50 protein-coding genes and 1 pseudogene (1 of these 51 running past the window's edge) are annotated in these 57671 nt (G+C 58.4%); 31 read left to right on the top strand and 20 right to left on the bottom strand.

What is annotated here, in order from left to right; translation table 11 throughout:
- Nucleotides 1-1088: the 5' portion of a GGDEF domain-containing protein gene (locus tag Absy_RS08965; RefSeq protein ID WP_048854402.1), read on the bottom strand. It extends 280 nt beyond the left edge of the window; the window shows 1088 of its 1368 coding nt (coding positions 1-1088); its start codon is at nucleotides 1086-1088; its stop codon lies beyond the left edge, outside the window.
- A gap of 266 nt (nucleotides 1089-1354) precedes the next feature.
- Between Absy_RS08965 and Absy_RS08960 the strand changes: the two genes are divergently transcribed.
- Nucleotides 1355-1954, top strand: a complete 600-nt coding sequence (locus Absy_RS08960; RefSeq protein ID WP_084597043.1) for a YceI family protein — start codon at nucleotides 1355-1357, stop codon at nucleotides 1952-1954.
- A 46-nt stretch (nucleotides 1955-2000) separates the two neighbouring features.
- Here Absy_RS08960 and Absy_RS08955 read toward each other — a convergent pair whose 3' ends face one another.
- The 5 genes from Absy_RS08955 to Absy_RS08935 all read right to left on the bottom strand — a co-directional run bounded on the left by Absy_RS08955 (nucleotide 2001) and on the right by Absy_RS08935 (nucleotide 7756).
- The gene (locus Absy_RS08955) at nucleotides 2001-2420 is read right to left on the bottom strand and encodes a hypothetical protein (protein WP_048854401.1); all 420 of its coding nucleotides are present in this window, start codon (nucleotides 2418-2420) and stop codon (nucleotides 2001-2003) included.
- A 78-nt stretch (nucleotides 2421-2498) separates the two neighbouring features.
- Nucleotides 2499-3701, bottom strand: coding sequence for a histidine-type phosphatase (locus tag Absy_RS08950; RefSeq protein ID WP_048854400.1), 1203 nt, complete (start codon nucleotides 3699-3701; stop codon nucleotides 2499-2501).
- Entirely contained in the window at nucleotides 3698-6181 is a 2484-nt protein-coding gene (locus tag Absy_RS08945; RefSeq protein ID WP_245614788.1) for a TonB-dependent receptor domain-containing protein, read from the bottom strand. Before Absy_RS08945 ends, Absy_RS08950 begins: the two co-directional genes overlap by 4 nt.
- A gap of 113 nt (nucleotides 6182-6294) precedes the next feature.
- Nucleotides 6295-7230 (bottom strand): FecR family protein, encoded by a 936-nt coding sequence (locus tag Absy_RS08940; RefSeq protein WP_048854399.1) that lies wholly within the window; start codon nucleotides 7228-7230, stop codon nucleotides 6295-6297.
- Nucleotides 7181-7756: an RNA polymerase sigma factor gene (locus Absy_RS08935; protein WP_048854398.1), complete on the bottom strand. Its 576-nt coding sequence runs from the start codon at nucleotides 7754-7756 to the stop codon at nucleotides 7181-7183. The genes Absy_RS08940 and Absy_RS08935 overlap by 50 nt, the downstream gene beginning before the upstream one ends.
- A 557-nt stretch (nucleotides 7757-8313) precedes the next feature.
- Between Absy_RS08935 and Absy_RS08930 the strand changes: the two are divergent.
- Nucleotides 8314-8964: pseudogene (locus Absy_RS08930) on the top strand (YfdX family protein); the annotation flags it as partial.
- 468 nt (nucleotides 8965-9432) lie between these two features.
- Here Absy_RS08930 and Absy_RS08925 read toward each other — a convergent pair.
- Complete coding sequence (locus tag Absy_RS08925; RefSeq protein ID WP_048854397.1) at nucleotides 9433-10851, bottom strand: helix-turn-helix domain-containing protein; 1419 nt, start codon at nucleotides 10849-10851, stop codon at nucleotides 9433-9435.
- 130 nt (nucleotides 10852-10981) lie between these two features.
- Between Absy_RS08925 and Absy_RS08920 the strand changes: the two genes are divergently transcribed.
- From Absy_RS08920 to Absy_RS08875, 11 genes are all read left to right on the top strand, one after another.
- On the top strand, nucleotides 10982-12544 hold the full coding sequence (locus tag Absy_RS08920) for an MmgE/PrpD family protein (RefSeq protein WP_048854396.1): 1563 nt from the start codon (nucleotides 10982-10984) through the stop codon (nucleotides 12542-12544).
- A 35-nt stretch (nucleotides 12545-12579) separates the two neighbouring features.
- The gene (gene prpC / locus Absy_RS08915) at nucleotides 12580-13749 is read left to right on the top strand and encodes a bifunctional 2-methylcitrate synthase/citrate synthase (protein ID WP_048854395.1); all 1170 of its coding nucleotides are present in this window, start codon (nucleotides 12580-12582) and stop codon (nucleotides 13747-13749) included.
- Nucleotides 13746-14678 carry a methylisocitrate lyase gene (gene prpB / locus Absy_RS08910; protein ID WP_048854394.1) on the top strand — a complete coding sequence of 311 codons (933 nt, stop codon included), beginning with the start codon at nucleotides 13746-13748 and terminating at the stop codon, nucleotides 14676-14678. The genes prpC and prpB overlap by 4 nt, the downstream gene beginning before the upstream one ends.
- 51 nt (nucleotides 14679-14729) lie before the next feature.
- Entirely contained in the window at nucleotides 14730-16712 is a 1983-nt protein-coding gene (gene acs / locus Absy_RS08905) for an acetate--CoA ligase (protein WP_052945736.1), read from the top strand.
- Between the two features lie 264 nt (nucleotides 16713-16976).
- Nucleotides 16977-18218: an MFS transporter gene (locus Absy_RS08900; RefSeq protein ID WP_048854393.1), complete on the top strand. Its 1242-nt coding sequence runs from the start codon at nucleotides 16977-16979 to the stop codon at nucleotides 18216-18218.
- A gap of 310 nt (nucleotides 18219-18528) precedes the next feature.
- Nucleotides 18529-19119 carry a sugar O-acetyltransferase gene (locus tag Absy_RS08895; protein WP_084597038.1) on the top strand — a complete coding sequence of 197 codons (591 nt, stop codon included), beginning with the start codon at nucleotides 18529-18531 and terminating at the stop codon, nucleotides 19117-19119.
- Nucleotides 19109-19231, top strand: a complete 123-nt coding sequence (locus Absy_RS12885; RefSeq protein WP_257006386.1) for a hypothetical protein — start codon at nucleotides 19109-19111, stop codon at nucleotides 19229-19231. The genes Absy_RS08895 and Absy_RS12885 overlap by 11 nt, the downstream gene beginning before the upstream one ends.
- A 41-nt stretch (nucleotides 19232-19272) precedes the next feature.
- Nucleotides 19273-19857 (top strand): DUF1643 domain-containing protein, encoded by a 585-nt coding sequence (locus tag Absy_RS08890; protein ID WP_048854392.1) that lies wholly within the window; start codon nucleotides 19273-19275, stop codon nucleotides 19855-19857.
- A 110-nt stretch (nucleotides 19858-19967) separates the two neighbouring features.
- Complete coding sequence (locus Absy_RS08885; protein ID WP_254604788.1) at nucleotides 19968-21188, top strand: aminopeptidase; 1221 nt, start codon at nucleotides 19968-19970, stop codon at nucleotides 21186-21188.
- A 14-nt stretch (nucleotides 21189-21202) separates the two neighbouring features.
- On the top strand, nucleotides 21203-21745 hold the full coding sequence (locus tag Absy_RS08880; RefSeq protein ID WP_245614787.1) for a hypothetical protein: 543 nt from the start codon (nucleotides 21203-21205) through the stop codon (nucleotides 21743-21745).
- 107 nt (nucleotides 21746-21852) lie between these two features.
- Nucleotides 21853-23316 carry a hypothetical protein gene (locus Absy_RS08875; protein WP_148315544.1) on the top strand — a complete coding sequence of 488 codons (1464 nt, stop codon included), beginning with the start codon at nucleotides 21853-21855 and terminating at the stop codon, nucleotides 23314-23316.
- 25 nt (nucleotides 23317-23341) lie between these two features.
- On the opposite strand, the gene Absy_RS08870 is transcribed toward Absy_RS08875, so the two are convergent.
- The 3 genes from Absy_RS08870 to Absy_RS08860 all read right to left on the bottom strand — a co-directional run bounded on the left by Absy_RS08870 (nucleotide 23342) and on the right by Absy_RS08860 (nucleotide 27292).
- Entirely contained in the window at nucleotides 23342-24184 is an 843-nt protein-coding gene (locus tag Absy_RS08870; RefSeq protein ID WP_052945734.1) for an EipB family protein, read from the bottom strand.
- Nucleotides 24185-24257: 73 nt separating this feature from the next.
- Complete coding sequence (gene aspS, locus Absy_RS08865) at nucleotides 24258-26054, bottom strand: aspartate--tRNA ligase (RefSeq protein ID WP_048854389.1); 1797 nt, start codon at nucleotides 26052-26054, stop codon at nucleotides 24258-24260.
- A gap of 158 nt (nucleotides 26055-26212) precedes the next feature.
- The gene (locus tag Absy_RS08860) at nucleotides 26213-27292 is read right to left on the bottom strand and encodes a threonine aldolase family protein (RefSeq protein ID WP_048854441.1); all 1080 of its coding nucleotides are present in this window, start codon (nucleotides 27290-27292) and stop codon (nucleotides 26213-26215) included.
- Nucleotides 27293-27474: 182 nt separating this feature from the next.
- Here Absy_RS08860 and Absy_RS08855 point away from each other — a divergent pair, with 182 nt between their 5' ends.
- The 8 genes from Absy_RS08855 to Absy_RS08820 all read left to right on the top strand — a co-directional run bounded on the left by Absy_RS08855 (nucleotide 27475) and on the right by Absy_RS08820 (nucleotide 33766).
- Complete coding sequence (locus tag Absy_RS08855) at nucleotides 27475-28080, top strand: 50S ribosomal protein L25/general stress protein Ctc (RefSeq protein WP_048854388.1); 606 nt, start codon at nucleotides 27475-27477, stop codon at nucleotides 28078-28080.
- Between the two features lie 96 nt (nucleotides 28081-28176).
- Nucleotides 28177-28758: an aminoacyl-tRNA hydrolase gene (gene pth, locus Absy_RS08850; protein ID WP_048854387.1), complete on the top strand. Its 582-nt coding sequence runs from the start codon at nucleotides 28177-28179 to the stop codon at nucleotides 28756-28758.
- Nucleotides 28758-29852 (top strand): redox-regulated ATPase YchF, encoded by a 1095-nt coding sequence (gene ychF / locus Absy_RS08845; protein ID WP_048854386.1) that lies wholly within the window; start codon nucleotides 28758-28760, stop codon nucleotides 29850-29852. The genes pth and ychF overlap by 1 nt, the downstream gene beginning before the upstream one ends.
- A 95-nt stretch (nucleotides 29853-29947) precedes the next feature.
- Nucleotides 29948-31261 carry a glutamate-5-semialdehyde dehydrogenase gene (locus tag Absy_RS08840; RefSeq protein WP_084597036.1) on the top strand — a complete coding sequence of 438 codons (1314 nt, stop codon included), beginning with the start codon at nucleotides 29948-29950 and terminating at the stop codon, nucleotides 31259-31261.
- A 131-nt stretch (nucleotides 31262-31392) separates the two neighbouring features.
- A complete protein-coding gene (locus Absy_RS08835; RefSeq protein WP_048854439.1) occupies nucleotides 31393-32079 on the top strand; it encodes a nicotinate-nucleotide adenylyltransferase in 687 nt (228 codons plus the stop codon).
- Nucleotides 32076-32624 carry a ribosome silencing factor gene (rsfS, locus tag Absy_RS08830; protein ID WP_084597035.1) on the top strand — a complete coding sequence of 183 codons (549 nt, stop codon included), beginning with the start codon at nucleotides 32076-32078 and terminating at the stop codon, nucleotides 32622-32624. Before Absy_RS08835 ends, rsfS begins: the two co-directional genes overlap by 4 nt.
- 50 nt (nucleotides 32625-32674) lie before the next feature.
- Nucleotides 32675-33133 carry a 23S rRNA (pseudouridine(1915)-N(3))-methyltransferase RlmH gene (locus Absy_RS08825; RefSeq protein ID WP_048854384.1) on the top strand — a complete coding sequence of 153 codons (459 nt, stop codon included), beginning with the start codon at nucleotides 32675-32677 and terminating at the stop codon, nucleotides 33131-33133.
- Between the two features lie 84 nt (nucleotides 33134-33217).
- Nucleotides 33218-33766, top strand: a complete 549-nt coding sequence (locus tag Absy_RS08820; RefSeq protein ID WP_048854383.1) for an RcnB family protein — start codon at nucleotides 33218-33220, stop codon at nucleotides 33764-33766.
- A gap of 112 nt (nucleotides 33767-33878) precedes the next feature.
- On the opposite strand, the gene Absy_RS08815 is transcribed toward Absy_RS08820, so the two are convergent.
- Nucleotides 33879-35351, bottom strand: a complete 1473-nt coding sequence (locus Absy_RS08815; protein ID WP_048854438.1) for an amino acid permease — start codon at nucleotides 35349-35351, stop codon at nucleotides 33879-33881.
- Between the two features lie 386 nt (nucleotides 35352-35737).
- Between Absy_RS08815 and Absy_RS08810 the strand changes: the two genes are divergently transcribed.
- Nucleotides 35738-36199, top strand: a complete 462-nt coding sequence (locus tag Absy_RS08810; protein WP_048854437.1) for an Lrp/AsnC family transcriptional regulator — start codon at nucleotides 35738-35740, stop codon at nucleotides 36197-36199.
- A gap of 22 nt (nucleotides 36200-36221) precedes the next feature.
- Here the strand turns inward: Absy_RS08810 and Absy_RS08805 are convergent, their stop codons facing one another.
- Entirely contained in the window at nucleotides 36222-37154 is a 933-nt protein-coding gene (locus Absy_RS08805; protein WP_048854382.1) for a LysR family transcriptional regulator, read from the bottom strand.
- A 118-nt stretch (nucleotides 37155-37272) separates the two neighbouring features.
- Here Absy_RS08805 and budA point away from each other — a divergent pair, with 118 nt between their 5' ends.
- The 9 genes from budA (at nucleotide 37273) to Absy_RS08760 (ending at nucleotide 48632) form a co-directional block, all read left to right on the top strand.
- Nucleotides 37273-38055 (top strand): acetolactate decarboxylase, encoded by a 783-nt coding sequence (gene budA / locus Absy_RS08800; RefSeq protein WP_084597033.1) that lies wholly within the window; start codon nucleotides 37273-37275, stop codon nucleotides 38053-38055.
- Nucleotides 38056-38150: 95 nt separating this feature from the next.
- Nucleotides 38151-39839: an acetolactate synthase AlsS gene (gene alsS / locus Absy_RS08795; protein WP_048854381.1), complete on the top strand. Its 1689-nt coding sequence runs from the start codon at nucleotides 38151-38153 to the stop codon at nucleotides 39837-39839.
- A 188-nt stretch (nucleotides 39840-40027) separates the two neighbouring features.
- Nucleotides 40028-41515 (top strand): FAD-linked oxidase C-terminal domain-containing protein, encoded by a 1488-nt coding sequence (locus Absy_RS08790; RefSeq protein WP_415424070.1) that lies wholly within the window; start codon nucleotides 40028-40030, stop codon nucleotides 41513-41515.
- Between the two features lie 21 nt (nucleotides 41516-41536).
- The gene (locus Absy_RS08785; RefSeq protein ID WP_048854379.1) at nucleotides 41537-42745 is read left to right on the top strand and encodes an FAD-binding protein; all 1209 of its coding nucleotides are present in this window, start codon (nucleotides 41537-41539) and stop codon (nucleotides 42743-42745) included.
- A gap of 11 nt (nucleotides 42746-42756) precedes the next feature.
- Nucleotides 42757-44091, top strand: a complete 1335-nt coding sequence (gene glcF, locus Absy_RS08780) for a glycolate oxidase subunit GlcF (protein WP_048854378.1) — start codon at nucleotides 42757-42759, stop codon at nucleotides 44089-44091.
- A gap of 78 nt (nucleotides 44092-44169) precedes the next feature.
- Nucleotides 44170-45867 (top strand): thiamine pyrophosphate-binding protein, encoded by a 1698-nt coding sequence (locus Absy_RS08775; RefSeq protein WP_048854377.1) that lies wholly within the window; start codon nucleotides 44170-44172, stop codon nucleotides 45865-45867.
- Nucleotides 45868-45895: 28 nt separating this feature from the next.
- A complete protein-coding gene (locus tag Absy_RS08770; protein WP_048854376.1) occupies nucleotides 45896-46639 on the top strand; it encodes a (Fe-S)-binding protein in 744 nt (247 codons plus the stop codon).
- Nucleotides 46636-48042, top strand: a complete 1407-nt coding sequence (locus tag Absy_RS08765) for a lactate utilization protein B (protein ID WP_048854375.1) — start codon at nucleotides 46636-46638, stop codon at nucleotides 48040-48042. Before Absy_RS08770 ends, Absy_RS08765 begins: the two co-directional genes overlap by 4 nt.
- Nucleotides 48039-48632 carry a LutC/YkgG family protein gene (locus Absy_RS08760; protein ID WP_048854374.1) on the top strand — a complete coding sequence of 198 codons (594 nt, stop codon included), beginning with the start codon at nucleotides 48039-48041 and terminating at the stop codon, nucleotides 48630-48632. The genes Absy_RS08765 and Absy_RS08760 overlap by 4 nt, the downstream gene beginning before the upstream one ends.
- A gap of 99 nt (nucleotides 48633-48731) precedes the next feature.
- On the opposite strand, the gene murA is transcribed toward Absy_RS08760, so the two are convergent.
- The 8 genes from murA to Absy_RS08720 all read right to left on the bottom strand — a co-directional run bounded on the left by murA (nucleotide 48732) and on the right by Absy_RS08720 (nucleotide 57518).
- Nucleotides 48732-49994, bottom strand: coding sequence for a UDP-N-acetylglucosamine 1-carboxyvinyltransferase (gene murA, locus Absy_RS08755; RefSeq protein WP_048854373.1), 1263 nt, complete (start codon nucleotides 49992-49994; stop codon nucleotides 48732-48734).
- A gap of 4 nt (nucleotides 49995-49998) precedes the next feature.
- Nucleotides 49999-50553, bottom strand: coding sequence for a dCTP deaminase (gene dcd / locus Absy_RS08750; protein WP_048854372.1), 555 nt, complete (start codon nucleotides 50551-50553; stop codon nucleotides 49999-50001).
- A complete protein-coding gene (locus tag Absy_RS08745) occupies nucleotides 50550-50768 on the bottom strand; it encodes a hypothetical protein (RefSeq protein WP_048854371.1) in 219 nt (72 codons plus the stop codon). The genes dcd and Absy_RS08745 overlap by 4 nt, the downstream gene beginning before the upstream one ends.
- Before the next feature lie 153 nt (nucleotides 50769-50921).
- Complete coding sequence (locus Absy_RS08740) at nucleotides 50922-52685, bottom strand: carbohydrate porin (RefSeq protein WP_084597032.1); 1764 nt, start codon at nucleotides 52683-52685, stop codon at nucleotides 50922-50924.
- Between the two features lie 385 nt (nucleotides 52686-53070).
- A complete protein-coding gene (gene hpnK / locus Absy_RS08735) occupies nucleotides 53071-53925 on the bottom strand; it encodes a hopanoid biosynthesis-associated protein HpnK (protein ID WP_048854370.1) in 855 nt (284 codons plus the stop codon).
- Between the two features lie 119 nt (nucleotides 53926-54044).
- A complete protein-coding gene (hpnJ, locus tag Absy_RS08730) occupies nucleotides 54045-55472 on the bottom strand; it encodes a hopanoid biosynthesis associated radical SAM protein HpnJ (protein WP_173957491.1) in 1428 nt (475 codons plus the stop codon).
- Nucleotides 55473-55614: 142 nt separating this feature from the next.
- Nucleotides 55615-56790 (bottom strand): bacteriohopanetetrol glucosamine biosynthesis glycosyltransferase HpnI, encoded by a 1176-nt coding sequence (hpnI, locus tag Absy_RS08725; protein WP_048854369.1) that lies wholly within the window; start codon nucleotides 56788-56790, stop codon nucleotides 55615-55617.
- Between the two features lie 74 nt (nucleotides 56791-56864).
- Entirely contained in the window at nucleotides 56865-57518 is a 654-nt protein-coding gene (locus Absy_RS08720) for an ABC transporter substrate-binding protein (protein WP_048854368.1), read from the bottom strand.
- Nucleotides 57519-57671: the final 153 nt, after the last annotated feature.

Here is a 57671-nt window from a genome sequence, read left to right as displayed (position 1 = left end):
TCATTGGCGCGCACAACGGAGGCAATGATTTCCGCTACAAAGCACAGCACTTCATCCCCGACCAGATGGCCATGCCGGTCGTTGATCTTTTTAAAATAATCAATGTCCAGAATAACTAGGCTAAAGGGTTTGTCGTGCGTCAGGGCAAAGGTGATCTCGTTCTGGATCACCACTTCAAGGAACCTGCGGTTAAAGACCTTGGTTAACGGATCACGCCCGTTTTCCACTTCCTCCAGATGCCGGAAGACGCGGCTGAGCAGGAAGGTCAGGTTGGTAATGGCTTTATGGAGTTCTGTGGGGAATTCCGCCGGAATAATCCCGCTTTTACGAATGGCGGTAATCTTGTTGTCCAGGTCAAGTGTTTTGCTCTGGATTTCAATGGATTCATGCGTTCCCTTGAACAGGCTCATCCCCTTGTGGGTCAGCCACAGGCCAAATTCGGATTCAGCAATGGTCGGCAGGTCTGCGGCATGGCCTTTGCACAGGCAAAAAAAGGCCTGCGTGCTCCAGCTGGAGAACGTGCTGATCTGTGTTTCTTTTTCGTAAGCAATATTGTGGCCGAGGGAGACAAGGCGGAATGCCTCGTCACTTTCAACTTTTTTGCGGAAGTTGATGTCGTAAGCCTTGATCATGAACTTGAAGGCAAAATCCATCATACTATGCAGGTAAACAATGGCGGCTATAATATCATCTTTATTGGATGTTGTGGATTTTATGGAAGTAATGAGTGCCTGCTTTATAATATACATTCCATAGACAACAATGTCGGTTGGAATTTCCAGCCGGGCATGGACTGCACCAACACGGCACTGGAGTTCGCTCAGCGCTTCCGCCTGATCGGCCTCGGTGGAAAACAGGCTTTGAATCCACGCAAGAAGCTGAGGCCGCATTTTGACCTCTACCGTTTCCTTTTCCAAAAAAATGGCAGCGCGTTCATGGTGGAACAGGGCCTTGTAAAACAGGTCCACGCAATGGGCACCGGAGTCCTGTACCACAGTGCGTAAAATGTGGCGGATATGGACCGGGGTGTTGTTAATTGTCTCCTTCATCTGGTTCAGGGGAGAGAGGGTGATGAATTCGGGAGACATATTTTAATAGAACCCTTTGATAACAATATACAAAATAAGATACGGCAGAGATGGTCAAAACACGGGGCGCCAACCATACCAGAGTGGCGGGTTATAGTATAATACGAACCGTGATTGTCATACAAAGGGCTCCATACAATTTGGTGCGGCGGCCATGTTCTGCACAGCCGTGTGAGCCATGGCAGCTTTTTGCATGTCCACCCGTTAACACGGGCAAAGCTGCGCCCGATATGGTGGGAGGCAGCGATTGGGGAGGAAGAATGTTCATGCGTATTGCCAAAACTGTTCTGCTTTTATGCACCGCATGGGTGGGGGCTGGCCTGTATGGTACGGTGGTGCAGGCAGCGCCACAGCATGTGGTGCTGGGGCCTGCCAATACGCAGGCGCGCCTGTATGCCAAAACAGCGGTGACCAACATTGATGGCAGTTTTGCAAAAGTAGCGGGCACTCTGACATATGACCCCGAAGACCAAAGCTGCTCGGTTGATTTGAACATGGCCGTGGACTCTCTGGATGTCGGCTCTGCCGTGCTCAAGACCATCATGCTGTCAGGGATCATGCTGGACGGAGACAGCCACCCCACCATGCACTTTGTGGGCACGTGCAAACCCACCATCCGTCAGGGCAAGGCGCATACTCTGCTGGTCGGCCAGCTAACCATGCGTGGGCAGACCCACCCGCTGACCTTTGATGTTGCCATGCACTTTACAGGCAATACTCTGACCCAGATCCAAAGTGATGCCACGTTTGACCAGCGGGAATGGGGGGTAAGCACCCTGCTCCATTCGGTAGACCCTATGGTGCGCACGCAAACGGTTATTGACCTGTCTTCTCCGTCCCCCACGGACCACAAGGCACCGCACTAACCATGGGGTGTGTGCCGGTAACGGGCGCTGGCCGCAGGAGGGAGGGTTAAGAATGGCCGGGCTGTGCGGCATCCATGCGATGTTGTGGGGGTAACAGGGGTAGAATACGGTAGTATGCGTCTGCTTCCGTCTCATCCTCCGCAATGCCAAGCCAGTGGGGTTTGCGCCGGGTCATCCACCCCAGCATATGGGCGCTGGCTGTGCGGCACAGGCTAAAGTCTTCTGCCAGCAGGGCAATTCCCAGTGGGAGCATCCATAAGCCCAGAACGGGCAGGAAGGAGAACAGCCCCCCCGCAATCAACCCAACGCCAGTTGGCAGGCGGAGCCATTTTTGCCGTGGTTCGCGGAGCCAGAACAGCCAGCCTCTTGTTTTTTCTGGCAGGCGGACAAGGAGCAGGGCCATGCGGCGCTGGCGTAAATGCTCGGCAGAAAGGGTGGTTGGGGTGCTGTTCCGTCTATCGGTCATAGCGATCATATGGGGTGCGACCAGCGGTTTGGAAAGATGCTGGCCGCACCAGGGGCAGTCTGCCCTCCAACTGGGTCTTTATTGTGTGGCTATGGGGCGTAATGCCTGTAGGGATGGGCCACTGGCAATGACCTGCATATCCACCGCGGGGTCTGGTGTTGCCAGTGTGCGCAGTGCCTCCAGCCCCTGATGGAACAGCCTTACGGTTACGTATGGCCCGCTGGGTGAACGCCAGAGTTCAAAGGCCAGAGTTGTGTTGGGCGCAGTCGGGTCTGGTTGGTCGGTAAAGGACCAGTCCAACCCGTAGAGTGTGGCCAGCACATCCAGGTTGGTATCATGCCCGGAAAGAACGAGCAGTTTTGTCTGCTCTGTGGCTGCGGGGAGTGCCGTAGCGGGTTTGCCCGCCAGCACATCCTGCACGACCGATGCCATGGTGGCCCCCTTGTGGGCGGCCAGCGTGGGCAGGCGGCGGATCAGCCAGCTTTCCTGCGTATGGAGGGGAAAAACCTGCTCAATCAGGGTTGCCGGGTTTTGCTGGCTAAAGGGTTCGGCATGTACAGGCATTCCTTGCGTGTATTCCAGAAGCAGATTTTCCGCCGCGGTGCCACCTGTTGCAAGGCCTCCTTCAAGGTGTGGTTTGTCCTTTTTCCATGCCAGTGTGGTTGTGTTGGTGCTCAGGCAATGGGGTTTGTCCGTGGTGCAGGCTGCGGGGGCCAAAACCGCCTGCAATGTGTTCATGCTCCTGCCAACAGTGGGGGGGGTGGTGCTGACCCTCTGGTTGAACTCACGCGTAATGGCATTTTGCTCCTGCACACTCAGCGGTGTGGCCGGACCTGCAAAAATGGGGTCTTCCTGTGCCGCCGCAAGCGAGAGGGACTGCTGCTTGCAGGAGGGGGCCAGATGTTCAGCCCATATGGCCCCACTCTCACGCGTGCGGTGGTCCTTGGCATCGGCCCATATGGTTAGGCTGCCCGGTGTTGGGCAACCCGAGGCAGGGAGCAGACCAGCCTGAACGTAGTGCTGGCGCACCATGCCCACCATCTGCTCCAGTGCCTGTTTGCCATGGTCCGTTAGTTCCCCCGGAGCAACAGGCCACTGTGCCCATACATGGCCAGTCTGGCTTTGCAGGGTTTGGGGTGGTTTGGTTGGGCTGCGTATGCCATGGCGGGCGACCAGCACGACCCGTTCCAGAACGGCGGCCTGCTGTGTGGCAGGGGCGGGAGGGGCCGCAAGGGCCGGTGTGCTTGCCAGCAGCGCGCATAACAGGGGAAGATGTCTCATGGAATGGTCACCGCAAGGTTGAAGAACACGCTACGTCCGGGGTTGCGCCAGTAAAGCGGGGCATCGCCATAGCTCTGGTTGCCCGCAAAGTTGCTAATAGCCCGGTTATTGAACAGATTGCCAATTTTAAGGCTGGGCGTAATTTCGCGGAAGATGCTGCCCGCATTGCGGATGCGCCAGCCCAGAGCAAGGTCGGCAGTTACGTTGCTGCCAATTTTGTACTGGTTTGCAAACTGCGTGTTGCCTGCGGCATTGGTGGTGCTGTCCAGCCCCCAGTGTTTACCCACATATTTGCCAATAAGGGAAAAATAAGCGCCCCGTTCGTTCTCGTAAAGTAGCCCAAAGGAGGCCAGCATGTTGGGGCTGGAGGCAACACGCACATCGGTGTGTTTGTATTTGGCACTGTTTACACTGTAGTTCCCGTAAACGGACAGACCATAACCGATAACATATTGTGCTTCCAGTTCCAGTCCTTTGTATATGGCGCCACCGCTGTTAACGTAGGTGGATGTGGTACCATAACCGGGAACGGAAATCTGTGCTGCGGCAATGTAGTTTGAAAAATCGATGTAATAGGCATCTGCGGCCACCATCCATTTTTTATCCCGGTAAACCGAACCGACCTGATAGTTCATGGTTGTTTCGGGCTTAACATTGCCAACATCCCCGACCTGAAAAACGGAGATGGGGGGAGCCAGAAAGCCGCGGGCAATCTGCCCATAAGCGCTCCACTGGTTCATGATACGCTGGTTTATGGCAATGGATGGCTGCCAGGATGTAAAGGTCTGTGTGGCGTTCAGGGGCTGTTTGGTGGATTTGTTCAATGCCGCATCATAATCGCGGTGGAAGTAGGAGTATTTGACGCCGGGTTTGATGGTCATACCAGGGAGGGGGTGTATGTCCAGTTCCAGATAAGGCTGGAGCGTGGTGTTCGTATCCGAAATATTGTAGCTGTAAGGGCTGCCCGTTTTGCCAGGAACGGGAATGGAACCTTTGGAAAGGTCTACCGCATAGCTTACACGTCTGTCTTTTTGCACATCGGCCCAAACACCAAGCTGCACATCCACATAGTGTGTTTTTGCAGTCAGGTTCAGGGTATCACCATAGTTGCGGAAGTGGGCATCGGCGTATTTTCCGGGAATATCCGATTTGTATGTTGCTACTTTTTTGCCTGCGGCGTTGTAAAAGGTCACGCCATTGGCGTCGAGCGAGCGTTGGCTGGAATCGGTTGATTCCGTATATTCATGCTCAAACCCTGTTGTGTAGATTGAGTTTTGCAGACTAAGCCAGTCGTTCAGGCGGGTTTTAAGGGCAACATAGCTAAAGTCGGATGTGTAGGTGCTGGGGTTGTACCCATAATAGCACTGTCTGGTCGGGTCTTTGCACAAACCGTAGTTTTTGCCGTATTTGGCATAATCCTCCAGCGTTGCCCCCTGAGTGGTGTACTGCCATTCCTTGTTGTAGGTTGTCTGGATGGTCAAACTGGTCTCATCCGCCAGCTTAATTTCATCCTTGAACAGAATGTTACTGCGTTTTTCGTAAGAGTTGGTCAGGTAGCCGTCTGTTTCTTCATGCTGCATGTCCAGAACGGCTTTGCCAAAGCGGGTTTTGCCGCTATCCAGTTCCAGCCCACCTGCACGGGTGTTAAAGCTGCCATATGTGCCATAAAGCTGGGCACCTGCTTTGCTTGGTGGGGTTTTGGAGCGGAAGCCTACCGTGCCGCCAAAGGTGGCATTGCCAATGGTGGAGGCCGTGCCGGGGCCACGGTCAATCTGTGCTTCGCCCAGAAAGTGCGAGATAAATAAAGAGGATGTTGTGTGGTGCAGGTCTGAGGCATCCCCAAATGGAATGCCATCATATGTCATGTTGTACTGCCCGTCCTGAAAACCGCGTAGGCTCATGGTTTCGGCTTTGCCCATGCCCGGACCATTTGGGTTTTGGGTCCATATGCTGGGCTGGAACTTGATAATATCGTCCACACTGGCCAGTGGAATAATGTTGTTATTGATAAAATTGCTTTGGATGCGCGATGTGGGTTCCGTAATATCGAGCGGCACCACTGCGGGCGACAGGCGCATGGCCCGGCCCAGAACGGTAATATGTTCGTCTGTATTCTGCTCTTTTTTTGCGCTGGCACTGTGTGTTCTGGCTTTGGCGGGGGTCGTGGTGGATTTGCGCACGATCAGCATGTTTTTTTGGTGCGTATCAATATCCAGACCTGTGCCCTGCAACAGGTGGGTCAGGGCGGCATCTGGCTCCATGGTGCCATAGACCGGGGTGGCGGTGGCTTTGGCGGCCAATGAGCTATCCAGTGCGACCTGCTGCCCGGACTGGCGGCTAAAGGTTACAACTGCCTGATTAAGAGGCCCGGCCGGAATGGCAAAATGAACCGGAGCCGCCAAAGCATGGGAAGCAGAAAGAACGGATACGCTGCACAGGCACAGCGCAAGAGAGGAAACACGGACAGAAAAAAATTGCACGGTAGTGGCCCTGCTTGTGACGGAACATACCGTTAAGAGTCAAAACTGCTGCATTTTCCGCTGGTTTTTTTTGTTACACAAATAAGACAGGATAAAACCCCACCCCATCCCCCTTAATACAGCATAAGTGTTTGTGGGGTTTGCGTTAGTCTGGCACCCAGAATGGTTTGTGCCGCCAAGGCAAAATCTTCCGGCTGGTTGAGGCTGAAAACACCTGTAAGCTTCCGGTTGGCAAGCGCTGGAGAGACACGGATCTGCCTTTGGTTGTAGCGGTTGAATGTGCTGGCAATGCTGGCCATGCTTTCGTCCCGCGCTTCCAGGCGGCCAATGCTCCATGCGTTCTGGGCTTCCATTTCCTCGGGTAATAAACTGCGTACTTCTGGGGGGAGGTCTCCGGTCAGGCTAATCTGTGCGCCAGCATTTAAGGTCCACCATTCATCCGAATGGTGCCTGCGCAAATGCACGGTGCCCGAAATGCTTGTGGCCGTAACCTGCGTTGGCGAGCAGGATAAAAGCAGGCGGCCCTGTGGGGCAAAAATAAGGTTGCCCGCTTTGACAATCATACCAGTGCGGCCCAGCACGCAGCAGCGCCCGGTAACAAGGCGGCTGCTCTGCAACCCCATTTTAAGTTTGGAGTAACAGTCCAGCGTAATGGTGCCAAAAGCCGTGTGCAAAGGGGCCGAAACAGCGTTGGCTGTCGCATACAGACTATTGGCCTTGCCCTGCCGTTTGGGTGTGGCAAGGAGCAGGGCAGCCGCGGCGGCTGCTGCAAAAAAGCGGCGGCGGGGCAGGGCAGGTACAGGCGTAGGGTGGGCAACGGGCGGGGCGGTTGGGCCATGCAGTGCTGCCAGCCTGCCACTTGCCTGCCAGATGGCCTTTGCACGCAGGAAGGCACCCTTGTGTCGTCTATCCTGATCCAGCCAGTGTTGCAGTGCCTGCTGTTCGCTTGCGGAAAGGGGGCCTTTGTCTAATCTGGCCGTCCATCCTGCTGCCGCCTCTTCAGGGCTGGCGCTTGCGAGAGTGGGCGAGACGCGGGCGTCTCTCCTCATCAACGGTCATCTCCCTCTCTGATTCCGAATATTCTTTGGACAGAAAAACAAGTGCGCGGGCAAGCTGTTTTTCTACAATGTTTTCAGAAATGTTTAATTGCGCGGCGCATTCCCTCTGGCTTAGGCCACGCGCTCTGCGCAGAATCAAAATATCCCGGCAACGGGCCGGTAGTTTTGCGATGGCTTTTTCCAAAAAGCGCATTTCCTGCCGGGCATGAACAACCTGCTCGGCCGAGGGCATGGCATCTGGCATGGTATCGGCCTGCATAAGGGCAAGGCTTGTAACCGGCACCACGCGCGCCCGCCGGTAATGCTGCATAACGAGATTGCGGCAGATGGACATAAAATACGCGCGCGGGTTGGTAATGCCTGCCCAGTCGGCCTCTGCTATGGTCACATAGGCTTCGTGGATAATGTCATCAGCATCAATATCCGCATAACGGCGGAGCCTTGTGCGGATGTGGTTTTCGTGCGGGAGAATATGAGTGGCCAGCCAGATGCTGCACTCGTCAGCCTTGTTGAACAATCGAACCCTCTGCCCGCCAGTGTGGTTGATTGGCAGGCATGTAGCAAACGCATGACTTATGCAGTGTGACAGTTACATGACAAAGCGTGCAGCGCTGCCACCGCCAGCACGACCCTGCGGCACAAAGCCATGATGGAGAGGGTCTTCCTGTGGCAGTTTACCTGCCTTTCACACGAACTGTACACATTATCCACAGGCTTATGCACTGGAACATCCGCAAAATCTGTGGGCGACTCTGGCGTAAAGAGGGTTTTTGCTCCGGTGCAGCGACAACAGTCTTTTAACCCGGCGGGCCCTGCCAGATGGGAGTGCAGACCCTCAGAGCCAGGTGGTTGCGCTGGATATGCAGGGGGTGTGTTTAATACATATCTGTATTGCATAATTCTCAAACTTATTGTTGCACCAGATCATTCTGCAAAGCTGGCGCGTAAAATAATAAATTTTTTAATTCCGGTTATTCTGCAAAGCACACCTTGAGAAACGTGTTTTTGCTAACCAAATATTGAGTTTGAATCCCTAAGGTCCGGTGTTCAACATTTTCAGGCAGGATAGTTTTTATGCGTTTTAAGGCATCTCTGGCGGCAGTTGCCGCTCTTATGGTCAGCGCCTCTGTGGCACAGGCTGATGGTCTTCACACAGACTGGGAAAAGTTCAAGGCTGGCCGTGCGCTGCACCACCTCTCTGTAGATGGGCAGAAGGCCATGCAGGATGTGCTGATTGCGCGCGACCTGCTGGCACAGGGCAAAACAGATGCCGCCATTCCACCTATTTATGATGCACAAAAACGGTTTGTGGCTGCGCAAAAGGATAACCGGCGTTTTTATGCGGCAGAGAACCAGTTGCAGCCTGCGCCCCAGCATCCTGTGTCCGCCACCCATAAACCTACCACTGGGGCTGTTACGTGGATTCCCGTTGGTGGCGAGTTTATTCTGACTGAAACACTGGCCCCCGATAAAAAAGCCGCAGCCCAGCAGGCTAATCAGGCGCTTAAGGCAGGGCAGAACACACAGGCCCAGCAGAATTTGCAGGTTGTAGGAGAGGATGCGGACTTTATTATTGCTCTTGCCCCGCTGGAGCAGACCAAAAGCACGCTCTACCGCGCCCGCGTGTTAACCGAGGGACGGCAGGCCGCTCAGGCCAAGGAAGCACTGGACCAGTTGCTGGATGGTATTGTGTTTGTCTCGGATGATTTTGTGGACCAGAACGCAGCGGCCCAAACATCGGGCAAGGGTAAAGCGGCGGCTCCGGCTAATGTTGCACCAGCCAGCACGGCCAAAACCCCGGCAACGGCTGCTCCATCTTCAGCAGCCAGTACGCCTGCGGCCCCTGCCAGTGCCCCGGTGGCAACACCTGCCACGGCACCAGAAAAATAAAAATGTTATAAAACAAATAATTAGATGTGACGTTCAGGGGGGCTGCAAAAAAAATGCAGCCCCCCTGTTTTTTTGCTTGCGTTTTAATGAGAATGGTTCTTATTATTAACTTGTCGCGGTGATGAAGGCGTTTCTGCTGGTGGGGCAAGGGGCATCACCGCGACAATCTGTGGTTGTCGTGACTACCGTAAAATACTATCCCCCCGAACTTACGAACTGTTTTGCATCCCCGGTCAGTTCGTAAGATCTCTTTCTACTCCTCCCCCTTGCCCCACCAGCCCAAACCCGCCCTGTGCGGGTTTTTTATTGTTCGGGCAGTGCCCGGTAAGGCACAACACCGCGCGCGTTGCTCCCCGTATCCAGCACCCGGCCAGAAACAGGGAGCGAGCGGTGCCCGCATTGCTCGCGGCCACAGGCCCGGCACCCCGGCCCAATAGGGACAACCAGCGTGTGGTCATTCAGGTTAAGCCCTGCAGCGTAAACGGTTTTTGTGGCATCGGCTATGGTGCAGCCCAGCACCATGGCAATCTGGCGCGGTCGGTCTGCGTAGCTCAGTCCTTCCCGCCCGACCGTACGGGCAACATTCAGGTAAATGGAATCATCCGTAGTCTGGGAAAGCTGGACCTGAATCTGCCCCGGCGTTGCAAAAGCCCGGAACACGTTCCACAACGGGCATGGTCCACCAAAACGGGCCTGAGAAAAACGGTTTGCTGAAAAACTTTTGAGAATATTACCGGCAATATCAAGTTTAAGAAAATAAAAAGGAATACCTTCCGCACCAAAGCGCTGCATGGTGCTTAATCTGTGGCAGACCTGTTCAAAGCTGACACCAAAGTGGCGGCGCAGTTCATCCACGTCGTACCGTAAGGTCTGGGCTTTATGCAGGAACCTTACGTAGGGCAGAATAAGCGCACCTGCAAAATAATTGCCAAGGTACACGCGTGCCAGTTCCAGCGCATTGCGGTCTTTTGGACCCTCGCGGCGCAGAATATCGGCCATAAGGCGGCTATGTTCAAGCTGGCCAATAATCTGGGCCAGAAAAAACAGCGTGCTCTCGTGCGGTTGGTTGTGCGGGAGCTGGATCTGGCGTTTACGCCGGTCTATGCGCCAGACCAGCCCTCGGTCCAGCAGGTCTGTTGTGTGGGTTATGCCCAGACCATGCTGGTCTTGCAGATGGTGGATCAGGCTTGTGCCCAGATCGCCCGGTGCGGGCAGGAGGCGTTCGTAAAAATTCTCTGCTGCACAATCAAGTTCATGGAAATAGTTGTTGTGTTCCTGCACCCAGTTCCCCACAGCTTCGTAGGGTTCCAGTGGAGGTGTGCTGGCTGAGGGCGCATGTTCGCGCCGTTCCTGCTCAAACGCGTAAGCACGGTAGAGGGTTAAAAAGGCTTCGCAGAGTTCAGGGCTCTGGCGCGCGGCTTCAGCCATTTTTGCCAAAGGCAGGGGGGCGTTTTTAAAAACAGGGTCGGCCATTGTCTCGCGCAGGGCCTGCACGGCATGGGCCTCGCGCGTATCGGCAAACCATGCGGGGCTGAGGGCAAAGCGCTCACACAGGTTTTGCAGCAGGTGGTCGGGCAGGGGGCGGTGGTTGCGTTCCAGCTGGTTAAGGTAGCTGAGCGATATGCCAATACATTCTGCCAGCGTGGCCTGCGTCATACTTTCGCGCTGGCGGAGCTGGCGGAGTCTGTTGCCAGCAAACAGCTTGGTTCTTGTTCTGGGCATACACACCGACCTTCACAGACTTTGCAACAGGTGCGAATTCCTTCGCTTCTTTCTACTCTTATTCCTCTGCTGCTTTACGCAATAGTCTGCAACTGTTTCCCCAGATCACAAGATTGCAAGGGTTGAAGCAATGCAGAATCATGATGTGCGCGTGCACCCCGAGAGCGAGCGCCTGAACCGTGCGGACCAGCTGGCATGGAAAATTGCACAGGTCGCGGCTGACCCGGTTGCCGTGGAACCCGCCGTGGCGGACATGATCATCAACCGCATGATCGACAATGCCGCTGTTGCCATGGCTTCCGTCAACCGCCATTCGGTCATGAGCGCACGGACCGAGGCACTGGCGCACCGCAGGCCGGGTGGTGCCACGGTGTTTGGCATGGGGGCAGATGTGCGGGTCCATGCAGAATGGGCGGCATGGGCCAATGGCACGGCCGTGCGGGAGCTTGATTTTCATGATACGTTTCTGGCAGCAGAATACTCGCATCCGGGGGACAATATTCCCGGTATTCTGGCGGTAGCACAGCAGTGCAACCGCAGTGGCGCAGACCTGATCCGGGGGATTGCCACGGGGTACGAAATCCAGATTGATCTGGCCCGGGCAATCTGCCTGCATAAGCATAAGATTGACCATGTTGCCCACCTTGGCCCGTCTGTTGCGGCTGGCATTGGCACGCTTTTGCGCCTGCCGCCTTCGGTCATTTACCAGGCCATTGGGCAGGCGTTGCATGTGACCACCGCCACCCGCCAGAGCCGCAAGGGCGAAATTTCATCATGGAAGGCATATGCCCCTGCCCATGCTGGAAAAATGGCCGTGGAATCGGTCGATCGTGCGATGTTGGGAGAAACATCCCCAACTCCCATCTATGAGGGAGAGGACGGGGTCATTGCATGGATGCTGGATGGCAAAAATGCGCTCTATACTGTGCCATTACCCACCATGGGCGAGCCAAAACGGGCCATTCTGTCCTCCTTTACCAAGGAACACTCGGCCGAATACCAGAGTCAGGCGCTGATCGACCTTGCTTTTCGCATGGGTAAAAAAATCAGCAACTGGGATGATGTGGATGATGTGCTGATCGAAACCAGCCACCATACCCATTATGTTATTGGCACAGGCTCCAACGACCCGCAGAAGTTTGACCCACAGGCCACGCGGGAAACACTGGACCATTCCATTATGTATATTGTGGCAGTGGCCCTGCAGGATGGGTGCTGGCACCATGTGCGCTCCTACGAACCAGAGCGCGCACGCAGGCCCGATACGGTCCGGTTGTGGAAAAAAATCCATACGATTGAAAAACCGGAGTGGACAGAACGCTACCATCAAACCGACCCGGACAAAAAAGCCTTTGGGGGGCGCATTATCATCCGCATGAAAAACGGCACGGTGCTGGAGGATAAACTGGCGGTTGCCAACGCCCATACGCTGGGTGCCACCCCGTGGCAGAGGGCGGACTATATTCAAAAATTCCGCACCTTGTCCGAAGGGATTGTGGACCCGGCGGAAGTTGAGCGTTTTCTGGCAGTTGTGCAACGCCTGCCAGAGCTTAAAGCCGGGGAACTGCACCAGCTGGAGCTGTATATTCCACCCAAGGACATGCAGCTTAATCAGGTGGAGGGCATTTTCAATTTTGGCCAGTCTGGTGTGGGTGCCAAAAACACCCAGCAGACTGTGGCCCTGACGTCCTGACAGACAGAACAGATCCAGGCAGGGGAGCAAGGACCATGCACACCGAACTGCACCGCACAAAACCAAAAAAATCTGTCGCCCTGTCCGGCACCGTGGCGGGTAATACCGCGCTCAGCACCGTAGGCCATAGCGGCAACGACCTGCACTACCGTGGGTACGATATAAAAGACCTTGCCCGTGCCTGCACGTTTGAGGAGGTCGCCTACCTGCTTATCCACGGTTATCTGCCCAATACGGCGGAGCTGGAAGGGTATAAACGCCACCTGTACAGCCTGCGCGACCTGCCCGATATTGTGCGGGCGGCACTGGAGCGTCTGCCAGCTTCCACCCACCCCATGGATGTGCTGCGCACGGCGGTGTCTGTTCTGGGCTGTGCCCTGCCCGAACGGAGCGATTGCCCCACAGCAGGCGCGCGCGAGATTGCGGACCGGCTTGTTGCCTCCACCGGTTCCATGCTGCTCTACTGGTATCATTATTCCAACCACGGGCGACGGATAGACACCCGTACGGATGATGAAACTGTTGGTGGGCATTTTTTGCATCTGCTGCATGGGCACACGCCGCCATCAGACTGGGTGCAGGCCATGCACACATCGCTCATTCTGTATGCCGAGCATGAGTTTAATGCCTCCACCTTTGCCTCCCGCGTGGTGGCCGGTACAGGGTCGGATATGTATTCCGCCGTGACCGCAGCTATTGGTGCGCTGCGTGGCCCCAAGCATGGTGGCGCAAACGAGGTGGCGCTGGATATCCAGCAGCGCTACCGCACAGCGGACGAAGCCGAGGCAGACATCCGCCGCAGGCTGGAGGCGCGGGAGGTGATTATTGGCTTTGGCCATCCGGTGTACACACTGGCTGACCCCCGGAATGGTATTATCAAGGAAACCGCAAGGGAACTTTCCCGCCGGAATGGCACCATGCGGCTCTACACCGTGGCCGAACGGATTGAGCGGGTTATGGCGGAACAGAAAAAGATGTTCCCCAACCTCGACTGGTTCAGTGCGGTTTCCTACAACGCCATGGGTATTCCCACGGCCATGTTCACCCCTGTTTTTGTTATGTCCCGCGTTACGGGCTGGTGCGCACATATTATGGAACAGCGGCAGGATGGAAAAATTATCCGTCCTTCCGCCAACTATACGGGGCCGGATGTTCGCCCACTACCCCCTCTGCGTGAGCGCGATGGACTGGAGTATGCAGCATGACCTATCTGGTAGGAAAAGACCTGCCCGCAGTTCCCGCGGGACAGCGTTTTAGAGAGATGATGCACAGGCGCGGCATTATGCAAATTCCTGGTGCGCATAACGGGCAGGCGGCCCTACAGGCCAGAGATTGCGGGTTTGGTGCGCTGTATCTTTCTGGCGCAGCCATGACCGCCAGTATGGGGCTGCCAGACCTTGGTATTATTACCATAGACGAGGTGTGTTTTTTCATCCGTCAGGTCGTGCGGGCTTCTGGCCTGCCCGTGCTGGTGGATGGAGATACCGGCTATGGTGAAACCCTGAATGTCATGAACATGGTGCGTGCATTTGAGGAGGCCGGGGCCGCAGCCGTGCACATAGAAGACCAGATCCTGCCCAAAAAATGCGGGCATCTGAATGATAAAAAGCTCGTTTCTGCACAGGAAATGGCCCAAAAAGTAGCCGCCGCAGCCCGTGCGCGGCGCAACATGGTGGTTATTGCCCGTACAGATGCCGCAGGTTCGGAAGGGTTGGATGGTGCAGTGGCCCGCGCCCGCCTGTATTACGAGGCCGGAGCCGATGCAATTTTTCCAGAAGCCCTGATCTCGGAAGAGATGTTCAGGGAGTTTGCGCGCCGCCTGCCCGATGTGCCATTGCTGGCAAACATGACCGAGTTTGGCCGCTCGCCCTATTTTACGGCGTCCGAGTTTGAGGCCATGGGCTACAGTATGGTCATATGGCCGGTCAGTTCGCTCCGTGCAGCCAATAAGGCACAGGCGGATCTGTATGCCACCATTGCCCGCACGGGTGGCACACAGAACATGCTGGACCGGATGCAAACCCGTGAAGAGCTGTACAAAACACTCCGGTATTATGATTATGAAACGCTCGATGCAGGCATTGTGGCCACGGTTCTCCCGCACATTGGCCAGCCCGACCGCACTGCCGCCTGAAACCGCAGACCTTTGTCCCGAACACAACAAAAAAACAGGGGATACAAGACCATGACGGACCAAACGGTTATTCCTGCCCGTAACTACCCGCACTACCCGGCGATTATGACGCCGGAGCAGTTGCAGGCCATGCGTGAGTACGCCCGACGAGACCCGGACGGATTCTGGCTGCAACAGGCTGCCCGCATTCACTGGTGTTCCAGACCGAGCATTGGTTTTTCTGGTAGTTTTGAAAAAGATGTGTCCATAAGCTGGTTTGCGGATGGTACACTCAACGCCTCTGTCTGCTGCATAGACCGGCATTTGACCGACAGGGGCGATCAGGTGGCCCTGATCAGCCAGCGTGAGGCACAGGGACGGTCGGAAAGTCTGACATACAAGGACCTGCACGAGCGCGTTTGCCGCCTTGCCAATGCCCTGACGCACCTGGGGGTGGAAAAAGGGCACAGGGTTGCCATTTGCCTGCCCATGGTGTCGGAGGCGGTTGTGTCCATGCTGGCATGTGCGCGTATTGGTGCCGTGCATGTGGTGCTGTTTGGTGGTTTTTCGGCCGAAGGTATTGCCGAACGGCTGGTGGATAGCGGCGCAGTTGCCGTTATTACCGCTAACATGGCATGGCGTGGCAACAAGCCGGTGCCTTACAAGCAGAGCATGGACGAGGCCCTGCGCATAGCCGGGGGCAATAGTGGTGTGCATTCCGTTCTGGTCGTGCGTACATCGGAAGAGGCTGTTCCCATGCTACCGGGAAGAGACTATGATTTTCACGATTTTGTAGATAATTTCGAGGTGGATTTTGTCCCCGTTGTCATGCGGGCGGAAGAACCCCTGTTTATGCTCTACACATCGGGTAGCACGGGCAAGCCCAAGGCCGTTGTTCATGCAACGGGTGGTTATATGGTGTGGGCTGCGTACACCATGGGCATGGTTTACACCCATCAGCCGGGTGATGTGCTGTGGTGCACGGCCGATGTGGCATGGATTACGGGGCATACTTCGGTCGTTTATGGGCCATTGGCCAATGGCGGCACCACCATGATCTCGGATAGTCTGCCAACTTACCCCCAGCCCGGCCGGTGGTTTGAGCTGATAGATGCCAATAAGGTGACCATGCTCTTTACCGCGCCCACCGCCGTACGTGCCATGATGGCGGAAGGCGATGCGGTGGTGAACAGGCATAAGCTCGACTCCCTGCGCCTGCTTGGGGTTGCGGGGGAGCCAATAAGCCCGGATGCGTGGCTGTGGTACCATGATGTGGTGGGCAAAAAGCGTTGTCCGGTGGTGGATACATGGTGGCAGACCGAGACCGCGGGCATTGTGCTTGGCCCCATACCCGGTGTGCAGTCGCTCAAACCAGGCTCTGCCACCATGCCTCTGCCAGGCGTGGAAATGGTGATTACCGATCCGCAGGGTAAGGTGGAGCAGGGTGCGGCGGAAGGAGCACTGTGCATTGCCCGCTCGTGGCCCGGTCAGGCGCGCACCATATGGGGGGACCATGCCCGTTTTTGCCAGACCTACTTTGCCATGGTCCCCGGCCTGTATTTTACAGGCGATGGCGCCAAACGGGATGAGGATGGTTATTACTGGATAACCGGCCGTATGGATGACGTTATTAACATTGCCGGGCATCGCCTTGGCACGGCTGAGGTGGAGGATGCACTGGGCGAAGACCACAGAATTGTGGAATGCGCAGCAGTGGGTGTGGACCACCCGGTCAAGGGGCAGGCGCTGGTGGTGTTTGCCATTTTGCGCAAGGATGCCGCCACTGGGCTGGACGAGGCCGGCATAAGCAGGCTGGTGGTCAAGCTGATCGGGCGGTACGCAGCACCGGAGGCTGTGTATCTGGTACCGGATCTGCCACGCACCCGGTCAGGTAAAATTGTGCGCCGCCTGTTGCGCAAGATTGCCAGCGGCGATACGAATGAACTGGGTGATCTGTCTGCCCTGAGCGATCAGTCCATTGTGCCCATGCTGCGGGAGCGTGTGTGGGGGCAGATGGCCTTTGGGCAGGCAGAAGCAGTGCAGGCCAGAGCATGATGCTTATGGGCTGAGCACACAAGGAATCTTGCTTAGCGCGGCAAGACCGGGGGGTCGAGGCGGCAACGCCCCGGCCCTTCTGCATTTGTGGTCTATGGGCTGTGGCGGGTGCGCTGTGCCACCGTGCGGCCTGTGTGTTGGCTACAGTTTTATGGCGTTATGAAAAATCTGTTTAAAATACTGGCGTATTCGTGATCATTCCTGCGTGGCGGAAACAGGTGCTGACATGCCACAAGGTGGGAACCGGCAAGCAGGAGTACCCCCATGGTCGCCAGTGCCCTTTCCACCATTGACCGCACAACAGCTCGGCATGTTGTTGCCGCCTCCTTTTTGGGATGGATGCTTGATGCGTGCGATTTTTTTATTGTCCTGTTTACGCTGGATAACGTGGCTCACAGTTTTTCCACCTCGCTGGAGACCGTGCTGCTGGCGCCAACGCTTACCCTGATTACCCGCCCCTTAGGGGCATTTTTGTGCGGGCGGGCGGCAGACCAGTATGGCCGCAAACCCGTGCTGATCGGCACCATTACCATTTACTCGCTGATTGAGGTGCTCTCGGCCTTTGCACCAAACCTGACGCTCTTTCTGGTCTTGCGTGCCCTGTTTGGCATTGCTCTGGGTGGGGAATGGGGGGTTGGCACATCCCTGATCATGGAGAGCGTGCCGCCAACGTGGCGTGGCACGGCATCGGGTATTTTACAGGCGGGTTATCCTGCGGGGTATCTGCTGGCGTCGCTTATGTTTTTGCTGTTGCCTGTTCTGGGCTGGCGGGGGCTGTTTGTGCTGGGGGGAGGGGCCATTGTGTCCGCCCTTTACATCTGGCTACGTGTGCCAGAAAGCCCGGACTGGCTGGCCCGGAAGGCCCAGGGGGCAGGGGCCGTGCGCCAGCCCGGTATGCTGGAGGTCGCCCGGCAGAATATGGCGCTGTGCGTGTTTGCTGTGGTGCTGATGGCAGCCTTTAACTTTATGAGCCACGGGTCGCAGGACCTGTACCCCAAGGTGTTTTTGGCACTTGAGCGGCATGTGCCCCCGCCCTCCATTACCACGCTTGCTGTGCTGTATAATCTGGCGGCCATTGCTGGTGGGGTTGTATTTGGTGTGCTGTCCCAGCGGATTGGCCGCCAGTATTCCATTGCGGTGGCGGCTGCCCTGACCCTGCCACTCCTGCCGTTGTGGACCCTGCCGCATTCCGTGTTCTGGCTGGGGGTGGGGGCCATGTGCATCCAGTTCTGCATTCAGGGGGCGTGGGGCGTTGTGCCAGCCTATCTGAGCGAACTTTCCCCCGCTTCCGTGCGGGCCACATTTCCGGGGTTGGCCTACCAGTGTGGGAATCTGATCGCGGCCAGCAACGCCCTGCTGCAAACCCGGCTGGCGGGGTGGATAGGGGGTGGTCTGGCCCCTGCCCTTATGCTGACCGTGGGGCTGGCAGCACTGGTTGTGCTGGTGCTCACCTTGCTTAATGCGCGCCTGCACCCGCAAAGCACATTGGGTGGAGAGACCCCATAACTCAGGGACGAAGTGCCCCTGTGTGGCCACGAATGGATGGTTTCCCCTCTGCCCTGCGGAGTAGGGGCACAAAATCTCCTTCCCGCAAAAGCTGGGCCTGATTGTGTTGGGAGCGGGGTCTATTACCCACGCCCAATGTGTTCCCCTTAGGTATAGTCTGGCAAAAATTCGCCGCAGGCAGGCATCCATTATTGCCACAACCACGGCACATTGGCGTGCCACACACCTGAATAACAGCCAGTCTGGCGTTACCCGCGCAGGGAGCGCGGGGCAACCATAACGCGGCACACAACAGGACCAAACAGAACGCATGACCCTAGCAGAGCAGATGGCGCATATGCGCACAGGCGCAATGTACAATGACCTGACCCCGGAACTGGTGCAGGCCCGCCAGAATGCGGTGTTGCTGACCAATCGCTACAATGCCAGTTTTGGCCGCCCCCAGCCCGAGCGGGAGCGTATTCTGCGCGAACTGCTGGGTCACATTGGTCAGGGTGTGCATTTTGAGCCAACCCTGCGGTGCGAGTTTGGGCGCAACATTACAATCGGCCATAATTTCTACGCGAACTTTGACTGCGTTCTGCTTGATGCAGGCGGGATTGAAATTGGGGATGATGTGTTATTTGGCCCGCGGGTGGGGCTGTACACCGCCAACCACGCGCTGGACCCACAGGAGCGGGCCATGGGCGGGTGCCATGCACGGCCTATCCATATTGGCAACCGTGTGTGGGTGGGGGCGGGAGTGCATATTAACCCCGGTGTGCGTATTGGCGAGGGCAGCATTATTGGCGCAGGCAGTGTGGTTACGCGGGATGTGCCTGCCGGTGTGGTGGCGGCTGGTGTGCCATGCCGGGTCATCCGCCCGCTAACCGCGGAGGACCGCACGGGGTTTGCACCCTAACAGGGCAGACGGGGGGCTGGCGCAAGGGCTGTTCCTATGGTTGCCGGTATTGGGGGCTGGTCTGCTGGCGGCATGGCCTGTGTGGTTTGTGCTGGCTGGCGTTGCAGCCTAAACAGGGACAATTATGCATAAACTCTGCCAGCCGGGAGCGTTATGAAGGATCTGTTCAAGGGCCATCACGTTGGCCAGTCCCGCCCGCTCAAATTATCGGGGGATGTTGTGAGTACGGCCAGTTATGGCGGGCCGGATAAATGCTACCGCTATACCCTGCGCCGCGTGTGGGAGGAGGGCAAACCACTGGTTATGTGGCTGATGATGAACCCTTCCGTAGCAACCGAACATGGGGATGACCGGACCGTTGCCAAATGCCAGCGCTATGCGCGCGCATGGGGGTATGGTGGCCTGTTTGTGGGTAACACCTTTGCCTACCGCTGTACGGACCAGATGCGCCTGCTGGAAACACCGGACCCCGTAGGGCCGGGGAACGACGCCGCTTTGCTGGATATGGCACGGCAGGCCGACCTTGTTGTGGCTGCCTATGGTTCTCCCCACCACAAGGCATTGCGTGCGCGTGGCCCGCAGGTGGTGCATATGTTGCAAAGCCACGGTATTGCCGTGTGTGCGCTCAGGCTGAGTGCCGGGGGGCGGCCGTGCCATCCGCTTTACCTGCCAGCAGACCTTAAACCTTTTGAACTGCCAGTTGCGCCACCAGCAGGAGTTGACGCCAGCGCGCCTTAGGTATCCCATACGCACAAAGGGTTACGCCACAAACAGGGACAGGCATAAACGTGACAGAACAGAACACGCAGGCCACAGGTGGCTATCTGGCCTCAGCCGAATTTTCCGCCATGCTGGACCGGCTGGGCGAGGTGGCGGCCCGTACGGGGTTGAACGTTGCCCCCGGTCAGCAGGTTATTATGACCGCCCCCCTCCATGCCGTGCCATTGGTCCGCCGTATTACGGAACATGCCTACAAGGCTGGGGCATCTTTGGTGACCACATTCTATTCGGATGAGGAAACCACACTCGCCCGCTACAGATTTGCCGAGGAAAGTACCTTCGATACAGCATCTGGCTGGCTTTCCGCCGGTATGGCGGAGGGGTTCCGGGCCGGGGCTGCCCGTATGGCCATTACGGGCTCCAATCCTGCACTCCTTGCCGGGCAGAACCCGGACCATGTCTCCCGCGCAAGCAAGGCGGCTTCCAAAGTGAACCGCCCGGCCATGGAGATCATCACCAATTTTGATGTGAACTGGTGCATTGTGGCTGCCGCCACTCCGGCATGGGCCATGCAGGTGTTCCCCGGTCTGCCCGAAGAGCAGGCGGTGGCAAAACTCTGGCAGGCCATTTTTGCCGTCTCGCGCCTGACGGGGGATGACCCTGTGGCCGACTGGGAGGCACATAACGCCATTCTGCACCGCCGTGCCGCGTTTTTGAACGATGTGCGCTACGATGCCCTGCATTTTTCCGGCCCCGGCACGGACCTGCTGGTTGGGCTGGCCGATGGGCACGACTGGGCTGGCGGTGCGGAAAAGGCGGGCAATGGCATTGTGTGCAACCCCAACATTCCAACCGAGGAGGTGTTTACAACACCCCACCGACTGCGTGTGGAAGGGACCGTTGCCAGCACCAAACCGTTGTCTCACCAGGGTACACTCATTGACGGGATTCAGGTCCGGTTTGAGGCCGGGCGCATTGTGCAGATGCACGCAACACGCGGGCAGGATGTGCTTGAACGTGTGCTGGATACGGATGAAGGCGCCAGACGTCTGGGCGAGGTCGCGCTTGTCCCTCATTCCTCTCCCATCTCCCGCAGTGGCGTCCTGTTCCAGAATACGTTGTTTGATGAAAACGCAGCCAGTCACATTGCCCTTGGTCAGTCCTACACCAAATGTATGCGCGACACGCAAGGGCAGGATGAGGCGGCATTGGCAGCCCGTGGTGCCAATAGCAGCATGATCCATATAGACTGGATGATCGGCTCGGGAGAGATCGATGTGGATGGGCTGGATGCGCAGGGGGGCCGCGTGCCGCTCATGCGCCGTGGCGAATGGGTGATTGCAGCATGAAAAGGTTTGAAAACATGGCTTTTGTTCGCAAGGTATCAACTGTTCTGGGGGGTATGGCCCTGCTGGTTGCCGGGGCCGCACAGGCCCAGAGCGTGGCCCCTGTTGGCGGGGCTACGCCACGTGCGCCAGCCCTGACTGCCGAACAGGTGGTTTCCATGCAGCAGGGGCGTGAGGCGGTTTTGCACTATAAGCTGGCCCCCGATATTCTGCCCCGCCTGACCGCCACCCTCAAGGCCATTCAGGCTGCCAACATTCAGCCGCCAACGCAGATGGGTGCCACATTGGAGCAGCAGATTGCACTGGTGGAAAAAGTGCCGGGTGTGGATGGGATTTTAAAAGCCCACGGCCTGACCGCGCGGGACTTTGTCATGAGTCTCGAATGTGTGGGGCAGACAGGCAGCCTGATGAACATTCCACCCGGTCAGGGCGGGTCTTATATTCCTGTGCCAGACCCGGCCAATGTGGCGGTGCTCAAGAACAACCCGCAGGCTTTGCAGGAACTGGCTGGCGTGTTGCGTAATGATGCTCCGGCAGGCAGTTCCGCACAGGTCCACTAATGCGTTAATCCTGTTGGCCTGAGCCTGCGCCGTGTGGCAGGTTGATGCACCGGGGCCGGGTGCGGATGGGCCGCGCCCGCGCCGCATCCACTGTTACGGAGCAGGCCATGACAGCCACAACAGGATCAGGCAGCCTGCCCGGTGCGGGTAGCTGGGTGGGGCTTGGGGCCGAGGGTGCCGCCATGCCATCCGCTGCAACCATGTTACAGGCTGCACGGACTGCTCTGGCGCAGGCACAGGCCCAGCAGGCGGATGTGCTGTTTACCCTTTCTGAAGGGGCGCAGAACCTACTGGGCAGCGCCCTGCTCTCCACGGAGGCCGTGACCACCTCCACCACGGAGGAACTTGCCGCGGCTACGCAGGGTACGCGCGCAGCCTTTGCCACGGATGGCACAAGCACACTGGCGGCAGATGTTATGCAGGCTGCCAATGCGGTGCTGAATGATACCAGCACAACTGTTGAACAGAAAAACATGGCGACAGCGCTCAAGCATCTGGTTACGGCCATGGGTGCGCAGTCTGCCACTGCGGAGCAGAACGCTGCCGGATTATCCCCCCGGACCATCGGGCAGACCATAAGCCAGATGCTTGACCAGCAGGCGGGTGCCGCCGTTGCGGGCAGTGCGCTTGGGGGCGCGGTTGTAACCCCCTCCGGCCTGTATGGTCTGGCCAGTTCCGCTGTGCAGGAAGGCCGGCGGAGCATGGCCACAGCATTGCTGGGCATGGGCACCGCACAGGCGGAGGAAATAGTGCTCCCCGGTGGCATTGTGCAACTTCCCCAGCAGGCTACGGGCACAGGTGGGGCAGCCTCCGGTGCAACGGTTGCATCCGAATTGGCGGGGAATGGTCTGAGCAACGCCCTGTTGCCAGACCTGTTCAAAGCGATTGCGTCCGTTTTGATGGATGCAGGTGCAACAGCGGAGCAAAAGGCGGCTGCGACAGCACTGCTCCAGATGTTTGAAACAGCCGAAACCCCGGAGCAGATACCGCAGGTTCTGCTTAACCCCCTGCTGGCGGCCGTGCTTGTGCCTGCACCCAGCCCATCGGTACGGGGGCGGCTGGTGCGTGCGGCGCTGGCCGAGGAGGTGGAGGATATGGGGCAGACGGAAGGCGCTGAACCCTCGGCCATTGGAGCGGGTGGCCTGCGTGCTGCTCTGGGTAAAAATGCCGCTTATCTGGCTGCGGTACAGCAGCCCCTTCTGGCCCATACGCTCCAGTTGACACAAAAGCAGGAGGCCGAGGCAGTGGAGGCCGCACTGGCCGGGTGGGGCATGGCAGCGCTCAGTCCGGCACAGCTTATGGAAGAGGCTCTTCAGTCCAGTTCCATACTGGCTTTTTCACAAAATCTTATGGCAGATTCCGTGTATATGGGGGCATTGGCCAGCACAGGATTAACCCCGGTGCTGGTGATGAGCTGGGCCGCCCTGCTTTCGGGCTGTCTGCCACGGGCTTACCCGTTTGTGCCGCGTGTGTGGCGGCGGGCGAATAAACGCAAGTGGACCAGAAAAAAGCGCCCGCCCAAAATGGACTTCCAGAATCTTTTTTTTACCGATGCCCCGGTGCAGGCATAAACCCGCCCCTGCGGTGGGGGGCAGGTTAGTTGGCCGTATCCTGCGCGCAGGTGGGGGTGGCGGGCAGGTCCAGTGTGCTTAGCGTGCCCTGCATTTTAAAATCCCCAAAATCCAGATGGAGCTGGTCGGATACGCCATTGGCAAAGTAGCGCATTCCCATTTCGTATTCCGGCATCATGGTGTGGGCGTTGCGGTCATAAAAAGCGATATGCACGTGCCCTGCCGCCAGTTTTTGCAAAGCCTGATAAGGGCTGTCTGCTGGGGGGGCGGACCAGTTCAGCAGGGTTACGTAAGTATCTTCCGGTCCATCGGGTAAGGTGCCATCAAAAAGCGGGGTGGTCAGCTCCTTGTCCCCTTTCTGTGCAGCCGCCAGAATACTGGCGGTATGGGCAATGGGGAACAGGGTGCCCGCAGGCAGGGTGAGTGTTTTGGTCAGGGGCTGCCGGTAATGCACAACACCCGAACCATCGGGGTTCAGGGTGGCTTCCCCACTCACAATGCGTAGCAGTTTGCCGTTGCGTGTTTCCTGCGTTTTAAAGCTCAGGTGCCGTCCGTCCAGACTTTCCTGCGCGGCATAATCGGACAGAAGGTGCTCCTCCCCCTGTTTGCGGGTCACGCTCTGTATGTCCAGCCTCTGGTGGGAGGACCAGCCAAGGCAGGTTTTGAGCACTGCATAGCTCATCCTCCCTGTGGCGGAAAGCGTTTGCCCGCCTGCGGTTTCCACCAATCCCAGATCATATACCGCACGCTGCGATACAAGGGCGGAGGCAGGCCCCGCCGCAGCCTGTGCGGGTATGGCAGGTTGCATCAGGGCAAAGGCTGGCACGGTGGCGGCCAGCAGGAGGAGGCGCAGGGGGCGTAAGGTCATTCCCCTACAAAAAAACATCCGGCGCGGTCATGCAACCGGCCGGATGTGTGTTTATTGGCCCGGAGGGGGTCAATCAGTCTTTTTTGACCACGGGTTTGGGCTTGGGCAGATTAAGCGCGAGGGAGAGTTCCTTCATGCGTTCGGGCGGAACGGGGGCCGGAGCACCCATCATCAGGTCTTCGCCCTGCTGGTTGAGCGGGAACAGAATAACCTCGCGAATATTGGGTTCATCTGCCAGCAGCATAACAATGCGGTCCACGCCGGGGGCGGAGCCACCATGCGGTGGTGCGCCGTAGCGGAAGGCGTTGAGCATACCGCCAAAGCGGGCTTCCACCTCGCTTTCGGGGTAGCCTGCAATTTCAAACGCACGGACCATCACGTCAGGCAGGTGGTTACGCACCGCACCGGAGGAAAGTTCGATTCCGTTACACACAATGTCGTACTGGTAAGCCAGAATATCCAGCGGGTTTTTGGTGTTCAGGGCTTCCAGACCACCCTGCGGCATGGAGAACGGGTTGTGGGAGAAGTCAACCAGACCGGTCTCCTCGTTCAGTTCATACATCGGGAAGTCCGTAATCCAGCAGAAGCGGAATGCGTTCTTTTCGATCAGGTCCAGTTCTTCGGCAATGCGGGTGCGGACAAGACCGGAGAATTTGGCAACCTCCAGCCCCTTGCCAGCAGCAAAGAACACGGCATCTCCCGCCTTCAGCCCCAGCTTGGCGCGAATGGCCTCGGCACGGTCGGCTTCCAGATTTTTGGCGATGGGGCCTTGTCCACCCTCTGCGTTGAAGGTGATGTAGCCCAGACCACCTGCTCCGTTCTCACGCGCCCAGGCGTTCAGCTTGTCAAAGAACGAGCGGGGTCTGTCCCCTGCACCGGGGGCGGGAATGGCGCGGATTTCCCCACCATCGGCGGCAATGCGGGCAAACAGGCCAAAGCCTGAACCGGCAAAATCTTCCGTTACATCGGTAATCAGCAGCGGGTTGCGCAGGTCCGGCTTGTCCGACCCGTACACCTTCATGGCGCGGGCGTAGGGAATACGCTCGAACGGGGCGGTGCTGACCGTGCGGCCATTACCGAATTCGGTAAACAGCCCGCTCATGACCTGTTCCATAACCGCAAAAATTTCGTCCTGCGTGGCAAAGGCCATTTCAAAATCAAGCTGGTAGAACTCACCGGGGGAGCGGTCCGCGCGGGAGGCTTCGTCGCGGAAACACGGAGCGATCTGGAAGTAGCGGTCAAATCCGGCCACCATAGCCAGCTGCTTGAACTGCTGCGGTGCCTGCGGCAGCGCATAGAACTTGCCCGGATGATTGCGTGACGGCACCAGAAAGTCACGCGCCCCTTCGGGGGAGGATGCGGTGAGAATGGGGGTTTGCAGTTCAATAAAGTCCAGTTCCGTCATGCGGCGGCGCATACTGGCAATAACGGCGGAGCGCAGGCGGATGTTGCTGTGCACCTTCTCGCGCCGCAGGTCGATGTAGCGGTAGCGCAGGCGCAGTTCGTCGGAGTAATGTTCCTGACCGGCAACCTGTAGTGGCAGCACGGCAGCGTGGGACTGCACCACAAATTCCTTGGCGCGGACTTCAATATCACCCGTGGCAAGGTCAGGGTTGCGTGTGCCCTCCTCGCGCAGGACCACCTCACCCGTTACCGTAATAACGCTTTCCACGCGGATATGCTCGGCCGTTTCCATAACGTCAGACCCGGCGGGAATAACAATCTGGGTCATGCCCGTTTCGTCCCGCAGGTCAATAAACAGCAGGCCACCATGGTCGCGCTTGCTGTGCACCCAGCCGGACAGGCGCGCGGTTGTGCCAGCATCGCCCGCGCGTAGGGCCGAGCAGCTATGGGTACGGTAAGGGTGCATGGTCTAGTCCCAAATTTTTGGCCCAGCCTGCGGGCGGGCACTGGTTTTGCCATAGTTCAATGGGGGTGGAGGAAGCAGGGGCAGGGGCCTTATGTCAAGGCTGGAGCGGGGGAACCCCGCCTGTTTTGCCCCCAGCAGGGTATTTTGCGCACAGGAGCCTAACCCTGCGCGCTGGCCCGCAGGTCTGCCGCAAGGGCTGCAACGGAGTCCATACAGGCGTCCCACGCGAACATAAAGCGGTACACGCTGCCAAACACGGTATAGAATCGCCACCCCTGCGCGCGCAGGGTATTGGCAACATGTTCAGGCATAAGCACAAACACACCATTGCTTTGCACCGGCCACGCCAGTTCCACCGTATCAATCCCGGCTATGGCCTGGGCAAAGGCTGCGGCTGCGGCATTGGCATGGCGGGCATTGGCCAGCCATGCGCCGGACTGGACCATGCTCAGCCACGGGGCGGACAAAAAGCGCATTTTGGAGGCAAGTTGCCCCCCCTGTTTGGCGCGCTCGGCAAAGCCCTGTGCAAGCTGGGGGGTAAAGAACACCACGGCATCCCCCATGGCCATACCGTTTTTGGTGCCGCCAAAAGTCAGCGCATCCACACCGGACTGCCATGTCATGGCGGCGGGTGTGCATTCCAGCGCGGCTACGGCATTGGCAAAGCGCGCGCCATCCATATGCAGGCGTAACCCGTTATCGTGGCAGGTGTTGGCAATGGCCCGGATCTCGTCGATCGTGTAAAGCAGCCCGTTTTCGGTCGGTTGGGTGATGCTGACAACCGCCGGGGTGGAGGCCTCAAAATCCCGCGTGCGGCGCATGGCCTGCGTTATGGAGGCAGGGGTCACCTTGCCATCGCCTGTTGGTGGGGTCACCAGTTTGGCCCCGCCGGAAAAAAACTCCGTAGCACCCCGTTCGGACGTGTCCACATGCGCGATTTCGGAGGCGATAATGCTGCAATAGGGCGGGCAGAGCGTTGCCAGAACCAGCGCATTGGCCGCCGTGCCGTTAAAAACAAAAAACACGCGCGCCTGTGGGGCATCAAACAGGTCGGTCACGGCTTTGGCGGCAAGGCGGGTCCATGCGTCATCCCCATAGGCGGGGGTGGAGCCGGTGGCCGCGCGGTTTATGGCGTCCAGCGCCTGTGGGCATACGCCTGCATAGTTGTCGCTGCCAAACTGCTGCCGGGGCTGGCTGGTTGCGGGCTGGTGGGTAAGTCCCTGTGGGGGAGGGGTCATGGCAAACTCTCCAGCTTGGGTTGGCGTGTGCCGTGGGGCACGGGTTGGGTTATGTGGGGTCGGGTCTGTGTGGTAGCGATGCGGGCCGACCTTGCTTGTGGCGGGGTTTTGCTGTAAGGCCGCAGCCACCGCGCAGGCACCCCTGGAGGCCTGCGTGCTCAAGTTTTTCAGGAGAAGTCAAGGTGTCCAAAATTACAACAATCGAAGCTTCTGCGCGCGCGAAGGCTGGTAAGGGGGCAGCGCGGGCGACGAGGCGTGCTGGTCTGGTGCCCGGCGTTATTTACGGCGGCAAGCAGGAAGCTACACTGATCGCGCTTGATCCGCGCATTGTCATCAAGGGAATCCAGACCTCTGGCTGGCGCTCCCGCGTGTATGACATCCAGATCGAAGGCGGCAAGACCGAACGCGCTCTGGTACGTGACGTGCAGCTCCACCCGGTCAAGGATTCGCCCGTCCATATCGACTTCCTGCGTCTGGCCGCTGGCTCGCGCGTGCATGTTGAAGTGGCTGTGCATTTTGTGGGTGAAGACAAGTGCCCCGGCATCAAGCGCGGTGGGATGCTGAACGTTGTGCGCCACACGGTTGACGTGGAAGTGGCAGCGGAAAACATTCCCGAATTCTTTACCGTTGACCTGAGCAAGCTCGACATCAACGACAACGTGCGTTGGGACGATGTGCAGGGCACGGCTGGTGCGACCCCGGTTTCCCACGAAGCCAACTTTGTGGTTGCCAGCATTGCAGCACCGATTGTTGATGCAGCACCCGCAGCGGACGCTGACGCTTCCTGATCCGGAAGTCATGTGATCCGAGTCTGATGGAAAGCGGGGGTACGTGCAGGTGCATGTACCCCCCTTTCTGTTCATAAACATGAGGCAGAATCCGCAATGCTGCTCTGGGTCGGACTGGGTAATCCCGAGTCCTCCATGCGCCGGCACCGGCACAATGTTGGTTTTATGGCGGTCGAAGCCATTGCCGCCAGATATGGTTTTACGCCGTGGCGCAACCGTTTTAAGGGCGAAGTGGCCGAAGGCCGCATAGGCAACCACAAGGTGCTGCTGCTCCTGCCCATGACCTACATGAACCGTTCGGGCGAGAGCGTGCAGGAAGCGGCCGCTTTTTACAAAATAGCCCCCGAGCAGATCACGCTTTTCCATGATGAGCTGGATCTGGAGCCGGGTAAGCTGCGCATCAAGCGTGGCGGTGGGGCTGCGGGCCACAATGGTCTGCGCTCGACAGATAAAATGCTGGGCACGCCAGACTACTGGCGCGTACGCATTGGCATAGGCCACCCCGGAGCCAAGGAACGGGTGCACGGCTGGGTGCTTGGGAATTTTACACAAACAGACCAGCAGGAATGGCTCGATCACATGCTGGAGCGCATGGCCGATGCCGCCCCCCTGCTGGCGGATGGGCATGCGGACCGGTTTATGACCAAGGTTGCACTGCCACAAGGGAGCAAGGGCTGATGGGATTTAACTGCGGGATTGTAGGTCTGCCCAACGTGGGCAAGTCCACCCTGTTCAACGCGCTTACGGCTACGGCCACGGCGCAGGCTGCCAATTACCCGTTCTGCACGATTGAGCCGAACGTGGGCCGCGTGGCCGTGCCGGACCCCCGGCTGGACAAGCTGGTGGCTATTGGCAAATCCCAGCGTGAAGTGCCCACCAGCCTTGAGTTTGTGGATATTGCGGGCCTTGTGCGTGGTGCATCCCGCGGGGAAGGTCTGGGTAACCAGTTCCTTGCCAACATCCGCGAGGTCGATGCCATTATCCACGTTCTGCGCTGCTTTGAGGATGATGATATTACTCACGTTGAAGGTGGGGTGGACCCGGTCCGGGACGCGGAAATTATTGAGACCGAGCTGATGCTCGCTGATCTGGATTCGTTGGAAAAACGCCTGCCCGCGCTGGAAAAGCGCGCCTGCAACCGCGATGCGGAAGCCATGGCCCAGATCGAGATTATGGAGCCCATTCTGGCCGCCCTGCGCGATGGCCGGCCTGCCCGCACCGCCGTTCCCGCCGGTGCGGAAGAGACGGTGCGCCGCCTGCAACTCATGACCAGCAAACCCGTGCTGTATGTGTGCAATGTGGACGAGGATTCGGCCGCCACAGGCAATGCTTTTTCTGAAAAAGTGAAGGCCAAGGCCGCTGCCGAAGGGGCTGCGGTTGTTATTGTTTCCGCTGCGATCGAGGCGGAAGTCAGCCAGTTGGAAAATGAGGAACGGCGTGAATTCCTCGAAGGGCTGGGCCTGAACGACAGTGGTTTGGACCGCGTGATTGCCGCAGGTTACAAGCTGCTGGGGCTGAGCACTTACTTTACCGTTGGTCCCAAGGAAGCCCGTGCATGGACCATTACGGTCGGCACCAAGGCACCACAGGCGGCTGCTGTTATTCACAATGATTTTGAGCGTGGCTTTATTGCCTGCGAAACCATCGCATTTGACGATTATGTCCGGTATAATGGGGAAGCAGGTGCCAAGGAAGCCGGACGCCTGCGCGTAGAAGGGCGGGATTATGTTGTGCAGGATGGTGATGTTCTGCTCTTCCGCTTTAATGTCTGATACGGCACTCTAGCGCGGCAACGGGTCCGTCCATGCGGGACGGACCACATGACGTAAAAAAAGAAAACAGGACAATGGAGATAAGGGACGCCAGCATGAATACGGAGGAAGACAGTCGGCAGCATATGGCCACGGCGGATACGCGCGCACCGGAACAGGGTGTGCCATCGCCATGCTCCATGCATGTTCTGGCGCACAGGGCAAGGCTGGCTGCCCGTACTCTGGCCCAGAGTTCCTCCTCCGAACGGGACAAGGCCCTCTGGGCCGCAGCCAGCGCGCTGCGCGAGTCCGCTCCTGCCATTTTGCAGGCCAATGCGCTTGACCTTGCTGCTTCCACTGCGAATGATGCCTTCCGCGACCGGCTGACCCTTACCCCGGAGCGGGTGGAGGCCATGGCCCGTGGACTGGAAGATATTGCTGACCTGCCCGATCCGGTAGGGCAGGTGCTGGAGGAATGGTCACGCCCCAACGGCCTGCGTATTCGCAAAGTCGCAACAGCCGTTGGCGTGATTGGCGTTATTTACGAAAGCCGGCCCAATGTTGGGGCCGATGCTGCTGGCCTGTGCATCAAGTCCGGCAATGCCGTGCTGCTGCGCGGTGGCTCGGAAAGCCTGCACAGCGCACGGGCCATCCACGCTGCCATGCAAACAGGTCTGCGCAATGCCGGTCTGCCGGAGGATGCGGTGCTGATCGCCCCGGATGCGGATCGCAAGCATGTAGCGGATATGCTGACCGCAACAGGGTATGTGGACCTTATTATTCCACGTGGTGGGCGTTCCCTTGTGGAGCGCGTGCAGCGCGAGGCCCGCGTGCCTGTGCTGGCCCATGCGGAAGGGCTGTGCCACACCTATGTGCATTCCGCCGCAGACCATGCCATGGCCCGCAGGATTGTGCTGAACGCCAAAATGCGCCGCGTGGGTATTTGTGGCGCAACGGAAACCCTGCTGATCGATGCAGCCATTGCCTCCGTTCTGCTGCCCCAGATTGTGGCGGATCTGGCGGAACAGGGCTGTACCTTCAAGGCGGATGCGGCAGCAAGGCAGATTATGCCCGACCTGCCCGCAGGCACCGAAAAGGATTTTGCCACCGAGTGGCTGGATGCGGTGCTGAACATCGCTGTGGTGGATGGGGTGGACGAAGCACTCGACCACATTGCCCGCTTTGGTTCCTCCCACACCGAAGCCATTGTGACGGCGGATGAGGCCGTTGCAAGCCGGTTTATGAACGGTGTGACCAGTGCTGTGGTCATGTGGAACGCCTCTACCCAGTTCTGCGATGGCGGGGAATTCGGCTTTGGGGCCGAAATTGGCATTGCCACAGGGCGCTTCCATGCCCGTGGGCCGGTGGGAGTGGAGCAGCTGACAACCTTCCGCTACGAGGTTCTTGGCAATGGTCAGGTTCGTCCCTGACCCCGCCTTGCCCCATCCCGCGTATTGCCCCCATGCTTATGGGTGATGTGCAGGCAGGCCGCCTGCGGGGTGCGCATGGTCCGGATGTGGGGGGGCATGTTCCCTTGCCCGGTCATGGGCACGTGCAGGGTATGGGGCCGCACAGGCAGGCCCACGCGTTTGGTATTCCCACATGGGGGGATAACCGCCGTGGCCGCATTGGCCTGCTGGGGGGGTCTTTTAACCCGGCCCACAAATGGCATCAGGCGATTGCCCTCCGGGCTTTGCGGGAATTACGGCTTGATCAGGTGTGGCTTATGGTCTCACCCGGGAATCCGCTCAAGGCGGGGCGGGATATGGCCTCTTTTGCCACCCGTCTGGCAACAGCCCGCCAACTGGCGGATGGGCGGCATGTGATTGCCACGGATCTGGAAGCCCGACTCGGTACCCGTTACACGGTGGATACGCTGGCCCGGCTTAAGGCCCGCTTTCCCCATGTGCGGTTTGTATGGCTGATGGGGGCGGATGGTCTGGTAAGTCTGCCACGCTGGAAAAACTGGCAGGCGCTGGTAAGGCAGGTCCCCTTTGCGGTTTTCCCCCGTCCGGGGCAGAATGTGAGGGCTTTGGGTGGGTTGGCGGCGCAGTATCTGGCCCGCTGGCGCATTCCCGCACGGCGGGCTGCAACGCTTGCAACACTTTCTCCCCCAGCTTGGGCTTTCCTTCCGGGGGTACAAAACAGTATATCTGCAACAGCCATTCGTCAGCGGGGCGGGTTTGACGCCACCACGGATCAGCCTGCCACCCGACAAAGATATTTAGTTTCAGGAGAACGGTCATAACCACCAAGCCACCCGCCGAGACGCCGGCACGCACCCGCCCGTCCACGGCTTCCGCTCGTGGGGGCCGTGCTGCCTCCGCCCGCGCCGCTACTGTTCCCGGAGCTGCTGCGGCACCGGGTTCCGTCCGCAAAAAAGCTGCCGCCGCTGGCCCCAAAACACGCACCAAGCGCGAAACGGTGGACCCCGATCTGCTGGAACAGTCGCTGACGATCATCACCACCAGTCTGGAAGATGACAAGGCTGAGGATCTGGTGGTCATTGACCTTGCTGGCCGTGCCTCCTTTGCGGACCGGATGGTGATTGCCACAGGTCTGGCCGACCGCCAGATTGCCGCCATGGCCCAGCATATTGAGCGTAAACTGCGCGATATTGGTATCAAACGCGTTCTGGTCGAAGGGGCTAATGGCTCCGACTGGGTTCTGCTGGACACGGGGGATATTGTGGTCCACCTGTTCAAACCCGAAGCCCGCGCCCTTTACGGTCTGGAAAAAATGTGGGGTGCGGAACTGGATGAAAGCAACGAAGACGGCGTAACCCGTCTGTAAGTGCCGGTGTCTGGTTTACAACATACAGTGTCCTGCTGCGGGAGCCTGATATGAGGCTGGTTGCAGTAGGGCGCATGAAGGACAAGTCCGAGCGGGCGCTGGTTGAGCGGTACCTCAAACGCCTGCGACCCGCATTGGATATTGTGGAACTGCCTGACGGGCGCGGCAGCCCTGATGAGATCAAACGGCGCGAAGCCCAGGCCATTTTGGCGGCCTGCCCGGCCCAGAGCCTTGTTGTCGCGCTGGATGAGGGCGGCCGCACCTATAGCAGCGTGGATTTTGCCGCGACCCTTGCCGGTTGGCAGGATGCGGGCCGCATACCATGCTTTGTTATTGGTGGGGCGGAAGGGCTGGATGCCTCCGTTCTGCAACGGGCGGGGGCAACTTTATCCTTTGGTACGCTCACATGGCCGCACATGCTGGTGCGGATTATGCTGGTTGAGCAGATATACCGTGCACAGGCCATTGCGGCGGGTCATCCTTACCACCGTGCAGGCAGGCCCGATTAGGGCTGACGCCATCTGGCTTTCATATCGCCAAATTTCCGCCACATCATGCTATGCTCAATGGCAGAAAAGGGAAGGAGATTGACGATGATCTTCAAAACAAAGCGTTCAATGGCGTTTCTTATGGGGCTGCTTCTGGCTGCGGCACCCCTTGCGGCCCATGCACAGCGTGGTCCCGGTGGCCCCGGCGGCGGCCCCGGAGGCCATGGTGGTGGCCCGGGAGGGCCCGGTGGAGGCCCCGGCGGTGGTCCGGGCCGCGGGCCGGGCGGTGGTGGCCATGGTGGTTTTCATGGTGGGCCGGGTGGTGGTCCCGGTGGCTGGCGCGGTGGCGGCGGCGGTGGCCCGCGTGGCGGCATGTGGCGTCGGGGCGACCGATACGATGGTGGTGGCATTTTTGTCGATAACTGGCGCGGTTACCGTGGCCTCTATGCCCCACCGCCGGGTTACCGCTGGATTAGCTATGGTGGCAGCTTTTTGCTGGCCGCTGTTGCAACGGGGATTATCTCCAATGTGATTACGGGTGGGGCTTATCCCGCCGTACCGTACCCGGTGGCAACACCTTACCCGGCGTATGGGGCCTATCCGGTTGTGCCAGTGCCAACACCAGTGCCTGCACCATACCCGCCGGGCTATTAAGCCGAGCGGTCAAACAAAAAGGGGAGCCAACCTGTGGCTCCCCTTTTTTATTGTGGAGGCGGCGCACGGGTCTGTCTGGCGTGCGCAGGTAACGGTAAAGGAATGGGGGTGTTCAGCTCTTGTCCTGTGGGGTCGTAAAATCGGCATCATCGGTTAATTCGGCGGACGGTATGGTCTGGGGTACTACATGCAGCGGGGTATGGCTTGCGGCCTTCCAGCCGACAAACAGGAGTGCTGCCAATGCGGGAATGGCCATAATGGAATAGGTGCCCGTAGGGTAGTCAAACAGCATAAGAACGAGAATGCTGATAAAAAAGGCTATGGTCAGCCACGCCGTAATGGGAGCGCCAGGCATGGCAAAACCCGTGGGGGCAATGCGCCCTGCGCGAATGGCCTGCCGCAGTTTGATCTGGCAGAGCAGGATAAAGCACCATGTGCTGACAATGCCGACCGAAGCCATGTTAAGAACAATCTCAAAAATCTGGGAAGGCAGAAGGTAGTTCAGCACGACCCCAATCAGATAAATGGCCACGGTTGTTAAAATGGCCGCAGCTGGCACGGCCTGTTTGTTCATATGGGCCAGATAACGTGGGGCTGTGCCGTTCAGGGCCAGAGCGCGCAACACACGCCCGGTGGAATACAGGCCGGAGTTCAGGCTGGAAAGGGCGGCGGTCAGGACCACCATGTTCATGAGCGAATCCGTGCCCGGCACCCCAAGACGGGAGAAGAAGGTGACAAACGGGCTTACACCGGCCTGATAGGATGACCATGGCAGCAGCATGACCAGAAGAGTGACCGTGCCGACATAAAAAATCATAATCCGCCAGATCACGTTGTTAATGGCGGCGGGCAGAATTTCGCGCACATTCCTGCACTCACCCGCGGCGGTACCGATCATCTCAATCCCGTAATAGGCAAATACTACGCCCTGAATAAGCACAAGGGCGGGTAACATGCCGTGCGGAAAAAGGCCGCCATGCTCGGTAATGAGCTGCAAGCCTGTGGCGTGCCCGTCCACTGGCACGCGCAGGCCCAGAATGGCCGTTCCCACGATCAGAAAAATCAGCAGCGCTGCAACTTTGATAAGGGAGAACCAGAATTCCATCTCCCCAAACCATTTAACGCCAATCAGGTTCATGCAGGTAATGACCACCAGAGCCATAAGCGCCATTGCCCATTGCGGCACGGAGGCAAAAACACCCCAGAAATGCATGTAAAGAGCCACGGCGGTAATATCGACAATGCCTGTCATGGCCCAACTGAAGAACGAGAGCGCCCCGGCAACGTAGGAGGCCTTATCGCCCAGAAACTCCTGCGCGTAGGAGACAAAGCTCCCGCTTGTGGGGCGGTACATGACCAGTTCCCCCAGAGCGCGGAGCATAAGAAAGGAAAAAACACCGCAGACCAGATAAACAATAGCGAGGGATGGCCCCACCGCCTGCAACCGGCTGCCAGCTCCCAGAAAAAGGCCGGTACCAATGGCCCCACCAACGGAAATCATCTGGATCTGTCGTTTACCCAGACCTTGCCGGTAGCCTTCCGCCGTTTGACCGGACGGGGCATCGGATGGGGAAGGAGGGATGATGCTCAAAGTTTTCTGTCTCCGTATCGGCAGCGGGAACGGGATCTGTCGATTTGTTTCGTTATGGAACCGGTTGCTTTGAGAGTGATATGGGCAGTTCCGGAATCGCAATAAATCGGATGGTATGTAAGTCCTTTTGTAACTTATATAAAATTAACCAAAATACGCGCTGAGCGGCAAATAATTTTATTGCTCTCCCAGTATGACCAGACCGCACGAGTCCGGGTATTTTTGCACTTGTGCACCCAGATGTGATTATGAAATGCTGGAAGAGCCAAGCAGACAGACCTTCTTCCATAAAAAAGGGAGGTTGTGAGGGAATATTTCTTTTTTGAACAAAAACAAATAACAAAATTTCAGATATTTGGGTAATTGGAGTGCCGGATTTTATGGAAGACTGTCTGGATAAAACGGACCGGCAGATTTTGCGCCTGTTGCAGAATAACGGGCGTATGCACAACGCGGAACTGGCGGACAAGGTGCAGGTCAGCCCCGCGACCTGCCACCGCCGGGTGCAGCGTTTGTTTGATGAAGGATATATTTCCTCCGTAAGGGCCACGGTAAACGCCAGCCGGGTCGGCTTGGGCATGCTGGTGCTGGTGGGGATTGTGCTGGAGCGCACACCAGACAGCTTTGCCCTGTTTGAAGCAGCCATGGCGGACCAGCCCCTTGTGCTGGACTGCTACCTTGTGGCCGGGGATTTTGATTATTTTTTAAAAATCCGTGTCAGGGATATGGAGCATTTTGACCAGTTCCATGCGGATGTGCTGAGCACCCTGCCATCTGTGCGGCAGACGCGCACTTTTTTTGTGGTCAGGTCCGTGGCGGAGGCCAAGGAATACAGTTTTTAGACCAGTCTTTGTAACAGTCGGATTATTCCAGATCAAAAAAGTCCTGTTCCGGCTGGCGGTTTGTCCATTTGCGGCAGGCTGTGCGCAGGACTGCGGCAAAGCGTGTGACCAGTGGCATGTTCTGCCCTGCACGTATGGCAACAGCCAGCGTTGCACGGGGGGCAGGCTCGCTTATGGTATGGAAGGTAACCCCGCCAGCATGGATCTGGCTGAGTGAACGCGGAACAACCGAAACCCCAAGCCCTGCGGCAACCAGAGGAATGGTCCCGGCAATCTGTGGGGCCTGCTGCCCCATAACCGGCGTAACTCCCGCAACCTGATAGGCCGAAAGTATGGCATCATGAAAACCCGGCCCCAGTTCCCGCGGGAAGATGATCAACGGGTCCTGTGCCACCATATCCAGACTGATCACCGGCGTATCTGCAAGCTGATGGCCGCGTGGGAGGGCAATAACCGTGGGTTCATCCAGTAGATGAAAAACCGAAAGCCGCACCGGGTCGGGCACGGGGGGGCGGACAATGGCTATATCCACACTGGGTTCATGCAGCGCCGTACAGAGTGAGGGCGTGTTGCTCTCTTCCAGAAAAATAGTGACATCGGGTGCCATTTCCCGAAAACGACGGATCGTGAACGGGATAACCGGCAACAGCGATACTGCCCCGGCAAGCCCCAAGCGGATATGCCCCATTTCGCCCCGTGCCAGCCCTTGCGCGGTTGAGAGGAACTGGGTCTGAAGGTCGAGTATGGTTTTGGCGCGGGGGAGCAGCATGGCGCCAATATCGGTCAGTTTAACGCCCCGCGTCAGCCGTTCAAACAGCACCACACCAAGGTTTTTCTCCAGTTGCCGGATCTGCTGGCTCAGGGGGGGCTGTTCCATGCCCAGGGCTTCGGCAGCACGGGTAATGCTGCCATGCTCGGCTACGGTTACAAAATAACGGAGGTGTCGGATATCCATAACCCATATATATCCGATATGGATAACACCGCCAAGATATATTGGAAGACTGCTTCAAGCCGTTATAACATCTGCGTCAGATGATCTGGACCCGTTTGTGTTTGAAGGAGAGCGTATCATGGTAAAGCAGCCGGTGGCGGACATAGACCTACGGTCTTCCGCTTTGGGGAATGGCGTTGTCGGTCGGCCTCTGGTGAACCGCCTGTACCAGACCTCCACCATGGCCGCCTTGCTTGATGCGGTGTACGATGGGGAAACCACGCTGGATGAACTGCTCCAGCATGGTAACTTTGGTCTTGGCACCTTTAATTCCCTCGATGGGGAAATGATTGTAACGGATGGTGTTGTGCGCCAGTTCCGTGCGGAAGGGCTGGCGGCAGAAGTGCCCGGCTCGCTTAAAACTCCCTTTGCCTGTGTGACGTATTTTGAACCCGAAAAAAATGTGACGGTCGATACCCCCAAGGACAAGGAAAGTTTTGAAGAGCTGGTAGACCACCTGCTGGGCAACCCCAACCTGTTTGGTGCAGTGCGCTTTACCGGCCTGTTTGAGCGGGTGGATACGCGCACGGTGTTCTGCCAGTGCAAACCGTACCCCCATATGCTTGAAGTGGTTAAAAAACAGCCAACCTTTACGATGGAATCGGTTACCGGCACCATGATCGGCTTCCGCACCCCGGTTTATATGCAGGGTGTTAACGTGGCAGGTTACCATCTGCACTTCCTCTCTGAGGATCATAAGCGGGGCGGGCACGTAACCGAATACAAAATTGTTAAGGGTGTGCTGGAAGTTGCAACAATTTCCGACCTTCAGGTTCAGTTGCCGCGCACAAAGCAGTTTGCGCAGGCCAACCTGAACCCCGAAAGCCTGAGTGAAGCCATTCGCATTGCTGAAGGCGGCTAAAACTCTTTTCGGCTGATCCGTGTTTTTTTGAATGGCCTGGGGCTGCTGCGCGTCTTTTTCCCGGCAGCCCTGCCTTGCTTGGGGTTTTTTCTACAATGACCAAAATGGCAGACACCACTGCACAATGCGGTGCGGAGCTTATTGTCAAAAATCTGGAAGCACATGGGATTACCCACGTGTTCGGTATTCCCGGTGCCAAGGTGGACCGGTTGTTTGATGCGCTGGTCGATTCCTCGATCGAAACCGTCGTAACCCGGCATGAGCAGAATGCCGCGTTTATTGCCGGTGGGCTTGGCCGCATTACCGGCAAGGCGGGGGTGTGCATTGCAACATCCGGCCCCGGTGCTTCCAACTTTATTACCGGGCTGGCCACGGCAAATTCCGAAGGGGACCCCGTTCTGGCTATTGGTGGGGCGGTCAAGCTGGCAGACCGGCTAAAGCTGACCCACCAGACCATGGATACGGTCAGCCTTTTCCGCCCCGTAACCAAATATAGCGTGGAACTGACCACCCCCACGGCTATTTCCGAAGTGATGGCAAACGCCTTCCGCTTTGCAGAAAGTGGTCGCCCCGGTGCGGCATTTGTCAGCACCCCCATGGATGTGTTGTCCATGCCTGCCAGCGCGCCTGTTCTGGCCGACCGGCTGGCTCCGCGTATGGGGGGTGCTCCGGCGGATGTTGTGGCCGAAGCCGCCACATTGCTTAAAAAGGCCAAACGTCCGGTTATGCTGCTGGGTATGCTGGCCAGCAGGCCGGATGTGGCGGATGCGGTGCGCGCTTTTGTCAAACAGACTGGCGTGCCGGTGGTGGGGACGTATCAGGCCGCAGGGGCTGTGTCCGAAGAGCTGGTGGACCGGTTTGGTGGGCGTATTGGCCTGTTCCGCAACCAGCACGGGGACCAGCTCCTGCATGAAGCCGATGTGGTGGTAGCCGTTGGTTACAACCCGGTCGAATATGACCCGTGGCTGTGGAATGTTAACGACGCGCGGCAGATTATTAACATCGACATTGTTCCTGCTGAACTGGACAATGCGTTTGTCCCCGCCATTGAACTGATTGGTGATATTGCCCTGACGCTGGAAGGGCTGGGGGGCAAGGCAGGTGGTCTGGCCCGCGCCCCAGAGCTGGAAGCCGTGCTGGAAGGGTACAAAAAAGCCCGCCGTACTGCACTGCTGGATGCACGGAGCAGCAGCAACAGTGCCGTGCACCCGCTCCAGATCGTGCGGGAACTGGAACAGTTTGTGACCCCCGACATGACCCTGTGCCTGGATATGGGAACCTTCCATATCTGGCTTGCACGTTACCTGCTGTCCTTCCGGGCCCGTCAGGTGCTGATCAGCAACGGGCAGCAGACCATGGGTGTGGGCCTGCCGTGGGGCATTGCGGCCAGCCTTGTCAACCCATCGCAAAAAGTTGTTTCCATCTCGGGCGATGGCGGGTTCATGATGTCGAGCATGGAGCTCGAAACCGCTGTGCGCCTGAAGTGCAACCTGATCCATATGGTCTGGATCGATCAGGCTTACAACATGGTCGAAATTCAGGAGCAGAAGAAGTACGGCCGTGGTTCGGGCGTGCATTTTGGCCCGATCGATTTTGCAAAATATGCAGAAGCCTGCGGGGCAAAAGGCATTACGGCCACAACGGAGGATGGGGTGCGTCAGGCCCTGCGTGATGCCATGGATGTGGAAGGCCCGGTAGTGATTGCCGTGCCGGTTGATTATTCCCACAACCATCTGCTCATGCAGCCACTGGCACAGTTGGGGGAAACCACAGCAGCAGCCTGAAAACAGGACTGCGCTTGACGCAGAACAGGTTCTATTGCTGTCATCCGCTCCATCCGTTTCATGAACGCGATAATGTTGTTATAACACCACAACACGACGCCATGGGCGGACGGAGCAAAGGAGGCAGGCACACTGCCTTTTTTCTTCCATGACGCGGCAACGCAGTATGAAAGAGAACAAGAATGCAGATGCCCGAACCGAGTCAGGCCATTCTGAGCCAGCGTGATGCACTGGCGCAGGGCCTGCGCAAGATTGTGGGAAAAGACTGGGTCATTTCCGACGATGCACAGCGCAGACCCTACCAGTGCGATGGCATTACCGCTTACATGGCCATGCCGTTGCTTGTGGTTTTGCCCGGCTGCGCGGAGGAAGTGCAGGCCGTTCTGCGTTTTTGTCACGAAAAAGGTGTAAAAATTGTGCCGCGCGGGTCTGGCACATCACTTTCCGGTGGGGCTCTGCCACTGGAAGATGGCGTGCTGCTGGTTACCTCGCGTCTGTGCAACGTGCTGGCGGTGGACGAACACAACCGTGTGGCGCGCGTGCAGCCCGGTGTGCCTAACATTAAAATTACCGAGGCCGTCAGCCATCTTGGTCTGTGTTACATGCCCGACCCATCCAGCCAGCTTATTTCCACCATAGGTGGGAACGTGGCGGAAAACGCAGGCGGCGTGCACTGCCTTAAATACGGTGTGACCGCCAACCATATTCTGGGCATTCAGGCTGTTCTGATGACCGGCGAGATGGTGGAACTCGGTGGGGCTTACCTTGGCGCGGCCGAAGGCGAGCTGGACCTTATGGGTGTCCTGACCGGATCGGAAGGGCTGCTGGCCGTTGTGACGGAAATTGCCGTACGGCTGGAGCCTGTGCCCGAAGTGGCGCGAGTGATTTCCATGAGCTTCCCGTCCGTGGAGGAGGCCTGCGCATGTGTGGGGGCCATTATTGGCGCGGGCATTATTCCCGCCGGACTGGAGTTCATGGACCGTAAGGTGCTCGATGCGGTCTCGGTCCTGATCAAGGAAAAATTTGATGACCGCACGGCGGCACTCCTGCTGTGCGAACTCGATGGTACGGCGGTTGAGGTGGATGCACTGGTTGGGGTGGTCAGTGACGTTGCGCGTGGTCAGGGTGCGATCGAAATCAAGGTCAGCACCACGGAAGAAGAGCGCCAGCGCATATGGAGCAGCCGCAAACTGGCTTTTTCTGCCATTGGCAAGCTCTGCCCGGACTATTACTGCACGGACGGCACAATTCCGCGCAACAAACTGCCCGAAGTGCTGAATAAAATGGCCGACATGTCCAGAAAATACGGGCTGGATTACGCCAACTGCTTCCATGCGGGGGATGGCAACCTGCACCCCATTATCATGTACGATGCGGCCAAACCGGGTGATCTGGAAAAAGCCGAGGAATTTGGGGCCGATGTGCTGATTGCCTGCGTGGATGCCGGTGGGGTGCTTAGCGGGGAGCATGGGATTGGTGTTGAAAAACGCGACCTGATGACCCATCAGTTTACCGAAATTGATCTCCAGCAGCAGCAGATGGTCAAATGTGCGTTTGACCCCAAAGACCTGCTTAATCCGGGCAAGATGTTCCCAACCCTGTGCCGTTGCGCGGAATTCGGGCGGATGCATGTGCATAACGGCAACCTGCGTTTTGCAGATATTCCGCGTTTCTGATTCTGGTAGGGCATTGCAAGCATGACAGACACACAAACCATTGCCGCCATGCGTCCTGCCAGCACGCAGGATGTGGCCGATATTCTTATGGATGCAGCCCGGAAGGGCGAGCCTCTGGCCGTGCGGGGGAATGGCACCCGTACAGGGCTTGGCAACCCGGTGCGCGCAACGCGCGTGCTGGAACTGGGCGGGCTGAATGCCATAGATTTTTACGACCCGGATGATCTGGTTATCCGCGCCGGTGTGGGTGTTACACTGGATGAAGTGGAGCAGCTTCTGGCGCAGAAGGGCCAGTACCTGCCGTTTGAACCGCCACGCTATGCCGGGTTATATGGCACCGATAGTGCCCGCTGCACATTGGGTGGGGCCGTGGCAACAGCCCTGTCCGGCCCACGGCGGATACTGACCGGTGCGGCGCGCGACTTTGTTCTGGGCGTGGAAGGTGTGAACGGTCAGGGGGACGTGTTCAAGGCCGGTGGGCGCACCATGAAGAACGTTACAGGCTATGACCTGAGCAAACTGGTTACAGGCTCCAACGGCACATTGGCGGCACTGACAACCGTGACCATTAAAGTACTGCCTGCCCCAAGGGCGGAGGTCACGCTCGTGCTGCCCGCCACCTCTGTAGAGGAGGATGTGGCCCTGTTCGCCAGAATGCGCGCCTTGCCGCTGGGCATAGGCGGGCTGGCCCGCCGGGTTAATGCCGCAGGTGTGTGCGAAGTGCTGGTGCGGGTGGAAGGGAGTGTCCCCGGTGTTGCAGGTAACCAGCAGATTCTGAACAGTCTGCTGGCCACGCGTGGGCCCATGCAGGTGCTGGAGCAGGCAGAAAGCCAGAGCCTGTGGGCTGGTGTGCGTGAACTGACCTGCCTGCACGCCCGACCGGACGAACTGGTCTGGCGTGTTAACCTGCCTGCCACAACCATGCCCGCGTTTGTGGAGCAGGCGCGCAAGGCAGGCTGCATCAACCGCTTTTTTGTAGATTGGGCGGGTGGCGTTGTGTTTTCCACCATGCGCGGTGTGCAGCCGGAGGTGGACACCCTGCGTTACCGTAAAATGGCAGAACAGGCCGGTGCGCGCGCAACCATCCTCCGTGCGCCAGATGCGGTGCTGACGCAGTTTGGCGCGTTCCCCCCTGTAAGTGCCGGGGTTGCGGCACTGGCCGCGCGTACCCGTGCTGCCTTTGACCCGGCGGGTATTCTCAACCCCGGCCGTATGACCGTTCAGGCGTAGGAGACGCACCAATGCTCAGCCACATTCCTCAGGCCGCGCTGGATGCGGACCCGAACGTTCAACTGGCCAAAGATATTATTGGCAACTGCGTGCATTGTGGTGTGTGCCTCTCGCGCTGCCCCACATACGCCGTAAAACATGAGGAAAATGACAGCCCGCGTGGCCGCATTTTTCTGATGAAGGATATGTACGAAAAAGGCGGTGCGCCAGACGCCAAAACGGTCGAACATCTGGACCGCTGCCTGACCTGCCTTGCGTGCGAGGCCATATGCCCTTCAGGTGTGGAATATTCCAAGCTTATTGCGCATGGGCGCGAATATGTGGAGGAACATTACAGGCGCCCCCTCTTCCAGCGGGCCGTGCGCGAACTGCTGGTCCGGCTTATTCCCAATGCCCGCCTGTTCCGTCTGGCTATTTTTGGCGGGCGTATGGGGCGGCCTTTCCGGGGGCTGTTCTCGGGCACCATGCGCGCCATGCTGGATATGGTGCCAACCAAGCCGCTGCCTGCTCCAAGTCCTGTTGACCGGCCCCAGACATTTTTGCCAGCACCCGAGGGGGGTAAGGCAGCCAAACCCCGTAAGCGTGTGGCGTTGCTGAACGGCTGCGTACAGACCGTGCTGGATACCGCCATTAACGAGGCCACAATTCGCCTGCTCCAGCGCCATGGGGTGGAAGTGGTTGTGGCGGCGGGGTCGGGTTGCTGTGGCGCCCCCGCCGAACATATGGGGGACGAGGCGCAGGCCCTGCCACTGGTCAAGGCGAACATTGACGCATGGCTGCGCGAGGCTGATGGCCCGGATGGGCTGGATGCCATTGTTATCAACACCTCAGGGTGTGGCACGTCCATCAAGGCGTATGGCCATGCGCTCCGTCTGGACCCGGCATGGGCGGACAAGGCGGCCCGTGTGTCCGCCATGGCCAAGGATATTAGCGAGTTCATGGTGGAAATCGGGTTGCAAAAACCCGTTAACCCCACCGGGCTGCGCGTGGTGTACCATTCCGCCTGTTCCATGCAGCATGGGCAGCGGATTGTGAACCAGCCCAAGGACCTGCTGCGCGAGGCAGGGTTTACCGTGCTGGATGTGCCGGAAGGTTATCTGTGCTGCGGTTCTGCCGGGACCTACAACCTGCTCCAGCCCGACATTGCCAATGAGCTGAAGGAGCGCAAACTGCGCAATATCCGCTCCGTTCATGCCCAGATTGCCGCCAGCGGCAACATTGGCTGCATGACCCAGCTGGCGGGCGAGCTGGGCCTGCCGTTTGTGCATACCGTGGAACTGCTGGACTGGGCTACGGGTGGCCCCGAACCCGCAGCGCTCAAAGGGCAGAAGCTGGCGGCGGAATAACAGGTCGCCACGGTGTAAGGGGGCTTGCTCAGGCACGGCCCCCATGGACTGGCCAACAGGGGCAGGGGAGCAAAAGGCATGTCAGGCATAACAGGTGTGGATGCGGCCGGGGGCAGATTGCGCCGTGGGGCTGCCGTGCTGCTGGAGGTTCTGCGCAGCGAGGGGGTTGATTATATTTTTGGCAACCCCGGCACAACCGAACTGCCACTGATCGATGCGTTGCTGGAAGTGCGGGACGTGCATTACGTGCTGGGCCTGCAGGAAGCCAGCGTCGTGGCCATGGCCGATGGCTATGCACAGGCGGCGCGCAAACCGGGATTTTTGAACCTGCATACGGCTGGCGGGCTTGGGCATGGTCTGGGCAACCTGCTCAATGCCAGCGTGTCCCAGACCCCGCTGGTGGTGACAGCAGGGCAGCAGGATTCCCGCCATACCATTTCAGACCCGCTGCTGTTCGGAGATCTGGTGCAGATTGCCCGCCCGGCGGTCAAATGGGCGCAGGAGGTCGCACATGCGGACCAGTTGCCCGTGCTGCTCCGCCGTGCCTTCCATGATTCCACGGCAGCGCCCAGCGGGCCTGTGTTCCTCTCGTTGCCCATGGACGTTATGGAGGAACTGAGTGCGGTGGATATTGGTGCGCCATCGCAGATCAACCGTCAGGCCGTGGCCGGTGGACTGCCGGAGCTTGCGCGTGCTCTGGCGGGCATAGCCCCCGGTCGGTTGGCGATTATTGCCGGGGACGAGGTTTACGGTTCCGATGCCGCAGCCGAGGTTGCGGCCGTGGCCGAATGTCTGGGTGCTCCGGTTTATGGTTCGTCCTGGCCATCGCGCATTCCGTTTGCAACGGCCCATCCGTTGTGGTGTGGCAACCTGCCCACGCAGGCAACCGCCATTGCGGAAAAGCTGGGTGCGTATGACGCCATTTTTGCATTGGGTGGCAAATCCCTGATTACCATTCTGTACACGGAAGGCCCGGCCCTGCCGCCAAGCTGTGCCGTGTATCAGATGTCCTCCGATGTGCGGGATCTGGGGCGTACGTTCTGGACCCCGCTTTCGGTCGTGGGGGATATTCGTGCGTCCTTGCAGGCATTGCTGCCGGAGTTGCAGGGGCAGACGCAGGCGAATGCGCAGGCTTATCACGCGGCAGGTCAACAGGTTGCGGCAGAGCGGCAGGCGCACAGGGCGCAGGCCCGTGCAGACGTGCTGGTCCACCAGAGTGATGCGGTTATCCACCCCAGCGTTGCTGCGTGGGAGGTGGTGCGCGCCATTGGCCCGGATATTGCCATTGTGGATGAGGCCATAGCCACATCCTCCGATGTCCGCCTGTTTTTGGAAAGTGCATGGTCTGCCCAGTATTCCTTCCTGCGTGGGGGAGCGCTTGGGTGGGGGATGCCTGCTGCCGTTGGGGCATCGCTCGGCCTTGGGCGCGAGCGTGTTGTGTCTCTTGTGGGGGATGGCGCGGCTCTGTATTCGCCTCAGGCGTTATGGACCGCGGCACATGAGAAGCTGCCTGTGACTTTTGTGGTCATGAATAATCAGGAGTACAATGTGCTCAAGAACTTCATGCGGCAGCAAAAAGACTATATTTCCGCGCGGGAAGGGACTTATCCAGCCATGGATATTGTGAACCCGAGCATAGACTATCAGGCGCTTGCCCGTTCCATGGGTGTGCCCTCCACCAGATTGACGCGGGCGGCCGATATTGCCCCGGCACTGGAGGCGGCTTTGGCAACTGATGGCCCATCTTTAGTGGAAATTGTGATTGCAGCGAGCTGAGGAGGCTCGTTCTTTACCGGGGGTGCGTATGAAAATCGGGTTGTTTATTCCCTGTTATATAGACGCGTTTTATCCAAACGCGGGGATTGCTACACTGGAGTTGCTGGAAAAGCTGGGTCAGGACGTGGAATACCCCATGAACCAGACCTGCTGTGGCCAGCCCATGGCCAATTCGGGCTGCAACAAGGATGCAGCACCGGCAGAAGCTCTGTTTGTTAAAAACTTTGCCAAGTATGATGCCATTGTTATGCCATCTGGCAGTTGCACACACCATGTGCGCGACAATTTTGATGCGATCGAACAAACGGATGAAGTACGCCATGTGCGTGAAAACACGTTTGAACTGGTCGAGTTTTTGCATGATGTTCTGAAGGTGCAGGACTTCCCCTGGGCCGAGTTCCCGCACAAGGTGGGGCTGCATAACAGTTGCGGCACATTGCGCGCGCTGCGCACGGCCAGCATGTCCGAGCTGGGTGAGCCGTTTTTTTCCAAACCCATGGATTTGTTGAACAAGGTCAAGGGCATTTCCTTTGCCACGCCCAAACGCCCGGATGAATGCTGTGGTTTTGGTGGAACCTTCTCGGTTACGGAGGAGGCTGTGTCCGCCAAAATGGGAACGGACAAGGTGCGTGACCACCATCAGGCGGGGGCTGAATATATTGTTTCGGCCGATACGTCATGCATGATGCACCAGCAGGGGTGCGCGGAGCGGGCGGGCGTGCCTATCCGCTTCATTCATATTGCTGAAATTCTGAATGGAGCGCGGGAATGAAAGTCAAACCTGTTAACCACGCCAAGGCTGCTGAAGCATTTATTGAAGATACGGCTCACATGGATTTCCATGATGAACGGCTTTGGGACCTGCGGCAAAAGCGCGACCAGCAGATGCACATTCTGCCCGAATGGCAGGAACTGCGCGCCCGTGCTTCCGCCATTAAGGAGCATACGCTGGCCAACCTGCCCGAATATCTGGAGCAGTTTGAAGCAAATGCCAAAAAGAACGGTATTCACGTTCACTGGGCTGCCGATGGCGCGGAACATAACCGCATTGTAGGCGAAATTCTGGAAAAACACGGTGCCAAGTCGCTCATCAAGAGCAAGTCCATGGTGACCGAAGAATGCTGTATGCGCGAGTATCTGGAACCACGCGGCGTTGTGGTGACGGAAACGGATCTGGGCGAGCGTATCCAGCAGCTGGATGACCAGATGCCCAGCCATATTGTGGTGCCAGCCGTGCATAAGCTGATCCCCGATGTGGCCAAGATTTTTGCCAAACATTACCACACCGACCCGAATGATGATGATGCGCAGTCCCTTGCGTGGCAGCAGCGTCTGGCGGCCCGCCCGGTTATTCTTTCCGCCGATGCGGGGATGACGGGGGGTAACTTTGTGGTGGCGGAAACCGGCTCCTTTGTCGTTTGCACCAACGAAGGCAATGCCGACCTGAGTGCAACCGTGCCGGGGCTGCACATTGCCACAATCGGGATTGAACGCCTTGTGCCGCGTATGGCGGATATGGGCGTGTTTATCCGTATGCTCTCCCGCTCGGCGCTTGGCTCGCCCATTACGCAGTACACCACGCACTTCCGTGGCCCGCAGAAGGGGAGCGAAATGCATGTGGTGCTGGTGGATAACGGGCGTTCGCACCGTTTGGGCATGGAGGAGTTCTGGACCTCGCTCAAATGTATCCGTTGCGGCGCGTGCATGAACACCTGCCCGGTGTACCGGCGTTCGGGTGGTCTGTCCTATGGTGCGGTGTATTCCGGCCCCATTGGTGCAATTATTGACCCCACGTTTAACGAGCGCAAATACAGCACACTGCCCTTTGCCTCGACCATGAACGGGAGCTGCACCAACGTATGCCCGGTCAAGATCAATATTCATGACCAGTTGTACAAATGGCGGCGTGTGCTGGCCGAACACCACGAACTGCCGTTTGTAAAGCGGGAGGTCATGTATATGGCGGGCAAGCTTATGGGCCAGCCCAGCCTGTACCGTGCCGCCATTAACAGTACGGAAGTCGCGCTGAGCACCATGCCGCGCTTTGTGCTGTATAACTGGCTTAACCCGTGGGGCAAGCACCGCGAACTGCCACACCCGGTCAAGCAGACATTCCATAGCTGGTATAAGCAGAACCGCCTGAAAACCAAAAAGAAGGAAGGGGAAGGCGCATGAGCACGTCGCGCGATGCCATTTTGACCCGCCTGCGGGATAACCGTCCGGACCCCAAGGCGCACCCGCTCCCCCCCGTTGCAAGGCTGGGGGATATGGATAACGGGCAGGCCCGGTTTGAGAACAGCCTCCAGATTCTGGGTGGGCAGGTGCTTGAACGCCAGGAGGGCGATACACTGGCCACGGCCATTGCCCGCCGGTTCCCTGATTCCAAAGTGATCTGTTCGGCCGTGCCGGATTTTGAAGGGACGATCCGTATAGAAGACCTTGGCACGCCCCAGCAGGCGGCCTCGGTGGATGTGCTGGTGGTGCGCTCTCCGTTTGGTATTGCGGAAATGGGCTCGATCTACCTGAGCGAAGCCCAGTTGCATGACCTGAACTCCGCTGCCCATCTGACCCAGCATATTGTGGTTATTCTCTCGCCCAAAAATCTGACGGCCAACATGCACACGGCCTATATGGACCGCCCAGAGTTCCATACTGCCAATTATGGTGTGCTGATGAGCGGCCCTTCCGCCACTGCGGATATTCAGGGTGTGCTGATCCGTGGCGCACAGGGTGTGCGTACTCTCTCCATCTGGTGGGAAGACTAGGCTGTATCTCCCGCACTTTATGTGTGGGGCCAGCGTATAAAAAAACCGGGGCAGGTCAGGCTGCTCCGGTTTTTTGCATTCAGGCGTGTGGTGGGGCTGTCAGTCCCTTACGCGCTCGATCAATGCGCCACATTTGGCCAGTTTGCGTTCCACGGCCTCGTACCCCCGGTCAAGGTGGTAAACGCGGCTCAGAATGGTCTCACCATGCGCGGCAAGGCCCGCCAGAATAAGCGAGAAGGACGCCCGCAGGTCGGTTGCCATAACCGGCGCGCCGGACAGGCTGTGCACGCCACGAATAATGGCGGAAGACCCGTGGACATTAATGCGCGCACCCATACGGTTGAGTTCGGGCACGTGCATGAACCGGTTTTCAAAAATGGTTTCGGTAATCATGGAAGCCCCTTCCGCGACCGAGAGCAGCGCCATAAACTGGGCCTGCATGTCGGTTGGGAAGCCGGGGTAAGGCTCGGTCATAATATCTATGCCGCGCAAAGCCCCAGTGCGGCGCACACGCATGGTGTTGCCATCCTGCGTAACTTCTACCCCGCATTCTTCCAAGGCACGGACGACAGCCCCCAGATGGTCCATTTGGCCACCAACCAGCCGCAGGTCACCGCCTGTAATGGCTGCGGCACAGGCATAGGTGCCGCATTCAATCCGGTCGGGCATAATGCGGTGTTCGGCCCCGTGCAGGGCCTCCACACCGTCAATCAGAATGGCGGAGCTGCCCGCGCCGGTAATGCGTGCGCCCATGGCGTTCAGGCAGTTGGCCAGATCCACCATTTCCGGTTCACGGGCGGCGTTAATGATCTCGGTTTTGCCCTGCGCCAGCGTTGCCGCCATCATCAGGTTTTCGGTCGCACCAACGGATGCAAAGGGGAGAATAATGCGCTCCCCTTTTAATCCTTTGGGTGCACGGGCGTTGATATAGCCGTTTTCCAGCGTAATTTCGGCCCCGAGTGTTTCCAGCCCTTTCAGGTGCAGATCCACCGGGCGGGTGCCAATGGCACAGCCACCGGGGAGCGATACGCGTGCCTCGCGGCAGCGGGCCAGCAAAGGACCAAGGACCAGAATGGACGCCCGCATTTTGGAAACAATGTCATACGGGGCTTCGGTATTGGTAATTTCCCCCCCGACGGACAGGGTGGACCCGTCCCCCGCAAGGTCGTGCACTGCCAGCCCATGTTGTTCCAGCAGGGCGCGCATGGTGGCAATATCGGCAATATGCGGAACATTGGACAGCACAAGCCGTTCGGATGTTAATAATCCGGCTACCAGCAGCTTCAGCCCGGCGTTTTTGGCACCGCCAATGGCTATTTCCCCATGCAGGGGGCGGCCCCCCCGAATAACAAAATGGTCCATGGGGTTACATCCGTGGCGTGGCAACGCCACGCTGGCCCATATATTTGCCTGCGCGGTCCGCGTAGCTGACCTCGCACGGGGAATCGCCCTTGAAGAACAGGAACTGGCAGATACCTTCGTTAGCGTAAATGCGGGCTGGCAGGGGGGTTGTGTTGCTGATCTCGATTGTGACCTGCCCCTCCCACTCCGGCTCCAGCGGGGTTACGTTGACAATAATGCCGCACCGCGCATAGGTCGATTTGCCAAGGCAGACCACCAGAACATCCCGCGGGATCCGAAAATACTCAATGGTATGTGCCAGCACAAAGCTGTTGGGCGGAATAATGCATTCATCCGCCTTGCGGGAGACAAACCCTTCGGGGCTGAAGTTCTTGGGGTCCACAATGGCGTTGTTGACATCCGTAAAAATACGAAAATCGTCGGCCACGCGGGCATCATACCCGTAGGAGGACAGACCGTAGGAAATAACGCCTTCGCGCTTCTGGTTTTCCACAAACGGTTCGATCATGCCGTGATCGTTCGCCATCTGGCGGATCCATGTATCGGGCATCACGGTCATGTCTTGCTCTCTTCATTGCCGGGGGTGGTCTGTGTGGTGGCGGGGCGTTGGTCCTCCGCCGTCTGGTCCTGCCTGCTGCGGGCCTGTTCCTTGCGGCGGCGCAGGTTGGCGCGCAGTGCTGCCGCCTGGCGAGCAAGCCGTTCGGCATGTGCCGCTTCCGCTCTGGCGGAAAGGGTCTGTCCGGTGGAGGGTGTATTGTGGGGCGTATCAGTCATGCCAGATGCAGCAAGGCCAGTCGCGTACAGGTTGAACGTTGGTCTTGCTGACTAGCAGAGGTGGTCCGCCATGCCTAGACCCTGCCACGGGGGCAGGGGGCATTCGTGGTGTTTTATGCCAGACTGCCGGTCCATACCGGACCGGCATAAGGGTTACAGGGCGGCAATAACCTTAAGCCCGACCAGTGCTGCGTTGCGGATGTTGTGTGTTTCCCCCGGGTGGATCATGTACTGGAATTCTGGCTGGACCAGCACGCCGTGGGTTGCATCAATCCCGTAGTAAGCTTCAATCAGTTCGGAATCATTTTGGATCCCATGAATGGTTGAGCCCAGAGAATACCCGTTTTCCACAGCCAGAATCTGGCTTTCGCGCCGTCTGCGGCTGACTTTGTACCATGAGTACAGCACACCAAAGCGGTCGGTCATACGGCTGGGAATAAGCCCGACAAAGGACAGGCCCGCATAGGCCTGATCCGATATGTTCACGACCCGTGGTGTGGCGTGCACATATCCGGCCATCAGGTAGCCACCGGCCATCTGGTTACGGCCACCAAGGCGGTAAATCATCTGGTCTGCTTCCAGCCACATGGAGTCGGATGGTGCAGAGCGTGTGCCCGGCAGCGTGTTGGCCACATGGGCAGGCAGGACCGAGCCAATCTTGTCCGCATAACGGGTTGTATCATGCTCGTACCCCAGCACGTAATGGCCCGGCAAACGGTTGCGGGTCAGGAAAGGTGCCCAGGTCAATTCGATTGGCAAGGACAGGCCGGTCGCATCTTCTGCGCCCCATGCCCAGCCGGAGGGGTTGTCGGTAATTTTGCTGACCGAGTAAGCGCCAACCTGCAAGGCCGTGTCCCGCGTGGGGCGGAAGCGCACGCGTGCACCCCATGTTGCCTTTGGGTACACGCTCATGCCCGGAAGCTGCTTGATGGCCACCGGAGCCGAACAGGTGACCATGAAGGAGCACAGCAGGGGCGACGTTGCAAAGACATGGGTCAGCGACATTCGGCCAAAAATGATGTCCAGCTTGTTGTTGAGCATCTTTTTCTCGGCGTACATGTCCACCAGATGGGCCACCACGTTGCCTGAGAGTGTGTAAACTTCCTGAAGCGCTGCGTAGTATTCGCCCACGCGCACGTTCTGGGCTGCACGGCCTGCACGCTCCATAACCAGTGCATGAACGGACCAGCCATTGAGCGACTGGTTCATGCGGCCCAGATCAAACGTGGTCTGCAAGGTCAGCTCATGCACGTAGCTGATCCCCTTCTGGTGGGGGAGCCCCCCGGCAACCAGACCCATGGCCTCCCCTTTGTAGGAGAAGGAGAACGAAAAGCCTTTGTCCCGCAGCCGGTCGCGGAATGGCATAAGCTGCGGAATAAGGTGCCCCGTACCCGCTGTTGGCACGTAGTAGGGGTCTGGCAGGTCGTAGTCGCGCTGGGCATCAAGGCTTGCGGGCAGCAGGGCGGATGGACCTTCCGCATTGCTGAGTGCGTCCAGTTCAATCTGGTGGAGCGAGTGTGGGGTTTCCGATGGCATAATCGGCATCACACTCAGTGGAGCCAGACCGGGCGATGGCAGAATGGGCACCCCGCTTGGTGGAATGGGAGTGTTGGGCGGGCGGCGGATGGCGCTCAGGTCCGGGCCAATGGTTTCCGCATCCAGCGGGCGCAGGGACTGCGTGGGCAGGGCATGGACCTTGCTGCCGGGGTTGATGATCGTGTCCGAAACGGGGGCAACGGCAGGTTGCGCGGTGAGGGCAGAGGCGTGGGTTGTCTGGGCCTGTGCTGTGCCCACGCCAAAGGGGGTATGCCAGACCGATGCCAGTGCAAAGGCTGCTGCCGCAGTGCGGGTGGGCAGGGAACACAGCGCACGCTCTGGCGTGCCACGGTGCGGCAGGGGGCGGTGTATTTTTGGCATTGTTCTTCCGCTTCCTCTCGTTTTGCCGGAGGGAGTTGTTTTGTGCGTGCAGTGGTGTGAGGGGAGGGATGTTCCCTCTGGCCCTGTCGTTCAGACGGTGAGTGCAACCCACAGAACGGGCAGGGCATAGGTTCCAGTGCCACCAACGTGGTGCGGAACGCAGCAAGACCGGAAGCAGATGGTCCGGGGAGGAGAATGTGCAACCATGGGACAGACCGTTATTGTTTTTGTTGTTGTCGGTCCGTCATCTGGAGCATGAAGGGAAATGTTCGGTCAAGGGTGGTTTTGTAATATTATTACCCAAAAACATTAAAAAACGGCATTTTAGAAAAAGTTGAGTGCAAATTTTTGTTATAACGATAAATTTGCAACATGCGCACGGCAGCTATGCACCTTGCGCGACATCCTGCCAGCCACAAAGCTGCACTCCCGCATGTTCCAGCCCTGACCGAAAATCCTGCGAACAGAGGGCATGGAATTCTCCCTCGTGTTCATAAGTGGGCATCAGCGATTCCAGCATGGCGTTCTTGTGGGTGGCAGGGTGGAAATAGATCTCGGACACGCCATCGGGCAGGTGTGCTGCAAGGGCAGCCATACGCTCGGTAGTCATGTGTCCGCTCCATGCCAGACCAAAACACCAGTCGTTAGTGGCCATGCCCGCAGCATGGGCCTGATGGCGGAGCAGGGCCGTCCAGCGGCGGAGGGCGGCATCTCCCAGTGTGTCGGTGTAGGAGCCTGCGGCTTGCAGGGGCCTGGGGGGTTCCAGAGGAATGCGCACGGCGTTCAGCCCATACCCCTTGCCAATGCCAATCATCAGCTTACCCACGGTGGGGTGCAGGTGCATGTGTTTGTGGGCATTGGCATGGTCCAGTGCCAGCCCTGTGCGGCTGAAGGCTTCAAACTGGGCGGTAATTTCCGTTGCCAGTTCCCGCCGCCCTTCGGGGCGAAAAAAGTAATCCACGCCAAGTCCAAGCTGGGAGGAGGAGAACCAGCCATTGTCCCGCGTAATCAGCGGCAGGCGTTTGTGGGGCAGAACCGATGGTCCTTCAATGACCACCAGATGCAGACCAACCTTGAGGGAGGGCAGGCGTTTGGCCCGTTCCACCGCATCCTGTGCGGCAGGGCCGGAAACCATAAGGCTGGCGGTTGAGAGCACGCCATTGACGTGGGCCTGTTCAATGGCCTCGTTAACTTCAACCGACATGCCGAAATCATCGGCAGAAATAATGGCGCGTTTCATGCTTCTGGCAGCCCTTTTCACTTTGCCTGCTGTTTATCACCGGCAGGTGTGGGCTGTCATGGCTGTTCTGGGTGGGGGCTATGCGCCACACCCCACCCAGAGCCGTTTGTTATGCCTGATCAGGCAGCCTTGCGGCCTTTAAGGAACTGGAAGAACTCCACACCTTCGCGCAGGCGGCGCTTCATCATCTGGGGCGAACGCACCATTTCCCCAACGATGGAGGCAATCTTGGGCGCACGGAAGTAGAACTTCTTGTAGAATTCTTCCACGCTGTTGAAGATTTCGGTGTGCGACAGGTGCGGGTAGTGCAGCGGTGCAATCTGCACGCCGTTTTCGTCCAGCAGTTCGGCGTTGCTTTCGTCCAACCAGCCGTTTTCCGTGGCTTCCTTGAACAGGGCTGTGCCGGGGTAAGGTGCCGCCAGCGAGACCTGCAACGTGTGTGGGTTGATTTCCTGCGCGAAGCGAATGGTTTCCTGAATGGTTTCCTTCGTTTCGCCCGGCAGACCCAGAATAAAGGTGCCGTGGATTTTAATACCCAGCTCGTGGCAGTTCTTGGTGAACTCGCGCGCCACTTCAACGCGCATCCCTTTTTTGATGTTGTGCAGGATCTGCTGGTTGCCGCTTTCATAACCAACAAGCAGCAGGCGCAGGCCGTTGTCACGCAGGACCTTCAGCGTGTCATAAGGCACGTTGGCCTTGGCATTGCACGACCAGGTCACACCCAGCTTGCCCAGTTCGCGGGCAATGGCTTCGGCGCGGGGCAGGTCATCGGTAAAGGTGTCATCGTCAAAGAAGAATTCCTTGACCTGCGGGAAGTACTGCATGGCCAGACGGATTTCCGCTGCCACATGCTGCGGGCTGCGGGTGCGGTAGCGGTGGCCACCCACGGTCTGCGGCCACAGGCAGAACGTGCAGCGCGATTTGCACCCACGACCCGTGTAGATGGAAATGTACGGGTGCATGAGGTAGCCGATGAAGTAATCTTCAATCCGCAGGTCACGCTTGTACACTTCGGTCACGAAGGGCAGGGAGTCCATGTCCTCGATCATGGCGCGGTCGCGGTTGGCAACAATTTCGCCATCCTTGTTGCGCCAGGTAATGCCGTCCACGTCCTTGAAGTCCATGCCATCGGCAATGTCCTTGATCGTGTAATCAAATTCATTGCGGGCAACAAAGTCGATGGGCGCGCCTTTAAGCAGGCTTTCCTCGGGCTGTACGGCCACTTTGGCGCCAACCATGCCAATCTTCAGGTTGGGGTTTACGTCCTTGAGCATCTGGGCCACCTGCACGTCCTTGGCAAAGGACGGGGTGGAGGTGTGCAGCACCACCAGATCGCGGTTCTTCACATCTTCCAGAATGGGTTCCATGCCCATGTTGGCCGGTGGCGCGTCAATCAGGCGGCTACCGGGAACCAGAGCAGCAGGTTGGGCCAGCCATGTCGGATACCAGAAAGATTTGATCTCACGGCGTGCCTGATAGCGCGAGCCTGCGCCGCCATCAAAACCATCAAAAGTTGGCGGCTGAAGAAAAAGGGTTCTCATCGTCATCGGTTTCTATCCTGACAAGGGCGTAGAACGGTGGGGTCCAACGGTAAGTTCCGGCACAAGTGCTGGTTCAAGGACTTCCGTCTGCTTTGGTTTAGGCAATTACTCTGGCGCATATGGAGAAAGCAAGTCTTGCATGAACCCCTTATGGGCCGGGGGAGAGGCTGCGCACGGGGGTAGAGGGGGCAGAGGGGTGTGGGGCAATGTGCATGGTTTGCCCCCGCCAGTGGACTTCCGTACCGCTGGCACTCCCTACCATAATGGCGGCAGACAGCCAGTCCCGCAGGGGGAGCAGCAGGAGCGGCCAGAGCGCACGCGCACCAACGGCACGGTCGATCAGCAGGGATGTCAGGGCACGCATGGCCCATATGCCCCAGAAGAATGGCAAACTCCACGCAGCATGTGGCTGAAAAAGCACAACCAGCGTAGCCCAAAACAGCGGGAGCTGGATGGAGGAGGCCGCATACCCGGCCGGAGCCAGCGTGCACACCGTGCGGCCCCAGCGCAGTTCATGCCGGAGGAGTTCGCCAAAGCTGGATTCGGCAATGGTGGTCCACGTCATGCACTCGGCAATGGCAATGTTCATGCCCGTCTGGCGCACAAGCCTGCCCAGCAGCGCATCGTCCGCAACATGGGGCAGAAGGGCTTCCAGCCCGCCTACCGCATCCAGCGTCTGGCGTTGCAGGGCCATGGTGGCCCCCAGACAGTCCTGCCGCCCCAGATAGCGTGAGAGCATGACCCCGGGCAGAAAATTATGGTTGATCTGGCAGGCCGCCAGCATCTGCACAATGGACCCTTTTGCGGGCAGCCCCGCATACAGGGTGGTGACCAGCCCGGTATTGGGCTGTTGCAGGGCGGATACAATGTGCCGCAGATAGTCGGGCCGTACATGAATGTCGGAATCCGAGATAACCAGAATATCATACCGCGCCTTGGGCAGAATATTCATCAGGTTACTGATCTTGCGGTTAAGGCCGTGCAGGGCTGGGTCTATAACAAGATCCATGTCCAGGTGCGGGTGGCGCGCCTGAAGGCGGCGTACAATGGCAATGGCGGGGTCATCCGCATCGCGTACGCCAAACAGGATCTGCATCTGGGGGTAGTCCTGCAGGCAAAAGCTTTCCAGCGCTTCTTCCAGCAGGGGTTCGGAGCCGTAGAGTGGTTTGAGCACACTGACCGGCGGCGCGTTCTCCAGCACCACCTGCCGCTGTTCCGTACGGCGGAAGCGCGCCAGCAGACCAGCGCCCAGAGAGGACTGGATACAGCCGGTAACCGAAAGCAGCGCGCTGGCAGCAGCCAGAAGAGGAAAAACCGCTACCATGCCTCGACCATCATGCGCCCCAGATGGGGGATAGGTGTCTGTTTGCGTTGCCGCACGCGCCTGGTCCTGTTCCCTTAGTCCTTGGAGGAAGCCTGAGCCTTGCGCTCAAGAACATTGATCAGGCCCGTAACACCACCCGATGTGAGCGTGGAGCTAAAGTCGGAGCGCTGTGCCGCTGCCTGGCTAATGCGGGCGTCGCTGAGCAGCACGTCCACAATTTTCCAGGATCCACCCGTATTGTGCATGATGTAGCTGATTTCGGTCGGGGTTGACCCATCGCTGGCCCCCAGATCGGTCACCACAATCTTGTTGCCGCCTACAGGGGCATCGGTCACGTTGGGCTGGATGGTGAACTTGATATCCGCACCGGGCTTGAAGTTGCTGACATAGCGCGAGACCGTGTAGTCCTTGAACGCGGCAAGCAGCTTCTGCTTTTCGTCCGCACTCAGCGCATTGTAACGCAGACCGATGGAGGCTTTGAGCACGGCTTCCAGATCGTAGGACTGGTCAACCGCAGCAGCAACAATCTGGCTGCGCTCGGCAAAGCTGCCGTGCGACTGCACAATCTGGTCCAGCGCCTTATACAGCGTCTGTACAGGTGCAGCCACAGCGTTGGATGGAGCGGACTGGGCAAAAGCAGCCGGGGCGGACACGCCAGCCCCAACCACAGGAAGGAGCGCCATGCTCATGCCAAGCACGAGCCCTGCGCGAAAAGAAATGCGTTTCATGCTTACGATTTTGTCCCCGTTGAGCGGTTTGACAAGGTTGCTTCGAGCATGTCTCCGATGCCCGCAGCGCTCACACCCAGCGCATTAAGTGCGGTTGCGACGATGTGGGGAGCGGAGAGCCCTGCCTCGTCATACTGCGCATCCTGCGTGTTG

This window comes from Acetobacter syzygii (assembly GCF_000964225.1).
Lineage (GTDB): Bacteria > Pseudomonadota > Alphaproteobacteria > Acetobacterales > Acetobacteraceae > Acetobacter > Acetobacter syzygii.
This window is presented reverse-complemented; position numbering and strand designations above follow the sequence as displayed.

What these genes read in the sequence shown, in the direction of transcription:
- Absy_RS08820 (WP_048854383.1), top strand. Translation starts at nt 33,218, where the DNA reads ATGATCTTCAAAACAAAGCGTTCAATGGCGTTTCTTATGGGGCTGCTT.
- Absy_RS08785 (WP_048854379.1), top strand. Translation starts at nt 41,537, where the DNA reads ATGACAGACACACAAACCATTGCCGCCATGCGTCCTGCCAGCACGCAG.
- prpC (WP_048854395.1), top strand. Translation starts at nt 12,580, where the DNA reads ATGCACACCGAACTGCACCGCACAAAACCAAAAAAATCTGTCGCCCTG.
- Absy_RS08765 (WP_048854375.1), top strand. Translation starts at nt 46,636, where the DNA reads ATGAAAGTCAAACCTGTTAACCACGCCAAGGCTGCTGAAGCATTTATT.
- Absy_RS08790 (WP_415424070.1), top strand. Translation starts at nt 40,028, where the DNA reads ATGCCCGAACCGAGTCAGGCCATTCTGAGCCAGCGTGATGCACTGGCG.
- Absy_RS08825 (WP_048854384.1), top strand. Translation starts at nt 32,675, where the DNA reads ATGAGGCTGGTTGCAGTAGGGCGCATGAAGGACAAGTCCGAGCGGGCG.
- Absy_RS08940 (WP_048854399.1), bottom strand. Translation starts at nt 7,230, where the DNA reads ATGAGGAGAGACGCCCGCGTCTCGCCCACTCTCGCAAGCGCCAGCCCT.
- Absy_RS08805 (WP_048854382.1), bottom strand. Translation starts at nt 37,154, where the DNA reads ATGGATATCCGACACCTCCGTTATTTTGTAACCGTAGCCGAGCATGGC.
- Absy_RS08860 (WP_048854441.1), bottom strand. Translation starts at nt 27,292, where the DNA reads ATGACCCCTCCCCCACAGGGACTTACCCACCAGCCCGCAACCAGCCAG.
- aspS (WP_048854389.1), bottom strand. Translation starts at nt 26,054, where the DNA reads ATGCACCCTTACCGTACCCATAGCTGCTCGGCCCTACGCGCGGGCGAT.
- Absy_RS08920 (WP_048854396.1), top strand. Translation starts at nt 10,982, where the DNA reads ATGCAGAATCATGATGTGCGCGTGCACCCCGAGAGCGAGCGCCTGAAC.
- hpnJ (WP_173957491.1), bottom strand. Translation starts at nt 55,472, where the DNA reads ATGACGATGAGAACCCTTTTTCTTCAGCCGCCAACTTTTGATGGTTTT.
- Absy_RS08775 (WP_048854377.1), top strand. Translation starts at nt 44,170, where the DNA reads ATGTCAGGCATAACAGGTGTGGATGCGGCCGGGGGCAGATTGCGCCGT.
- Absy_RS08885 (WP_254604788.1), top strand. Translation starts at nt 19,968, where the DNA reads ATGCTGGACCGGCTGGGCGAGGTGGCGGCCCGTACGGGGTTGAACGTT.
- murA (WP_048854373.1), bottom strand. Translation starts at nt 49,994, where the DNA reads ATGGACCATTTTGTTATTCGGGGGGGCCGCCCCCTGCATGGGGAAATA.
- Absy_RS08870 (WP_052945734.1), bottom strand. Translation starts at nt 24,184, where the DNA reads ATGACCTTACGCCCCCTGCGCCTCCTCCTGCTGGCCGCCACCGTGCCA.
- Absy_RS08880 (WP_245614787.1), top strand. Translation starts at nt 21,203, where the DNA reads ATGGCTTTTGTTCGCAAGGTATCAACTGTTCTGGGGGGTATGGCCCTG.
- pth (WP_048854387.1), top strand. Translation starts at nt 28,177, where the DNA reads ATGCTGCTCTGGGTCGGACTGGGTAATCCCGAGTCCTCCATGCGCCGG.
- dcd (WP_048854372.1), bottom strand. Translation starts at nt 50,553, where the DNA reads ATGACCGTGATGCCCGATACATGGATCCGCCAGATGGCGAACGATCAC.
- Absy_RS08950 (WP_048854400.1), bottom strand. Translation starts at nt 3,701, where the DNA reads ATGAGACATCTTCCCCTGTTATGCGCGCTGCTGGCAAGCACACCGGCC.
- Absy_RS08960 (WP_084597043.1), top strand. Translation starts at nt 1,355, where the DNA reads ATGCGTATTGCCAAAACTGTTCTGCTTTTATGCACCGCATGGGTGGGG.
- Absy_RS08895 (WP_084597038.1), top strand. Translation starts at nt 18,529, where the DNA reads ATGACCCTAGCAGAGCAGATGGCGCATATGCGCACAGGCGCAATGTAC.
- Absy_RS08875 (WP_148315544.1), top strand. Translation starts at nt 21,853, where the DNA reads ATGACAGCCACAACAGGATCAGGCAGCCTGCCCGGTGCGGGTAGCTGG.
- Absy_RS08890 (WP_048854392.1), top strand. Translation starts at nt 19,273, where the DNA reads ATGAAGGATCTGTTCAAGGGCCATCACGTTGGCCAGTCCCGCCCGCTC.
- Absy_RS08925 (WP_048854397.1), bottom strand. Translation starts at nt 10,851, where the DNA reads ATGCCCAGAACAAGAACCAAGCTGTTTGCTGGCAACAGACTCCGCCAG.
- Absy_RS08770 (WP_048854376.1), top strand. Translation starts at nt 45,896, where the DNA reads ATGAAAATCGGGTTGTTTATTCCCTGTTATATAGACGCGTTTTATCCA.
- Absy_RS08900 (WP_048854393.1), top strand. Translation starts at nt 16,977, where the DNA reads ATGGTCGCCAGTGCCCTTTCCACCATTGACCGCACAACAGCTCGGCAT.
- Absy_RS08760 (WP_048854374.1), top strand. Translation starts at nt 48,039, where the DNA reads ATGAGCACGTCGCGCGATGCCATTTTGACCCGCCTGCGGGATAACCGT.
- Absy_RS08835 (WP_048854439.1), top strand. Translation starts at nt 31,393, where the DNA reads ATGGGGCCGCACAGGCAGGCCCACGCGTTTGGTATTCCCACATGGGGG.
- alsS (WP_048854381.1), top strand. Translation starts at nt 38,151, where the DNA reads ATGACCAAAATGGCAGACACCACTGCACAATGCGGTGCGGAGCTTATT.
- acs (WP_052945736.1), top strand. Translation starts at nt 14,730, where the DNA reads ATGACGGACCAAACGGTTATTCCTGCCCGTAACTACCCGCACTACCCG.
- glcF (WP_048854378.1), top strand. Translation starts at nt 42,757, where the DNA reads ATGCTCAGCCACATTCCTCAGGCCGCGCTGGATGCGGACCCGAACGTT.
- Absy_RS08740 (WP_084597032.1), bottom strand. Translation starts at nt 52,685, where the DNA reads ATGCCAAAAATACACCGCCCCCTGCCGCACCGTGGCACGCCAGAGCGT.
- Absy_RS08720 (WP_048854368.1), bottom strand. Translation starts at nt 57,518, where the DNA reads ATGAAACGCATTTCTTTTCGCGCAGGGCTCGTGCTTGGCATGAGCATG.
- Absy_RS08955 (WP_048854401.1), bottom strand. Translation starts at nt 2,420, where the DNA reads ATGACCGATAGACGGAACAGCACCCCAACCACCCTTTCTGCCGAGCAT.
- prpB (WP_048854394.1), top strand. Translation starts at nt 13,746, where the DNA reads ATGACCTATCTGGTAGGAAAAGACCTGCCCGCAGTTCCCGCGGGACAG.
- Absy_RS08810 (WP_048854437.1), top strand. Translation starts at nt 35,738, where the DNA reads ATGGAAGACTGTCTGGATAAAACGGACCGGCAGATTTTGCGCCTGTTG.
- hpnI (WP_048854369.1), bottom strand. Translation starts at nt 56,790, where the DNA reads ATGGTAGCGGTTTTTCCTCTTCTGGCTGCTGCCAGCGCGCTGCTTTCG.
- hpnK (WP_048854370.1), bottom strand. Translation starts at nt 53,925, where the DNA reads ATGAAACGCGCCATTATTTCTGCCGATGATTTCGGCATGTCGGTTGAA.
- ychF (WP_048854386.1), top strand. Translation starts at nt 28,758, where the DNA reads ATGGGATTTAACTGCGGGATTGTAGGTCTGCCCAACGTGGGCAAGTCC.
- Absy_RS08840 (WP_084597036.1), top strand. Translation starts at nt 29,948, where the DNA reads ATGAATACGGAGGAAGACAGTCGGCAGCATATGGCCACGGCGGATACG.
- Absy_RS08745 (WP_048854371.1), bottom strand. Translation starts at nt 50,768, where the DNA reads ATGACTGATACGCCCCACAATACACCCTCCACCGGACAGACCCTTTCC.
- budA (WP_084597033.1), top strand. Translation starts at nt 37,273, where the DNA reads ATGGTAAAGCAGCCGGTGGCGGACATAGACCTACGGTCTTCCGCTTTG.